This is a genomic window from Acinetobacter sp. ANC 4173 (genome assembly GCF_004331255.1).
Lineage (GTDB): Bacteria > Pseudomonadota > Gammaproteobacteria > Pseudomonadales > Moraxellaceae > Acinetobacter.
Window position 1 is genome coordinate 403700 of the sequence record NZ_SJOF01000002.1, and the last position, 57671, is coordinate 461370.

General features: G+C 40.3%; 63 protein-coding genes and 1 tRNA gene (2 of these 64 running past the window's edge). 36 read left to right on the forward strand and 28 right to left on the reverse strand.

Annotated elements, in window-relative coordinates:
• Positions 1-688, forward strand: partial view of a diguanylate cyclase domain-containing protein gene (locus E0H94_RS04340; RefSeq protein WP_131325289.1) — the final stretch only. It extends 755 nt beyond the left edge of the window; 688 of the gene's 1443 nt are visible here — the last part of the coding sequence; its start codon lies beyond the left edge, outside the window; its stop codon occupies positions 686-688.
• A 39-nt stretch (positions 689-727) separates the two neighbouring features.
• Here E0H94_RS04340 and E0H94_RS04345 read toward each other — a convergent pair whose 3' ends face one another.
• Positions 728-907 (reverse strand): hypothetical protein, encoded by a 180-nt coding sequence (locus E0H94_RS04345; RefSeq protein WP_131325290.1) that lies wholly within the window; start codon positions 905-907, stop codon positions 728-730.
• Positions 908-1126: 219 nt separating this feature from the next.
• Between E0H94_RS04345 and E0H94_RS04350 the strand changes: the two genes are divergently transcribed.
• The gene (locus E0H94_RS04350; RefSeq protein WP_131325291.1) at positions 1127-2362 is read left to right on the forward strand and encodes a pyridoxal phosphate-dependent aminotransferase; all 1236 of its coding nucleotides are present in this window, start codon (positions 1127-1129) and stop codon (positions 2360-2362) included.
• Positions 2363-2448: 86 nt separating this feature from the next.
• Here the strand turns inward: E0H94_RS04350 and E0H94_RS04355 are convergent, their stop codons facing one another.
• A complete protein-coding gene (locus E0H94_RS04355; RefSeq protein WP_131325292.1) occupies positions 2449-2865 on the reverse strand; it encodes a GFA family protein in 417 nt (138 codons plus the stop codon).
• Positions 2866-3071: 206 nt separating this feature from the next.
• Here E0H94_RS04355 and E0H94_RS04360 point away from each other — a divergent pair, with 206 nt between their 5' ends.
• Positions 3072-3317, forward strand: a complete 246-nt coding sequence (locus tag E0H94_RS04360; protein WP_131325293.1) for a hypothetical protein — start codon at positions 3072-3074, stop codon at positions 3315-3317.
• 99 nt (positions 3318-3416) lie between these two features.
• Positions 3417-3851, forward strand: coding sequence for a PaaI family thioesterase (locus E0H94_RS04365; RefSeq protein ID WP_131325294.1), 435 nt, complete (start codon positions 3417-3419; stop codon positions 3849-3851).
• Positions 3852-3894: 43 nt separating this feature from the next.
• Here E0H94_RS04365 and E0H94_RS04370 read toward each other — a convergent pair whose 3' ends face one another.
• Positions 3895-4341: a hypothetical protein gene (locus E0H94_RS04370; RefSeq protein WP_131325295.1), complete on the reverse strand. Its 447-nt coding sequence runs from the start codon at positions 4339-4341 to the stop codon at positions 3895-3897.
• 247 nt (positions 4342-4588) lie between these two features.
• Here E0H94_RS04370 and E0H94_RS04375 point away from each other — a divergent pair.
• A tRNA-Asn gene (locus tag E0H94_RS04375) sits at positions 4589-4664 on the forward strand.
• Positions 4665-5119: 455 nt separating this feature from the next.
• Complete coding sequence (locus E0H94_RS18875) at positions 5120-5245, forward strand: hypothetical protein (RefSeq protein ID WP_264757540.1); 126 nt, start codon at positions 5120-5122, stop codon at positions 5243-5245.
• Positions 5246-5835: 590 nt separating this feature from the next.
• Here the strand turns inward: E0H94_RS18875 and E0H94_RS04380 are convergent.
• The 11 genes from E0H94_RS04380 to E0H94_RS04430 all read right to left on the reverse strand — a co-directional run bounded on the left by E0H94_RS04380 (position 5836) and on the right by E0H94_RS04430 (position 15136).
• Entirely contained in the window at positions 5836-6492 is a 657-nt protein-coding gene (locus E0H94_RS04380) for a tRNA-(ms[2]io[6]A)-hydroxylase (RefSeq protein ID WP_131325296.1), read from the reverse strand.
• 22 nt (positions 6493-6514) lie between these two features.
• Entirely contained in the window at positions 6515-7240 is a 726-nt protein-coding gene (gene pdxJ, locus E0H94_RS04385) for a pyridoxine 5'-phosphate synthase (protein ID WP_131325297.1), read from the reverse strand.
• Positions 7241-7253: 13 nt separating this feature from the next.
• Positions 7254-7964 carry a DNA repair protein RecO gene (recO, locus tag E0H94_RS04390; RefSeq protein ID WP_131325298.1) on the reverse strand — a complete coding sequence of 237 codons (711 nt, stop codon included), beginning with the start codon at positions 7962-7964 and terminating at the stop codon, positions 7254-7256.
• A 10-nt stretch (positions 7965-7974) separates the two neighbouring features.
• Entirely contained in the window at positions 7975-8172 is a 198-nt protein-coding gene (locus tag E0H94_RS04395; protein ID WP_131325299.1) for an NF038104 family lipoprotein, read from the reverse strand.
• A gap of 34 nt (positions 8173-8206) precedes the next feature.
• Complete coding sequence (era, locus tag E0H94_RS04400) at positions 8207-9235, reverse strand: GTPase Era (RefSeq protein WP_131325300.1); 1029 nt, start codon at positions 9233-9235, stop codon at positions 8207-8209.
• Positions 9236-9241: 6 nt separating this feature from the next.
• Positions 9242-9934 (reverse strand): ribonuclease III, encoded by a 693-nt coding sequence (rnc, locus tag E0H94_RS04405; protein ID WP_131325301.1) that lies wholly within the window; start codon positions 9932-9934, stop codon positions 9242-9244.
• Positions 9906-10280, reverse strand: a complete 375-nt coding sequence (locus tag E0H94_RS04410; protein WP_131325302.1) for a DUF4845 domain-containing protein — start codon at positions 10278-10280, stop codon at positions 9906-9908. The genes rnc and E0H94_RS04410 overlap by 29 nt, the downstream gene beginning before the upstream one ends.
• 23 nt (positions 10281-10303) lie before the next feature.
• Complete coding sequence (gene lepB / locus E0H94_RS04415; protein ID WP_131325303.1) at positions 10304-11131, reverse strand: signal peptidase I; 828 nt, start codon at positions 11129-11131, stop codon at positions 10304-10306.
• A gap of 21 nt (positions 11132-11152) precedes the next feature.
• Entirely contained in the window at positions 11153-12970 is a 1818-nt protein-coding gene (gene lepA, locus E0H94_RS04420) for a translation elongation factor 4 (protein ID WP_131263421.1), read from the reverse strand.
• Between the two features lie 172 nt (positions 12971-13142).
• A complete protein-coding gene (locus tag E0H94_RS04425; protein WP_131325304.1) occupies positions 13143-13595 on the reverse strand; it encodes an acyl-CoA thioesterase in 453 nt (150 codons plus the stop codon).
• A gap of 161 nt (positions 13596-13756) precedes the next feature.
• Entirely contained in the window at positions 13757-15136 is a 1380-nt protein-coding gene (locus tag E0H94_RS04430; protein WP_131325364.1) for a Do family serine endopeptidase, read from the reverse strand.
• Between the two features lie 229 nt (positions 15137-15365).
• On the opposite strand from E0H94_RS04430, the gene nadB reads away from it, so the two are divergent.
• Positions 15366-17006: an L-aspartate oxidase gene (gene nadB / locus E0H94_RS04435; protein ID WP_165495581.1), complete on the forward strand. Its 1641-nt coding sequence runs from the start codon at positions 15366-15368 to the stop codon at positions 17004-17006.
• A 77-nt stretch (positions 17007-17083) separates the two neighbouring features.
• Here the strand turns inward: nadB and E0H94_RS04440 are convergent, their stop codons facing one another.
• The 4 genes from E0H94_RS04440 to pabC form a co-directional block, all read right to left on the reverse strand.
• A complete protein-coding gene (locus tag E0H94_RS04440) occupies positions 17084-17518 on the reverse strand; it encodes a PaaI family thioesterase (RefSeq protein WP_131325365.1) in 435 nt (144 codons plus the stop codon).
• Positions 17519-17607: 89 nt separating this feature from the next.
• Positions 17608-18207: a dTMP kinase gene (gene tmk / locus E0H94_RS04445; protein WP_131325306.1), complete on the reverse strand. Its 600-nt coding sequence runs from the start codon at positions 18205-18207 to the stop codon at positions 17608-17610.
• Positions 18208-18210: 3 nt separating this feature from the next.
• Positions 18211-19275 carry an endolytic transglycosylase MltG gene (mltG, locus tag E0H94_RS04450; protein WP_131325307.1) on the reverse strand — a complete coding sequence of 355 codons (1065 nt, stop codon included), beginning with the start codon at positions 19273-19275 and terminating at the stop codon, positions 18211-18213.
• A gap of 7 nt (positions 19276-19282) precedes the next feature.
• On the reverse strand, positions 19283-20095 hold the full coding sequence (gene pabC / locus E0H94_RS04455; RefSeq protein ID WP_131325308.1) for an aminodeoxychorismate lyase: 813 nt from the start codon (positions 20093-20095) through the stop codon (positions 19283-19285).
• 162 nt (positions 20096-20257) lie between these two features.
• On the opposite strand from pabC, the gene E0H94_RS04460 reads away from it, so the two are divergent.
• The 7 genes from E0H94_RS04460 (at position 20258) to E0H94_RS04490 (ending at position 27149) form a co-directional block, all read left to right on the forward strand.
• The gene (locus E0H94_RS04460) at positions 20258-21265 is read left to right on the forward strand and encodes a sulfate ABC transporter substrate-binding protein (RefSeq protein ID WP_131325309.1); all 1008 of its coding nucleotides are present in this window, start codon (positions 20258-20260) and stop codon (positions 21263-21265) included.
• 30 nt (positions 21266-21295) lie between these two features.
• The gene (locus tag E0H94_RS04465) at positions 21296-21901 is read left to right on the forward strand and encodes an alpha/beta hydrolase (RefSeq protein WP_131325310.1); all 606 of its coding nucleotides are present in this window, start codon (positions 21296-21298) and stop codon (positions 21899-21901) included.
• Between the two features lie 75 nt (positions 21902-21976).
• On the forward strand, positions 21977-22810 hold the full coding sequence (gene cysT, locus E0H94_RS04470; RefSeq protein ID WP_131325311.1) for a sulfate ABC transporter permease subunit CysT: 834 nt from the start codon (positions 21977-21979) through the stop codon (positions 22808-22810).
• Entirely contained in the window at positions 22807-23697 is an 891-nt protein-coding gene (gene cysW, locus E0H94_RS04475) for a sulfate ABC transporter permease subunit CysW (protein WP_131325312.1), read from the forward strand. Before cysT ends, cysW begins: the two co-directional genes overlap by 4 nt.
• A gap of 14 nt (positions 23698-23711) precedes the next feature.
• Entirely contained in the window at positions 23712-24773 is a 1062-nt protein-coding gene (locus tag E0H94_RS04480) for a sulfate/molybdate ABC transporter ATP-binding protein (protein ID WP_131325313.1), read from the forward strand.
• Between the two features lie 50 nt (positions 24774-24823).
• Positions 24824-25747, forward strand: coding sequence for a CysB family HTH-type transcriptional regulator (locus E0H94_RS04485; protein WP_131325314.1), 924 nt, complete (start codon positions 24824-24826; stop codon positions 25745-25747).
• 292 nt (positions 25748-26039) lie between these two features.
• Entirely contained in the window at positions 26040-27149 is a 1110-nt protein-coding gene (locus E0H94_RS04490) for an OmpP1/FadL family transporter (protein WP_227548541.1), read from the forward strand.
• A gap of 64 nt (positions 27150-27213) precedes the next feature.
• Here E0H94_RS04490 and carO read toward each other — a convergent pair whose 3' ends face one another.
• The gene (gene carO, locus E0H94_RS04495) at positions 27214-27921 is read right to left on the reverse strand and encodes an ornithine uptake porin CarO (protein WP_131325315.1); all 708 of its coding nucleotides are present in this window, start codon (positions 27919-27921) and stop codon (positions 27214-27216) included.
• A 293-nt stretch (positions 27922-28214) separates the two neighbouring features.
• On the opposite strand from carO, the gene dapD reads away from it, so the two are divergent.
• The 6 genes from dapD to E0H94_RS04525 all read left to right on the forward strand — a co-directional run bounded on the left by dapD (position 28215) and on the right by E0H94_RS04525 (position 32199).
• A complete protein-coding gene (dapD, locus tag E0H94_RS04500; protein ID WP_131325316.1) occupies positions 28215-29036 on the forward strand; it encodes a 2,3,4,5-tetrahydropyridine-2,6-dicarboxylate N-succinyltransferase in 822 nt (273 codons plus the stop codon).
• An 82-nt stretch (positions 29037-29118) separates the two neighbouring features.
• Positions 29119-29829 (forward strand): 7-carboxy-7-deazaguanine synthase QueE, encoded by a 711-nt coding sequence (queE, locus tag E0H94_RS04505; protein ID WP_131325317.1) that lies wholly within the window; start codon positions 29119-29121, stop codon positions 29827-29829.
• A 41-nt stretch (positions 29830-29870) separates the two neighbouring features.
• Entirely contained in the window at positions 29871-30539 is a 669-nt protein-coding gene (gene queC, locus E0H94_RS04510; protein ID WP_131325318.1) for a 7-cyano-7-deazaguanine synthase QueC, read from the forward strand.
• A gap of 16 nt (positions 30540-30555) precedes the next feature.
• Positions 30556-30966 carry a hypothetical protein gene (locus E0H94_RS04515; RefSeq protein WP_131325319.1) on the forward strand — a complete coding sequence of 137 codons (411 nt, stop codon included), beginning with the start codon at positions 30556-30558 and terminating at the stop codon, positions 30964-30966.
• A gap of 72 nt (positions 30967-31038) precedes the next feature.
• Positions 31039-31737: a diphthine--ammonia ligase gene (locus E0H94_RS04520; protein ID WP_131325320.1), complete on the forward strand. Its 699-nt coding sequence runs from the start codon at positions 31039-31041 to the stop codon at positions 31735-31737.
• 3 nt (positions 31738-31740) lie between these two features.
• Positions 31741-32199 carry a peroxiredoxin gene (locus E0H94_RS04525; protein ID WP_131325321.1) on the forward strand — a complete coding sequence of 153 codons (459 nt, stop codon included), beginning with the start codon at positions 31741-31743 and terminating at the stop codon, positions 32197-32199.
• Between the two features lie 56 nt (positions 32200-32255).
• On the opposite strand, the gene E0H94_RS04530 is transcribed toward E0H94_RS04525, so the two are convergent.
• Positions 32256-32861 (reverse strand): LysE/ArgO family amino acid transporter, encoded by a 606-nt coding sequence (locus tag E0H94_RS04530; RefSeq protein ID WP_131325322.1) that lies wholly within the window; start codon positions 32859-32861, stop codon positions 32256-32258.
• Between the two features lie 140 nt (positions 32862-33001).
• Here E0H94_RS04530 and E0H94_RS04535 point away from each other — a divergent pair, with 140 nt between their 5' ends.
• Positions 33002-33913 (forward strand): LysR family transcriptional regulator ArgP, encoded by a 912-nt coding sequence (locus E0H94_RS04535; protein WP_131325323.1) that lies wholly within the window; start codon positions 33002-33004, stop codon positions 33911-33913.
• A 35-nt stretch (positions 33914-33948) separates the two neighbouring features.
• Here E0H94_RS04535 and E0H94_RS04540 read toward each other — a convergent pair whose 3' ends face one another.
• Complete coding sequence (locus tag E0H94_RS04540; protein ID WP_227548542.1) at positions 33949-34467, reverse strand: YceI family protein; 519 nt, start codon at positions 34465-34467, stop codon at positions 33949-33951.
• A 113-nt stretch (positions 34468-34580) separates the two neighbouring features.
• Complete coding sequence (locus E0H94_RS04545; RefSeq protein ID WP_131325325.1) at positions 34581-35150, reverse strand: nicotinate-nicotinamide nucleotide adenylyltransferase; 570 nt, start codon at positions 35148-35150, stop codon at positions 34581-34583.
• 104 nt (positions 35151-35254) lie between these two features.
• Between E0H94_RS04545 and E0H94_RS04550 the strand changes: the two genes are divergently transcribed.
• Together E0H94_RS04550 and E0H94_RS04555 are read left to right on the forward strand one after the other, a co-directional pair.
• On the forward strand, positions 35255-36055 hold the full coding sequence (locus tag E0H94_RS04550) for an enoyl-CoA hydratase-related protein (protein ID WP_131325326.1): 801 nt from the start codon (positions 35255-35257) through the stop codon (positions 36053-36055).
• Positions 36056-36169: 114 nt separating this feature from the next.
• Complete coding sequence (locus tag E0H94_RS04555) at positions 36170-36952, forward strand: nitroreductase family protein (protein ID WP_131325327.1); 783 nt, start codon at positions 36170-36172, stop codon at positions 36950-36952.
• Positions 36953-37240: 288 nt separating this feature from the next.
• Here the strand turns inward: E0H94_RS04555 and E0H94_RS04560 are convergent, their stop codons facing one another.
• Positions 37241-37552: an NGG1p interacting factor NIF3 gene (locus E0H94_RS04560; RefSeq protein WP_131325328.1), complete on the reverse strand. Its 312-nt coding sequence runs from the start codon at positions 37550-37552 to the stop codon at positions 37241-37243.
• A gap of 257 nt (positions 37553-37809) precedes the next feature.
• Between E0H94_RS04560 and E0H94_RS04565 the strand changes: the two genes are divergently transcribed.
• The 4 genes from E0H94_RS04565 to E0H94_RS04580 all read left to right on the forward strand — a co-directional run bounded on the left by E0H94_RS04565 (position 37810) and on the right by E0H94_RS04580 (position 40889).
• Complete coding sequence (locus tag E0H94_RS04565; protein ID WP_131325329.1) at positions 37810-38160, forward strand: hypothetical protein; 351 nt, start codon at positions 37810-37812, stop codon at positions 38158-38160.
• A 1-nt stretch (position 38161) separates the two neighbouring features.
• Entirely contained in the window at positions 38162-39955 is a 1794-nt protein-coding gene (locus E0H94_RS04570; protein ID WP_131325330.1) for a PepSY-associated TM helix domain-containing protein, read from the forward strand.
• Positions 39952-40290, forward strand: a complete 339-nt coding sequence (locus E0H94_RS04575) for a DUF3325 domain-containing protein (protein ID WP_131325331.1) — start codon at positions 39952-39954, stop codon at positions 40288-40290. Before E0H94_RS04570 ends, E0H94_RS04575 begins: the two co-directional genes overlap by 4 nt.
• Before the next feature lie 86 nt (positions 40291-40376).
• On the forward strand, positions 40377-40889 hold the full coding sequence (locus E0H94_RS04580; protein ID WP_131325332.1) for a tetratricopeptide repeat protein: 513 nt from the start codon (positions 40377-40379) through the stop codon (positions 40887-40889).
• A gap of 62 nt (positions 40890-40951) precedes the next feature.
• Here the strand turns inward: E0H94_RS04580 and E0H94_RS04585 are convergent, their stop codons facing one another.
• A complete protein-coding gene (locus E0H94_RS04585) occupies positions 40952-41908 on the reverse strand; it encodes a DUF4424 family protein (protein ID WP_131325333.1) in 957 nt (318 codons plus the stop codon).
• Positions 41909-42075: 167 nt separating this feature from the next.
• Positions 42076-42615 (reverse strand): cysteine peptidase family C39 domain-containing protein, encoded by a 540-nt coding sequence (locus tag E0H94_RS04590; protein ID WP_131325334.1) that lies wholly within the window; start codon positions 42613-42615, stop codon positions 42076-42078.
• A 141-nt stretch (positions 42616-42756) separates the two neighbouring features.
• On the opposite strand from E0H94_RS04590, the gene E0H94_RS04595 reads away from it, so the two are divergent.
• The 7 genes from E0H94_RS04595 to E0H94_RS04625 all read left to right on the forward strand — a co-directional run bounded on the left by E0H94_RS04595 (position 42757) and on the right by E0H94_RS04625 (position 53845).
• Positions 42757-43614, forward strand: coding sequence for a DUF4062 domain-containing protein (locus tag E0H94_RS04595; protein WP_131325335.1), 858 nt, complete (start codon positions 42757-42759; stop codon positions 43612-43614).
• A gap of 209 nt (positions 43615-43823) precedes the next feature.
• Complete coding sequence (gene ahcY, locus E0H94_RS04600; protein WP_131325336.1) at positions 43824-45206, forward strand: adenosylhomocysteinase; 1383 nt, start codon at positions 43824-43826, stop codon at positions 45204-45206.
• 266 nt (positions 45207-45472) lie between these two features.
• Positions 45473-46309, forward strand: coding sequence for a methylenetetrahydrofolate reductase [NAD(P)H] (gene metF / locus E0H94_RS04605; protein ID WP_131325337.1), 837 nt, complete (start codon positions 45473-45475; stop codon positions 46307-46309).
• A gap of 40 nt (positions 46310-46349) precedes the next feature.
• Complete coding sequence (locus E0H94_RS04610; RefSeq protein WP_131325338.1) at positions 46350-47066, forward strand: 16S rRNA (uracil(1498)-N(3))-methyltransferase; 717 nt, start codon at positions 46350-46352, stop codon at positions 47064-47066.
• A 170-nt stretch (positions 47067-47236) separates the two neighbouring features.
• Positions 47237-50098 carry a putative bifunctional diguanylate cyclase/phosphodiesterase gene (locus E0H94_RS04615; protein WP_131325339.1) on the forward strand — a complete coding sequence of 954 codons (2862 nt, stop codon included), beginning with the start codon at positions 47237-47239 and terminating at the stop codon, positions 50096-50098.
• Between the two features lie 144 nt (positions 50099-50242).
• A complete protein-coding gene (locus E0H94_RS04620) occupies positions 50243-52522 on the forward strand; it encodes an NADP-dependent malic enzyme (RefSeq protein ID WP_131325340.1) in 2280 nt (759 codons plus the stop codon).
• Positions 52523-52603: 81 nt separating this feature from the next.
• Entirely contained in the window at positions 52604-53845 is a 1242-nt protein-coding gene (locus E0H94_RS04625) for a multifunctional CCA addition/repair protein (RefSeq protein WP_131325341.1), read from the forward strand.
• 58 nt (positions 53846-53903) lie between these two features.
• Here the strand turns inward: E0H94_RS04625 and epmA are convergent, their stop codons facing one another.
• Both epmA and E0H94_RS04635 read right to left on the reverse strand, forming a co-directional pair.
• Positions 53904-54881, reverse strand: coding sequence for an EF-P lysine aminoacylase EpmA (gene epmA / locus E0H94_RS04630; protein ID WP_131325342.1), 978 nt, complete (start codon positions 54879-54881; stop codon positions 53904-53906).
• On the reverse strand, positions 54878-55945 hold the full coding sequence (locus tag E0H94_RS04635; RefSeq protein ID WP_131325343.1) for a 4-phosphoerythronate dehydrogenase: 1068 nt from the start codon (positions 55943-55945) through the stop codon (positions 54878-54880). The genes epmA and E0H94_RS04635 overlap by 4 nt, the downstream gene beginning before the upstream one ends.
• Before the next feature lie 208 nt (positions 55946-56153).
• Between E0H94_RS04635 and E0H94_RS04640 the strand changes: the two genes are divergently transcribed.
• Positions 56154-56471 carry a hypothetical protein gene (locus tag E0H94_RS04640; protein ID WP_131325344.1) on the forward strand — a complete coding sequence of 106 codons (318 nt, stop codon included), beginning with the start codon at positions 56154-56156 and terminating at the stop codon, positions 56469-56471.
• 76 nt (positions 56472-56547) lie between these two features.
• On the opposite strand, the gene E0H94_RS04645 is transcribed toward E0H94_RS04640, so the two are convergent.
• On the reverse strand, positions 56548-57132 hold the full coding sequence (locus tag E0H94_RS04645) for a 1-acyl-sn-glycerol-3-phosphate acyltransferase (protein WP_131325345.1): 585 nt from the start codon (positions 57130-57132) through the stop codon (positions 56548-56550).
• Positions 57133-57597: 465 nt separating this feature from the next.
• Here E0H94_RS04645 and E0H94_RS04650 point away from each other — a divergent pair, with 465 nt between their 5' ends.
• Positions 57598-57671: the start of a copper resistance protein NlpE gene (locus E0H94_RS04650; RefSeq protein ID WP_131325366.1), read on the forward strand. The gene runs 394 nt beyond the window's last position; the window shows 74 of its 468 coding nt (coding positions 1-74); its start codon is at positions 57598-57600; the stop codon falls past the right edge of the window.

Consider the following 57671-nt stretch of genomic DNA (forward strand, 5'->3'; position numbering starts at 1 on the left):
AACCTTTCGTGAGCAATTAATTGAATTATGGAATGGCAACATTCACCATCAACGTGAAGCTGTAAATTATGCCCTTGATGGCAGTATCCGACATGTGTTATTGCAATTTACCGTTTTTCCAGACTACAAAGATGATTGGAGCATGGTGCAAGTTGCCCTGACCGATATTACAGCACGAAAAAAAGCCGAAAATTATTTGGAATACTTGGGCAAGCATGATGTCTTGACCAAACTTTACAATCGCTCATTTTACACCGAAGAAATGAACCGTTTAGAACGTAGCCCCTTACGCCCCGTCTCCTGTATTTTTCTGGATATGAATGGCTTAAAAGAAGTTAATGACAGCTTAGGACATGATGTTGGTGATGGACTACTTCGGCGCATGGGCGGAATATTAAATCAACTCATTCAAAACACCTTATATTCCGCGTCCCGAATAGGTGGCGATGAATTAGTGGTGCTTTTACCAGGAGCAGATGAAGCAGCATTACAAAACTGCCTGCAGAGTTTGCAAGAGCTGCTGCATGTCGATAATCAATTTTATGCCAGTCAGCCGATTAGCCTCTCAATTGGCTATGCGACGGTCAAACAGCATGAACGTATTGAAGACATGCTGAAACGCGCTGATCAAATGATGTATCTGAATAAAAAACAGCATTATGAGCACAATGAACGCCGCGCACGTTAATTTTCCCCATAAAAAAAGAAGTGCATACGCACTTCTTTTTTAACGCTTACCCATCGAACGTCGTGTACCACGGGGTGGCATCCAAGTTCGATCTGCATATTGCTCAGGTTTTGGGCGCACCTGATTATGAACAGCTTGGTCTGATGATTGCTCATCAGTCGCTGGCATTGGGAATGGGAGTTTCACCAATGGCTTATTCGTAGGCTGTTGCTTACTCATGACCATGACTCAAATAAAATTGAGAGTATTTTAAAGTTTTTTACGCTCAGTTGCGAGTGACTTCCTACTACTTCATTATTTTTGTCTGCTTTAAAAGCAAAAAAGATTTATTTTACGCTTTTTTATGAATTTGAGCTTATTTAAAACGACGAAGTCACTCTTTTTAGGCTAAGATATTATGCTTTTTATTTTTTACCCTCCATAAGAAGGAATAACGCCGTGGACGTACGTCTATCTGATCGTGTAAATGCCATCAAACCGTCCCCTACATTAGCTGTGACCAACAAAGCTGCTGAACTTAAAGCTGCTGGTAAAAATGTCATTGGCTTGGGAGCTGGTGAACCAGATTTTGACACCCCGCAACACATCAAAGATGCTGCTATTACAGCAATTAACAACGGTTTTACTAAATATACCGCTGTCGATGGTACGCCAGGCCTTAAAAAAGCAATTATTGCAAAACTTAAACGCGACAATAACCTTGACTACCAAGCAAACCAAATTTTGGTTTCTTGTGGTGGTAAACAATCTTTCTTTAACTTAGCTTTAGCTTTGTTAAACAAAGGTGATGAAGTGATTATTCCTGCGCCTTTCTGGGTCAGCTATCCAGATATGGTAATCATCGCTGAAGGTACACCTGTCATTGTGAAATGTGGTGAAGAACAGCGTTTCAAAATTACACCAGAACAATTAGAAGCGGCAATCACTGAAAAAACGCGTTTAGTGGTACTGAATAGCCCATCTAACCCAACAGGTATGATTTATACCAAAGCTGAACTTGAAGCTTTAGCTGATGTATTACGCCGTCACCCACAAGTATTTGTTGCATCTGATGACATGTACGAACCAATCCGTTGGGATGATGAGTTCTACAACATCGCTACTGTTGCCCCAGACTTATACGACCGTACAATCGTACTCAATGGCGTGTCTAAAGCTTATGCAATGACTGGCTGGCGTATTGGCTATGCAGCGGGTCCTGCAAAAATCATTGGCGCAATGAAAAAAATCCAATCTCAATCTACTTCTAACCCAACTTCAATTTCGCAAGTTGCGGCTGAAGCTGCATTGAATGGTCCTCAAGACGTACTTGAACCAATGATTGAAGCTTTCAAACGTCGTCATGACTTAGTTGTAAACGGCTTAAATGAAATCAATGGCATTTCATGCTTACCTGCTGATGGCGCATTCTATGCTTATGCCAACATCCGTCCGTTAATTCGTGCAAAAGGTTTAAAATCTTGCACAGAATTCTCTGAATGGTTATTGGAAGAAACTGGCGTAGCCGTAGTTCCTGGCGATGCATTCGGTCTTGGTGGTTTCATGCGTATCTCTTACGCAACTGCTGATGAAGTACTTGTAGATGCGCTTGCACGTATCAAAAAAGCTGCAGATTCAATCGAAGGCGTAGACGCTGCAATTGCATCGATTGAAGCTGAAAAAGCTGCAAAATAATTTAGCTAGTTATTTTTCAAAAAAAGAGCTCAAATCTATTTGAGCTCTTTTTTATTTCTACATCTTGTCACTATCGACCTATCTCTTTAGGGCTTAAACATCGCCACAACCTCTGCTTCTGTCATTTTTTTAGTCGATTGACTGAGTGAATAAAAATCGGGTTTATTATCAATATAAATTTCCCTGTCTAAGCTTAGCTCTTTTGGCAATTCATCCAGTGCAAACACGTTAATATTACAATAACGATGATCGTGCATACGCCAAAATAAAGTGGTCCCACATTGCTTGCAGAAACCACGCTCACCCCATTCCGATGATTTAAAAATTCCCAATTGATCCTGTTTTTGAAAAACCAAACTGCTTGGCTCAACATCAATACTCATGAGCAAACCACTACTTTGTCGACGACAAAGCGAACAATGACACACATGAACTTGATAATTTGCTAAATTTACTTCAAATTGTGTTGTCCCACATAAGCACTGCGCATGCCTTTTTTTCATTTTTAAATCTTCCTTCGTATTGTTTTAATTTTGATCAATTGGTATTAAACAATAACGCTCATCATTTCACTGTTTATATAGTATAAATAAATGTAAACCCTATTTATTTTTATGAATCAAACATTTCGCAACACATTAAGCATAGCAACCTTTAACTCGATCTTCTAAGATACGCTCACACACAGCTAAATGCCTATGAGTTCATCATGCGCTATAAGATTATCGATGTATACCGACAACAGAATGTTAAACGTTACATTGCTAAATGCTTAAAAGCCCGCTCTCCCCAGTTTATCGTTATCGAAAGTGCTTTAACCCTTTGCCGTGATTTAGATATTATTGATGTTGACTTCAACTCTGATCAAGCCACATGGGCAACTGGTGAACGTATTTCTCTGCATATTTTAACCGGTGCAGACAGCCTCGATAAAATTTATGAATTAGACGCTTAAAGAAGTTTTCCAATCTTTTCTTGACTTCATTTTCCTTAAGGGATTATGTTTACTATTAAGTTCCTTTTTAGAACTCAATAGAATAAAGAAGGATTTCAAATGAATATTAAAGAAATGACAGGGTTGCAGTTACTTGAAGCCATGTGTGCAGGGAAAATTCCTGTACCAAGTATAAGTGAAACGATTCCGATGGCACCCTATAAAGTCACGCTAGGCACTATTCACTTTAAAGCCAAAGCTGATCATCGTCATTTAAACCCTTTAGGTGGTGTGCATGGCGGCTTTGCAGCTACTGTACTTGACTCAGTTACAGGCTGTGCTATTCACTCCATGCTAGAAGCGGGTGTTGGCTATGGAACCATTGATTTGAATATTAAAATGTGCCGCCCTATCCCTCAGAATAAAGACCTGATTGCGATTGGCACAGTCATCAATATGAGCAAAAATTTAGGTATGTCTGAAGGAAAAATCATAGATGAAGAAGGAAAACTCTATGCACATGCTACCGCAACTTGCATGATTATTCGTGCGTAAATGCTATTGCACAACACAGGGAGATGTTGTGCAAAACATCCAATTAAGCATGATGATAAGTCTTTTGCACAGGTTTTAATTTGTAGTTTGGTGCAGATAAGGCTTTGTAATAGCAATAATATTTCAGAGCACGTTCTAGCTGAACAGTACAAGAAGCATGCTGCGATTTCGACCAAGCTTGAGCTTGTAATGGCTTAGACCAGAGTTTGCCTTCTAAAGCATAAATATAAACACGTTCTTGCGCTTCGATCTGCTCAGAAAAATATGTTGCAATCCAACTTTCACGTGCAGATTCAACCAGCCATTTTTCTGAAAACCACAGTTGCAATAAATCACCCAAATACAATTGTACTGTAGCAAATGGTCGTACAGATACAAAAGCTCCTTCCACAGCCGTATAATACAATTCTGGCTGCTGAATCAAAGATAGATAATTTTCTTGGTAATATGAGAATTGAGAAAAAAATTCAGGGATGCTGAGCGTATTCATTCGCTTACTCCGATTTAGCCATTTTAGTGCTGGCAAGTTGGTTTAAATCCACACTGTTGAGGTTTTTGCCTCAACAACTTTCTTTAATTAATCTAGCAATGCTTTTTTTAAAGCACAAGCCAAAAGTTAATTTTTTCTTAAAATTCTTTTTGTTTGCTCAAATATAAAACATACAACTATAAAATCCATATTTTTACACCACTAATGCTTGACCTGTTTTAAAATCTGCTTATAATCGCACTCAGATTCTCCAATAGCTCAGTCGGTAGAGCGACGGACTGTTAATCCGCAGGTCCCTGGTTCGAGCCCAGGTTGGAGAGCCAAATACAAAAAAGCCCGCAGCATTAAAGCGGGCTTTTTTATGTCTAAATAATAAAAAACAAAACACCTCATATCTTTATAAAAAAGCACAACACATGAATGCCAAAAATCTGCATACCATACTCAGGTTCAAAATTGTTATTGTTGTATTTATCAGCTTTCTTATTCTATTCAGCCTTGTGTTAATCAGTTGCCATCCACAAGGTAAGGTCGGACAACTGAGTAGCACCCCACCAGTGTTGTATGATGCTGTTAGCAATCAACCTATTCCCGCTACACAATAATGGCTGATCCCTAAATACGATTGAAACCCATTTAAAACTAACTGTATTAAACAAAAGTTTAGGGGACCACGCTTGGCTCAGCCCCGCATCCATATTTAATAAGCAAAGCAGCCAACTACATTTTTATTTAGATTTTGGTGGTCAACAGAGCTCATGAGCAGATGCTGAATTCTATGTCCTACCAATCTGCACCAATGGAGCATAACCCAAGCCTTCAATTCTTATCACCGCCCCCAATTTTCAATATCAACACAGCAAACAACACAGACTATCAAGCCATTCAAACCAATCGAGCCTAGTACTTTTATGGACATAGCAATGCGTATGTACTTCCAATTATGCTTTCGCAAGAATTACAATTTTTAGTCAATGCTCAAATTCCAACTGGTTATCAAAATACTTAGCTCAGATTAAGCATCAATGAAAACCCAATTACCCCCAAACCTTCGAGTTTTTTCTTGGGACGTAACAAGCTAACCTATTTTCCATTTTTATTACTTTTGATTCCCTTACTCGCGACTTACCCCTATCGTATCAACAAAGGATTTCAAAGCTATCGGAATCTTTCGATTAGGTTACTGGTCTGTATTTTGTTTGCCATTCATAGTGTTATTTGGGATCTGCGCTACATGGCTATAGAATGCTTTTTCTTAGTTTATCTGGTGTGCTTTATGCTTTCTCTAGACCTTTATACAGACTTTTTATGGAATTGGAGCCTTGATTATTGCGGGCTATGCACAACAGTTTTATGCCGGATTTAATTCTGCTTTTTTCATGCAAACTGGTCTTATTTTTTTGATTGGTATTGGAGTTTTTTTCTGGACATCAGATTAATTACAATCCAGTAAAATCATGGTGCTTCATATTATTGAAACACCATGACCTAATGTTAGGCTGCAACTATGGCTGGAATACCACTATGGAAACGGAAAGTTTCATCTGGCGATAGAATCAGATTTGCTTCAACTTCACGGATATGTTCGATACGTTGCTGAATATCTTCTTCAGGATTTTTCAATTTCCCTGTTCGCGCCACATCCAAAGCTAAAGCTAAATAATCTTCAAAATGTCGTGATTCTGATTTAAGCAAGTAACGGTAATAACGCCCTAACTCATCATCCACAAGCGGAGCCAGTGCATAGAAACGCTCACATGAACGTGCCTCAACGAAAGCCCCAATAATCAAAATATCAATTAAAGCTTCCGGCTCATAAGTGCGTACTTCCTTACGTAATCCACCTGCATAGCGCCCTGCACTTAAGTTCGACCACGCTTGCCCGCGCTTCTTCATAAACTCAAGCACTTGCTCATAATGCAGCATTTCTTCACGTACCAATTGAGCCAGCTTCACTTGTAGATCCGTAAAGAAGCTGTAACGAAACATCAGGTTCATTGCAGTACCTGCTGCTTTTTTTTCGCAATTGGCGTGATCTTGCATCAGAATTTCAAGATGATCCAATGCTTCATCCAACCAAGCCTGTGGCGTAGTACAACCTAAGAAGCCAATGACTGGCTTCATTAGTTCATCGTAATTTATATTCGACATATTTGAATCTTAAAATAGATAATTAACGTGCAGCTTTAATCACTGCTTTCATTTCTTGAACAGCTTGCGCCAAGCCAACAAATACAGCATCCGCAATTAAAGAATGACCAATATTCAATTCATGAATCTCAGGAATTTGTGCAATCGGGGTAACATTTTCTAGATTTAAGCCATGACCAGCATTCACCACTAAACCCTTTTCAGCGGCATAGCGCGAAGCTTGTACAATACGCTCCAACTCATGTTGTTGTGCTTCAGGCGTTGTAGCATCTGCATAAGCCCCTGTATGAATTTCAATGGTTGGTGCACCACAAGCTACAGCAGCGTCAATTTGAGCAAAATCAGCATCAATAAAAAGCGAAACATCACATCCTATAGCAATAAGTTCCTGTGTCGCCGCTTTTACCTCCTCAAAATGACCAATCACATCCAACCCGCCTTCCGTGGTCACTTCTTGGCGCTTTTCTGGTACAAAACACACATGCTGTGGCTGAATCTCTTTAGCAAAGGCAACCATTTCAGGTGTAACGGCAAGCTCTAGATTCATACGAGTTTTTAATGCTGGACGCATACGACGTACATCATCGTCTTGAATGTGACGACGGTCTTCACGCAAATGTAGTGTAATTCCTTCAGCACCCGCTTGCTCGCAAATTAAAGCAGCATTAACTGGGTCTGGATAGGTTGTTCCACGTGCTTGTCGCAAAGTTGCAACATGGTCAATATTAACACCAAGCAAAGCAGCCATCATTTTTTCCTAATCATGTTTTAGATTGAGTGTTTTGAATCCAGAGCTGGCGACTTTTCAACGGTCGATCCCCCAACAAGGATGTAATCATTTGCCTATATAACTTCGACAACAATTGTAACTGTTCTAGGTTAAATTCCCTACCACTTTCATAATCCTGCATACTCAAAATCTGTTCACCCAATAGCGTAGATGGTGAGGCCCGAGTTGTTGGAATAAAGCCATCATTTAACTGAAAAGCATAATTTTGATGTGCTTGAATCGCATCTTGATTTGCATCAATTGTAAAATCAAGTGGATAACCTAATTCTTCCAACAATGCATGTTCAAATTGGCGTAGGATTTGTCTTAAAAATAGTGCTGGATTAGCGTGTTTACTGAGTGTTTGTAGATGCTGAATGGTTGCGGAATATTGCCGAAAAGTTTCAGGCATTTCCACTTCAAGCGGACATAAGCGCAATAAAATTTCATTTAGATAAAAACCTGAAAAAAAGGCATCGCCAAAAAAGAAAATGGGATGATGCATAATTTCAAGTTTACTGAAATTTTTGAGTTCAGACTTTCCCGATGCTTGTAAACGTAATGGTTGATATTGTGGTGGCGGGGTTTGTCTTAAAATACCATCAACTCGCCCATATTCTTGGGTGAATAAATGTACAATATGACTACGTTCACGGTATTTTCTATGGTGAATTAAATAACCATGCAGTACTTCATTACGCATGAGGAGTTAACTAATCTTTCTTATCTTTATCATTTTGTTCGCTGTCCTCATCATCCCCATCTGGAATAACAGCACCAACCACTGCTGCGGTTCCTTTCACCACACCTTTCGTGGTTTTATAAGCAATCTTTACAGGGACAGTAACGATCTTGTAGATACAACCTTGCAAAAAAAACACGCAAGCCATAACTGCAAATACTTTGACCATAACACCATCCCTATAAGATTTGTTTTATGCAGACTTAGATATCACTATAACCCAAGCTTTTCAGTGCTCGCTCATCGTCTGACCAACCACCTTTCACTTTCACCCAAAGCGTTAACATAATTTTTTGTTCAAACATTTTTTCCATATCAATACGGGCATCCATACCGATTTTCTTAAGCTTAGCGCCTTTTTCACCAATCACAATGGCTTTTTGACCTGGTCGGTCTACAAAAATCGTTGCGTCAATATAGGTACATGCTGGTTTTGGACGACCAGTTTTTTCATTCACTGTTGCTTCTTCAGTCTTAAATGACTCAATTTGCACAGTTAAATCGTACGGAAGCTCTTCACCAAGCTGACGCATAATCTTTTCACGGATAATTTCTGATGCTAAGAAACGCTCAGAACGATCAGTCAATTGATCCAATGAATACATTGGTGGTTGGAAAGGTAAATACTTTTCAATGGTGTCACGTAGATGTTCCAAGTTCGCACCGCGAAGTGCAGAAACAGGAACAATTTCCGCAAAATTCATCAATTTTGCGCGTTCTTGAATCAATGGTAAGGCATGGTTTTTATTTTCAAGTGTATCAATTTTATTGATCACCAAAATCACAGGCATCTCTGCATTTTTAAGCTTTTCCAAAACGAGCTCATCGTTTTGCGTCCACTTGTCTGCATCCAGAACAAACATGACCAAATTTACATCACGCAATGCAGAAGACGCAGCGCGGTTCATCATTTTATTGATGGCACGCACTTCTTTTTTATGCATCCCTGGCGTATCGACAAACACCGCCTGAGATTTGTCACGCGAATCAATACCCACAATTTTATGACGCGTGGTTTGCGGCTTGCGTGAAGTAATCGAAAGTTTTTGTCCCAGCAAGTGATTCATCAATGTCGATTTACCCACATTTGGGCGACCAACAATTGCAACAAAGCCACTTCTGAAATCAGAAGGAATCGTGGTGCCTTGTTCGCTAAAAAACTGGCTAATTAAGTCATTAGTGTCGCTTGGCGACTCGTGATCAGCATCGTTGTGATCGGAAGAATTTGACATGGCAGATTACTGCTCCAAAAGTTTTAAAATATCCGCCGCTGCAGCTTGCTCTGCAAAACGACGACTTGAACCTTCACCCTTAAATAGAGGCAAACCCTCAACCGTACAATTCACCTTGAAATGTTGGTTAGGCGCATCCCCTTGTATATCGACCACTTCATAAATAGGAAGCGGCTTCTTACGCGCTTGCAAATACTCTTGCAATCTTGATTTAGGATCTTTTAGTTGATCTGTCGGTTCGATATAGTCTAAGTAAGGTTCGTACCATTTTAGCACGATACGCTCTAACACTGTTAAGTCAGTACAATCCACATAAATTGCCCCAATAATAGCTTCAACGGTATCTGCCAAAATCGATTCACGATGATGCCCGCCTGACTTCAACTCACCTGTACTTAAAATTAAGTTGGTACTTAGTTTTAAGTCGTTTGCGATTTTGCCTAACGCCTCCTGTCGAACTAAGGTCGCTCGCATACGCGTCAAACGACCTTCATTTTCATGTGGATAGGCATGGTACAAATAATTGGCGATGATCATTCCTAACAACGCATCACCTAGAAACTCTAAGCGTTCGTAATTATATTTATGGCTTACCGAACGGTGCGTCAAAGCAAGCTGAAGTAGCTCCGCTTGCTTAAACTGATAACCTATACGACTGACCAAGCGAATATCACTTAGTTTGGGCTGACCTTTGATCAAAACTTTTCTCAAACTTTAACACTAAATCAATATTCAGTAAGAAATGCTTTCTTACCTCATAACTCTTTTTCACTTGCAAACCATCAACATTTGTCACTTGAGCAATGTCTTCGAATTTAATATCGCGAACATTATTCATATCTAAACGCTGCCCCATTTGACCTGAGAATTTCGATGGACTGATATCGGCAGGACTACTTTGCAGTAACTCTGTAATCTGGCTATCAATCACACGATCATCCCAATAGGGTCCCCAAACTGCAATTGCAACTTTTGCCAAAAAAGCAAAGCCAATAACTGCAATTAAAATACCAATATATGATGCACCCTTTTGATTTCGACGCATTTTTTATTTTCCATCTTGGTCAATTAATCAATTTTACCGTTACGACTGAATGACGGCAGTTTAAAACCAGGCTCTTTATGCATCCAAACATAAAATGCGCGCCCAGTTAAGTTCTCTTCAGGCACAAATCCCCAGAAACGACTGTCAGCACTTTGATCACGATTATCCCCCATCGCAAAGTAGTGCCCTTTAGGAACTTTGACTTCCCAATATAAACCATTTTCAGTTGAGTATTTACCATTTTCAATATAATTAATAAATGGCGCTTGACGAGCAACATTCACACCTTCCAACTCACGCATAGTAAAGGTGTGTTCCCCCAAAGTTTCCTTATGATAAATTGAGGTCGGTGTATCCAAGGCATCTTTCTCACGACTGAACTCAACTGGAACTTTCGCAACTTTTTTCCCATTAATCGTGAGTTGACCATGATCATAAATAATATGGTCACCTGGTAAACCTACAACACGCTTGATATAGCTAATAGTCGGTTGTGGTGGATAACGGAAAACAATAACATCGCCACGTTCTGGCTCACCCACATCGAGAATTTTCTTATTCACAATTGGCAAGCGTACACCGTAGTCAAACTTATTCACCAGAATAAAGTCACCAGTTTCTAAAGTCGGCACCATAGAATCTGACGGAATATTAAATGGTTCATATAAGAATGAGCGTAAAACCAAAACCACTGCCAGTACAGGCCAGAAATCGTAAGCCCATGTAATAATGAAGTTTTCATTACCCCTACCCTTAGTTTGTCTTTGCTTAAATACAAACTTGTCCAGCAACCACACCAAGAAAAAAATCAGTGTGGCAGGCACGAGTATTAAATTAAAATCAAAATCCATGAGCTAAACGACCTCTAATTCTTATCTTTCTACTTTCAACACAGCCAAGAACGCTTCTTGCGGGATTTCTACACTACCCACTTGTTTCATACGTTTCTTACCTTCCTTCTGTTTAGAAAGAAGTTTTTTCTTACGTGAAACATCACCACCATAACATTTCGCCAATACGTTTTTACGCATCGCTTTTACAGTAGAACGAGCAATAATTTGTGCACCGATAGCCGCTTGAATTGCTACATCGTACATTTGGCGAGGAATCAAATCTTTCATTTTCTCAACCAATGCAATACCACGATGACGTGCGTCATTACGGTGACAAATCATAGCTAAGGCATCAACCTTGTCACTATTAATTAATACATCCACCTTAACTAAAGCTGAACTTTCGAAACGCACAAAGTTATAGTCTAACGATGCAAAACCACGAGAGCATGATTTTAATTTATCAAAGAAATCCATAACGACTTCAGCCATCGGGATTTCAAAGGTAATAGAAACTTGATTACCTAAGAATTTCATATCTTTTTGAACACCACGGCGTTCAATACATAGGGTCATGACATTCCCTAAGTACTCTTGCGGAACAAGAATATGACATTCTGCAATCGGTTCACGCAAATCTTCTACAGTAGATCCATCTGGCATTTTTGATGGACTATCGATATAAATCGTTTCGCCCTTCTTGGTTAATGCTTCATAAATTACAGTAGGCGCAGAACTGATGAGATCAAGGTCATACTCACGCTCTAAACGCTCTTGTACGATCTCCATGTGTAGCATTCCTAAGAAGCCACAACGGAAACCAAAACCTAATGCATCTGAGCTTTCTGGTTCAAAGAATAAAGCCGAGTCGTTGATCTGCAATTTTTGTAGCGCTTCACGAAATGGTTCAAAATCACTCGCATCAATCGGGAAAAGACCCGCATAAACCTGCGGTTTAACCTTTTTAAAACCCGGTAAAATAGCAACATCAGGTGTAGCAGCAAGGGTAATAGTGTCACCCACTGGTGCACCAAAAATATCTTTAATCCCTGCAATCACAAAACCTACTTCACCTGCCTCAAGCATGTCGGTATCGGTATGTTTAGGATTAAACACACCCACCGAAGTGACTGGATGCGTTTGTCCTGTCGATTTAACCAACATTTTGTCGCCCTTACGGATACGACCTTGTTTAATACGAACTAAGGATACAACACCTAAATAGTTATCGAACCAAGAGTCAATAATTAAGGCTTGTAAAGGCGCTTCACGATCACCCACGGGTGCTGGAATGACATCGACTAATCGCTCAAGTACACCCTCGACACCCAAACCAGTTTTTGCAGAACAGGTTGGAGCATCTGTCGCTTCAATGCCGATAATTTCTTCAATTTCGTGAATAACGCGCTCAGGTTCTGCTTGCGGTAAATCAATTTTGTTCAAAATTGGCAAAACTTCTAGGCCTTGCTCAATTGCGGTATAACAGTTTGCAACCGATTGTGCTTCAACACCTTGTGCAGCATCTACAACCAATAACGCGCCTTCACAAGCTGCTAATGAACGAGAAACTTCATAAGAAAAGTCTACGTGTCCAGGCGTATCAATGAAGTTCAATTGATATTCTTGCCCATTTGGATGGGTGTAATACAAGGTTACAGACGCTGCTTTAATGGTAATCCCACGTTCGCGTTCTAACTCCATTGAGTCCAAAACTTGGGCTTGCATTTCACGATCTTGTAAACCACCACACATTTGAATAAAACGGTCAGCCAAAGTCGACTTACCATGGTCAATGTGAGCAATAATCGAAAAATTTCGGATATTATTGATATCAACGGATTTTTTAGCTTGCGCCATGAGTTACCTTAAGAAAAAAATAGTGCCAAGTACAAAGCTGAGATACTAAGCGTAAGCGGTTAGACAAATTGCTGCCGATTATAGCAGATTGCAAAAATGAAAAAGTGATAAATTCGTTTAAACGTTTAGGTTTTTAAGACTGTACATTTTTCAAACGCGTGCCAGTAGAATTTCAAACTGTATAGCTATGCGTAAAATCTAATGGATTAATCTGATCATTTAAGGGTTGATAAGCTTGCGAAAATGTCGGTGAAATACGTTTAGGTCGACCTGATGCAATTTCCACACATGCCCATTTAGTCTGCCCCATGAATAGTACAGCTTGATCCGCAGGTCGGTAAAAAACATACTGACGAAATAAATACATACTATTGATGTCACTTAGCCATGTACGCAACACAATTTCGTCATTCAATAAAGCTGCTTTGCGGTATTGCACATGATGCTCCACTGCAACCATGGCATGTTTTAATTCTAAATACTGTTGAATACCTAGACCTAACTGGTCAATATGTGTCGTTGCGACATCCTGCATCCACTGCACATAAACCACATTATTGACATGTCCCAACGCATCAATATGTTCTGGCTTTACCGTCAAATTTAAATCAAAAATCGCGCTCATTAATTTGTTTGTCCTGTCCATGGTTACGTTAAAATTTAAAAACCATGTATATTTTCTTTACACTTAAGCTGATTTGACTGTCCGAACATCAGTCAAAAAAGCCAGTCTAAACTGAATAGACTGGCTTTTACTAGTTCATGTCATGATTTCACATGAAACTGTTAAATACGCATCCCTAAAATAGCACGCTGTCCTTCACGAATCAGTGAAACACGCACAATGCTCTCTTTCTTTAAACCTGAAACTGTTTTGATGAACTCTTTCGAATTATTGATGGTCGTATTATTCAATTGGGTAATCACATCACCAGGCAGAATTCTTGCTTGAGACGCCACCCCACCACGCATGACATCCTGAATCAGTACGCCACCTTTAATGTTCAGTTGTGCTAACTCAGAAGGTGATAAATCACGAATTGCTACCCCAATTTTTGGCCCAGCACTTTCTGCGCCCTGATCCACTTTAGCAGGCGTATCATCTGGGGCTGTGGTTAAGGTTGCAGAAATATTACGGGTTTTATCATCACGCAATATTTCAAGTTGAATAGTTTGATTTGGTACAGAACGGTTTAAATAATTGAGGAGTTCTGAGGTCCGTGAAATCGCTGCACCATTGTATTTCAAAACAATATCACCTGTTTTTAGACCAGCTTTTGCTGCAGGTGAATTTGGTGTTATGTCGGTAATTAAAGTACCTTCTGGTTTCGGTAAATTGTAAGATTCTGCCAAGTTACGATCGATATCCTGCATCATAACGCCCAGATAAGAACGCGTTACTTTACCATTCTTCTTCAACTGGTCTGCAATATCCATAGCAACATCAATTGGGATAGAGAAAGACAAGCCCATATAGCCACCTGTTCCACTAAAAATACGCGAGTTGACCCCAACCACTTCACCACGCTGATTAAATAATGGCCCTCCTGAGTTACCAGGGTTTAAGGCAACATCCGTTTGAATAAATGGAACCGATGTCTCACCCATCATATTTCGCATTTTGGCACTCACAATCCCTGCCGAAGCTGAATAATCAAAACCAAACGGCGAACCGATGGCCAATACAGGTTCACCTACTTTCAGTTGATCTACATTCCCTGTTGTTAATGCAGGAAATTGATTACCTTTTACTTTGAGCAATGCCACATCGGTACGTTCATCACTACCAATGACCGTTGCATCTAGTTCACGACGATCGTTCATCATAATCGTGACTTTTGAAGCATTTTCGACTACATGATGATTCGTCAACAAATAACCATCTTTACTGATAAAAAATGCACTGCCATAAGCCGTTTTTTCTTGTGGAACTTGCTGCTGCGGAATAATGACTTGATTACCAAAGAAACGACGTAAGATCTCTGGTACTTGTTGCTGCATAATTTCTTCTTGGGTCATTTTTTTGACCACATTCACGCTCACAACCGCAGGACTAACTTGCTCAACTAAATTTGAAAAATCCACTGCTGGTGCGGCTTGAGTTTGTACTGCCACCATTGTAAAAACCGCAGCATACATTCCTTTTTGTAAATAGCCACTTTTCATAAAACTCATTCACTCAATTATTGTTACGTATTAGACAAAAAATTTTTATCATAAAACTCGTTATTCTTGCGTAATAATATGTTCAATTATGTTTTAGCAAAACAAGTACTTATTTTTAGATTAAGTTATAGGAAGTTAATTGCTTTTTCTGATGAGCACTCGACTATTTTACACTTGCCTTTTATCGCAAAAAGCGTTGTCATTACCAAACTTTTTTTAAAATTAGCTGATGGAAATGTCTAATTTAAGCTCAACACATCAATTTGATGTGATTATTGTGGGCAGTGGTGGCGCAGGTTTAAGTTTAGCACTGTCATTACCTCATCATTTCAATATTGCAGTTTTAGCAAAATCAACCCTAACCGATGCCAGCACTTATTATGCACAAGGCGGGGTTGCCGCTGTTCTGGATGAAACGGATTCCATTCAACAGCATATTGATGACACCATGATTGCAGGCGCACATTTATGTGAACTCGACGCAGTCAAACAAACCGTTGAAGGCGGTAAACCTTCTGTTGATTTCCTGCTTAATAATGGTGTGCAGTTCACTTTAGATGAGCAATCGCAGTTACATTTAACCCGTGAAGGTGGTCACTCACAGCGTCGTATTATTCACGCCGCCGATGCAACAGGGCGTGCAATTTCGACCACGTTGGTACAACGTGCGCAAGAAAAAGACAATATTACGATTTTTGAAAATTTTATTGCGATTGATTTAATTACCTCGCAAAAACTCGGCCTAGACGAATCGCATAATCGTGCTCTGGGCCTATATGCTCTCGATGAAAAAACTGAACAAGTCCACACATTCTTAGCCCCATTTACCGCTTTGGCATGTGGCGGTGCAATGAAAGCCTATCTGTATACCTCAAACCCTGACATCGCGACAGGTGATGGGATTGCTATGGCGTATCGAGCAGGTTGCCGCGTGGCAAACATGGAGTTTAACCAATTCCATCCTACTTGTTTATACCATCCGCAAGCTCGTTCTTTCTTAATTACTGAAGCCATGCGCGGTGAAGGTGCTTATTTAAGATTGCCTGATGGTGAACGCTTCATGTTGCGTTTTGATGAACGTGCTGAACTGGCACCACGCGATATTGTTGCGCGTGCTATTGACTATGAAATCAAGCGTTTGGGGATTCGTCACGTCTGGTTAGACATTACGCATAAGCCTGAAGCATTTGTAAAAGAGCATTTCCCGACGTTGTATGCTCGATTACTTGAATTAGGTATCGATATTACCAAAGAAATGATTCCTGTAGTCCCTGCTGCACACTACACCTGTGGTGGCGTGGTGGTCGACGAACATAGCCAAACCGATATACACGGTTTATACGCGATTGGTGAGACTTCCTATACAGGCCTACATGGCGCTAACCGTATGGCAAGCAATTCCCTACTTGAATGTTTCGTCTATGGCATGAGTGCCGCTGAACATATTGAATCACATTATGTTGAAAATTATAGCTCGCCTCAAGTGCCAGAATGGGATGATTCGCAGGTCATGAATCCCGATGAAGATGTCGTCATTTTGCAGAACTGGGACGAATTGCGTCAAACCATGTGGAACTATGTGGGGATTGTCCGTACCACCAAACGCTTACAACGCGCCTTACACCGTATTGAAATGCTCAAGAGTGAAATCACAGAATATTATGAAGACTATCAGGTCAGTAAAAATCTGATTGAACTGCGTAACTTGGTGTTGGTTTCAGAAATGATTGTACGTTGTGCAATGGAACGTAAAGAATCTCGTGGGTTACATTTCACCTTAGACTATCCTGAGTTGGCGCCTGAGTTACGCAAAACTGTACTCACGCCTCCAAACTTTCAAGTTGAAACACCTTTGGTGAATGCTGAATAAAATACGGCAGGTACAGTTATTTTGAACTGTACCTGCCCATGAAGATACTCAAGCTATCACTCAATTTTAAAAAACAATTACGCAATATTTGATGGCATTCGCTGTGGTGGTACTGAATATGTTCCTGTCACATGTGCCACAGGTTCATCTTGATCGACTGAATAAATCCAGACTTCTCCCACAATAAGGGCCTTGCCTACTTTCATCAATTTACAGATACCACGGAGATCTTGCGAAGCCGTAGGTTTACGCAAAAAGTTAATATTCAAATTGGTGGTGACGGCTAAGCCAACCAGTCCGATTTCCCCAAGGATGGCAATATACAAGGCATAATCTGCAACCGTCATCATGGTGGGTCCTGAAACCGTACCACCGGGGCGCAAATCCCGATCATCAATATGATAAATGACCGTCGCACCCCGATCAGTAACAGATTCAATCTCACATTTTTCTAAACTTTGCGGAAAATGTTGCATCAAAAACTGAATAATTTCAGCTTGTTTACTTTGCATATTCATTGCGTATTATTGTCCTACTTCCCTATTTGATCATCACTATAAAAGATTATTCAGTGATCGACACTAGGAAAATCGATCAACAATTACACTAAATAAGACAATGCTTGGGCAAAAACTTGTTCTGGTGTCTGCGTGGCATCTAAACGCTTCATTCGTTCTGGATTTTGCTCCCAAAGCGTTTGATAACCTGCACGTACTTTATCAAAAAAGCTGACTTTTTCTTGCTCAAAACGATCTAAAGCACCACGCTCCCGTGCACGCGCCATGCCTGTTTCAATTGGAGCATCAAGCCAGAAGGTAATATTCGGCATATGTGAAACAAAATGATCGTTTAATAAATTTAATTTGGTTTGATCCAAGCCACGTCCTGAACATTGATAAGCAAAACTTGCATCGGTAAAACGGTCACATAAAACAGTTTTACCTGCTTGCAAGGCTGGGACAATGACCTGTTGTAAATGCTGCGCACGTGCAGCATAAATCAACAATAACTCAGTATCATTTGACATCGATTCATCATGATTCACGGCAAGAAGTAGACTACGAATTTGCTCTGCCATTGGCGTTCCGCCTGGCTCACGCGTCAGCACGACTTCTGTACCTTGCTGTTGAAAATACTCATGAATTTTACGAATGAGAGTGGTTTTCCCGACACCTTCTGTGCCTTCAAAACTAATAAACATACCTCACTCCTGTTTCGATTTTAATACGGATAAATATTCTTTGACGGCACGATTATGCTCTTCCAAAGTTGCACTAAATTTATGTCCGCCATTCCCCGTGGCAACAAAATAAATCGTGTTGGAGTCATCTGGATGCATTGCTGCCTCAATCGCCTTTTTACTTGGTAAAGCAATTGGTGTTGGAGGCAAGCCACTCATGGTGTAGGTGTTATACGCAGTCGGTGTTCTTAAATCTTGGCGGGTAATATTACCGTTATAACTATCTCCCATCCCGTAAATGACGGTTGGATCGGTTTGTAAACGCATACCTTTTTGTAAACGGCGTACAAATACCCCTGAAACTTGCTGTAATTCACTGTCCAAACTGGTCTCTTTTTCAATAATCGACGCCATAATCAGCGCTTCATATTTATCTTTATAGGGTAGATTCTGAGCACGATTTTCCCAAGCCTGATCCAAATTCTTCATTTGACGGCGATACAAATCTGTCAAAATTTTCTTGTCCGATTCACCTTTATTAAAGAAATAAGTATCTGGTGCAAATAAACCTTCAGGGTGTGAAAAAGGAATATTTAAGGATTGTAACATCTCCGCTTGCGGTAGATTTGAAACCTCTTTTTTTACTAGTGGATTCTGTTGTAATTGATCAATCAATTGTTTAAAAGTGGTGCCTTCAATCACTAAAACACGATTCATCTGCGCATTTTCAGCATTGGAAATAAACTCCAAGACCTGACGTACACTCATGCCCTGATCAATTTCATAGACGCCCGCTTTTAAGCTCTCGTGAATCATGATTTTTTGATAAAGCTTTAAAATGATAGGAAAATGTATTTTATTTTCTTTCGATAGTCGATCAATCAAACCCGAATAGCTATCGCCCTGACCAATCGCTAAAAGCTGTTTTTTCCCTTCGACGGGATAAGCTTTAAATAAGCTCGACCAAAGAATCCCCAAGACAACAACAAGAAATAGCCCAATAAAAATCCCCCATTTTTTTGCGGAGAATGTTGCTGTTGGCGTGCTTTTTTTAGCAGGCTTTTTTTTCGGTTTTGGTTTACTGCTCATAATAAGATTAGGCTATCTGATTCAATTCTAAAGTGTTAAAAAGTTCAATACAGGGTTCAACCATTAATACTTGCTGATCTAACCCTGTGGCAATTTTCATGGGCTGCAAAGCATTACAGAAAAATAGGCTTTGTATATTCAAAGTTTCTTCCGATTTGACTAAACGCTGTTCGCATTGAATCCCTTGCTGCTGCATACGACGTAAAATTTCCGCACGCATGACGCCATGCACGCCATTATAACGAAGTTCAGGCGTAATCCATGTGTCATTTATGCGAAAGAAACAATTACTGCTTATCCCTTCAACAACTGAGCCGTGTACATCCAATACCAAAGCCTCTAGCCAACCCTGTTGATCGGCTTCTTGTTTGAGCATCACTTGTTCCAAGCGATTTAAACTTTTAATGCCAACCAAGTTCGGCATACTCAATCCCATGACATGCTGCAAGATACCCGACTGAATTTTCTGGTAATGAAATGTGTCGACAGCTTGCGGATAAAAGAACACCCAAACATCTGCAGGATGATCAGGCAAACTATAGCCGCGTTGCCCTTCTCCACGACTAATCACAACTTTTAAGGTCCCATTTAGGTGTCCAAAATCTTGCTGCATTTTCACTAAAGTTTCAGCAATCAAAGCTAAGTTTGCATTAAGCAATAAACGCTCACATGCCAACTGTAAACGCGCGTAATGTAAGCGTTCCAGCTCAATTTTATTCTTCACAATTCGTGCAGTCGTAAAGCAGCCATCGCCATAATGAAAAGCACGATCCAGCAAAGCAATATTCGTAACTTCCTGTGCATTCTTAAAACAAAGCATAACCTACTCCCCAAAAGACCCTGCTGTAGTTTAGGGACTACATTATGTAACTTATTTCTTTTTTATTCATATCAAATTCGTTTTTTATTATTTTTTTTGCAAAAAACACGGCGCTATTCTTTGCTCATGTTATCGAACATTTAGAATTATTGAGGTCTGCAAATGCGTTTTACTACACTTAAACTCGGAGTCGTTGCTGCACTAATTTCCATTACAGCTGTGCATGCTTCTGCCAAAGATTTCTTAAATGTGTCTTATGATCCGACACGTGAACTCTATGAAGATTTTAACAAACAGTTTGGACAATATTGGAAAAGCCGTACAGGTCAGGACGTAAATTTCAAACAATCCCATGGTGGTTCTGGAAAACAGGCACGTGCCGTAATTGATGGTTTAGATGCTGACGTTGTTACTTTGGCTTTGGCAGCCGATATTGATGCAATTGCGGATAAAACCAACCTACTTCCAAAAGACTGGCAAAAGAAATTCCCACAAAACTCGACACCGTATACTTCAACCATCGTCTTTTTAGTTCGTAAGGGCAATCCAAAAGGGATTAAAGATTGGGGTGATTTAGTCAAACCGGGTGTAGACATTATTACGCCAAATCCAAAAACTTCAGGTGGCGCACGTTGGAACTATTTGGGTGCATGGGCATGGGCGAAACATAAATATGGTTCTGATGCCAAAGCACAAGATTTTGTGCGTCAAATTTATAAACAAACCAAAGTGCTCGACTCTGGTGCCCGTGGTGCAACCACAACTTTTGCTGAACGTGGTATCGGGGATGTATTACTGGCTTGGGAAAATGAAGCATACCTCGCTGTTCGTGAACAACCTGGTAAGTTCGACATTATCACACCATCTTTATCTATTTTAGCGGAACCTCCAGTTGCAATTGTTGAAAAGAATGCACAAAAAGATGGCAATTTAAATCTTGCGAAAGGTTATCTGAACTTCCTGTATTCACCTCAGGGACAAGAGATTGCGGCGAAAAACTATTACCGCCCACGTAATGCAAATGTACTGAAAAAATATTCAACAACCTTTAAGCCATTAAAACTGGTCACAATTGATAAAGAGTTTGGTGGTTGGACCAAAGTGCAGAAACAGCATTTTGACAACGGTGGTGTTTTCGATCAAATCGTGAAAGCCAATAGCGCGAAATAAGCGGTTATTCAATTACACAGGAGCAACGTCATGATTCATACCTTAATCGTACCTGGTGTAGGTGGTAGTGAAGCACAACACTGGCAATCTTGGTTGCAACGTAACCTCATGTCTAGCTCCCGTGTACATCAGACCAATTGGAACCAACCTGTCCTTAATCACTGGGTAGACCAATTTACGAAAACTCTACGTCCACTTCAAGGTGATGTACAAATTGTCGCACATAGCTTTGGCTGTTTAACCGCAGTGGCTGCATTAGCATTGCACCCCGAGCTAAACAAACATGTGAAAAAGTTGATTCTGGTTGCACCTGCCAATCCTGCCCGATTTGGTGAAGCAGGTTTCGCACGTGACAGTAAAACTGATTATCAAGCTTTCTTTCACCAATTGAAGATTCAGGTGCCAACCACCCTGCTGATTAGTGAAAATGATCCATGGTTAAACTTTGAAGATGCGCAGCAGTTGGCTCGTAACTGGAAACTGCAACCCGTTAATTTAGGTCAAGTGGGACATATTAATGTTGCATCAGGTTTTGGTCCATTTCCTGAAATCTATGACTATATGATTCCTGAACGCTCACTGTCTCGAATGTGTCTGTCTGATGATTATCCGAATTTTCTAAACTATGCACACTAGGGTCTGCATAATTTAATTTACTGATTATTTTACTGATTTTATTTGATCAGTATTCTCACATTTTGAGGAATTGTCATGTCGCAGCGATCCCGAGTGCTGCCAGGGTTTGGACTTTCGCTAGGTTTTACCCTCGCCTATTTATCTTTAATTGTACTTATTCCACTTTCAGCAGTTTTTATTCGATCTCTAGATATTGGCTGGGCCGGTTTATGGGAAATTTTAAGTTCTGAACGTATCTTAAAAGCACTCCAACTCAGCTTTAGTACTGCCTTATTAGCAGCCATCATTAATGTCATTTTTGGTTTATTACTGGCGTGGTGCTTGGTTCGTTATCGTTTTCCAGGTAAACGCATTGTAGATGCCTTAGTCGACTTACCTTTTGCTTTACCCACTGCGGTGGCAGGTATTGCCCTAACCTCACTTTATGCACCGACGGGTTGGGTTGGACAATATCTTGATCCTTTAGGCATTCAAGTGGCATACACCCCGATCGGGATCACGCTTGCGCTTATTTTTATTGGCATCCCTTTTGTGGTGCGTACTGTTCAACCTGTATTAAGTGATTTAGAAACCGAACTCGAAGAAGCAGCATCTGCCTTAGGTGCGAACCGTCTGCAAATTGTGACTAAAATTATTTTACCCATTTTATTTCCTGCACTTCTGACAGGTTTTGCTTTGGCATTTGCACGTGGTGTCGGTGAATATGGTTCTGTCATTTTCATTGCAGGCAATCAACCATTCAAAACTGAAATTGCGCCACTCATGATTATCTCTCGTTTAGAAGAATATGATTATGCCGGTGCAACCACCATTGCTGTGGTCATGCTGTTAATTTCATTTGCACTGCTCTTTTTAATTAACTTATTACAAGCATGGGCAAGTCGTCGCACAGGGAGAACTGCAATATGAGCTTAGTTACCAACAGCAATGCCTTTGCTGAACGTCTACAGTCCCGTGATGCCACCCGTGAACCCGTTTGGGTCCGTTACACTTTACTGAGCATTGCCTTAATTTTTTTCTTAAGTTGCTTAATTCTTCCGCTCATTTTGGTTTTTGTAGAAGCCTTTAAACAAGGAGTTGGGGTTTACTTTCAGGCACTGGTCGATCCAGACACATTGTCTGCGGTAAAACTCACTTTACTCACAGCAGTAATCGCAGTTCCATTAAATGTGGTGTTTGGTGTAGCTGCAGCATGGTCGGTGGCCAAGTTTAATTTCCGTGGTAAATCCATTTTGACCACCCTAATTGATCTGCCATTTTCTGTTTCACCTGTCATTGCAGGTTTAATGTTGGTACTGATTTTTGGTACCCAAGGCTGGATGGGGAATTGGTTACTCGACCATGACATCAAAATTCTATATGCCGTTCCTGCCATTGTACTTGCCACTATATTTATTACGGTTCCTTTTGTGGCTCGTGAACTGATCCCGCTTATGGAAGCGCAAGGCACGGAAGAAGAAGAAGCGGCGATGGTTCTTGGTGCTTCAGGTTGGCAAACCTTCTGGAAAGTCACCCTACCAAATATTAAATGGGGCCTGATTTATGGTGTGATTCTGTGTAATGCACGTGCTATGGGTGAATTCGGTGCAGTATCCGTAGTTTCAGGACACATTCGCGGAGAAACCAACACCTTACCCTTACATGTCGAAATTCTTTATAACGAGTACACCTTTAGTGCGGCTTTTGCAGTGTCCTCCTTATTGGCTTTACTGGCGATTGTTACCTTGATTTTGAAAACTTGGGTTGAATATCGTCAGGAAAAGCAAAACAAAAGTAACAGCAGTTCAAGTCTTTAAATAGGAATGTCCCCATGAGTATTCAAGTCAAAAACATTGAAAAAAACTTTGGTGCATTCCATGCACTTAAAAATATATCTTTAGATTTCCCTGAAGGTCAATTGGTGGCTTTACTTGGTCCTTCAGGTTGCGGTAAAACCACCCTACTCCGTATTATTGCGGGTTTAGAATCAGCAGATGGTGGACAGGTGATTTTAGAAGGCCAAGATGCCACCGATGTACATGTGCGCGAACGTCAAGTTGGCTTTGTATTCCAACACTATGCTCTATTCCGTCACATGACTGTCTTTGACAATATTGCCTTTGGTTTACGTGTTCGTCCGCGTGCAACACGCCCTTCGGAAGCAGAAATTAAAAAACGTGTTACCCGTTTACTGGATTTGGTTCAGCTTGGTTTCTTATCAGACCGTTATCCTGCACAACTTTCAGGTGGACAGCGTCAACGTATTGCCTTGGCACGTGCCTTAGCAGTTGAACCACGCGTATTGCTGCTGGATGAACCTTTTGGTGCACTCGATGCCAAAGTACGTAAAGAACTACGTCGTTGGTTACGTACCTTACATGACGAATTGCACATTACTTCAATTTTTGTGACGCACGATCAGGAAGAAGCGTTAGAAGTTGCCGATCAAATTGTGGTGATGAACAAAGGCAATGTCGAACAGATTGGTTCGCCTCGCGAAGTCTATGAAAAACCTGCCACACCGTTTGTCTTTGACTTTTTAGGACAGGCGAACCGCTTTGAAGGTCACAATCATCAAGGCATTATTCAACTGGGTGAAGACCGTATTCAATTAGATGCTGCTCAACATGTGCCACATGGCAATGTAGTTGCCTTTGCACGTCCCAATGAATTACGCATTCATACCCACCCCCAAGACAATGCGATTCAAGCCACATTCTTACGTGAAATTTGGATTGCAGGCAAAGTCTTGGCTGAATTACAAGACCGTCAGGGCAACCTGATTGAAATCACACTCAGCCCAGAAGAGTCAAAATTACATCAATTTAGACCAAATCAAACTGTTTGGTTGAGTGCAACTGCATTACACTTATTCGAAAATCAAGTCGCATAGAGACATAGAGGTGAGGCATGACCGCCTCACCCGCTTTAAGGTATAGAGAAATGAATTTCCAACAACTCAGAATTATTCGAGAAACAGTGCGACAGAACTTCAACTTGACCGAAGCATCTGCTGCCTTATATACCTCTCAATCTGGGGTAAGTAAGCATATTAAAGATTTAGAAGATGAATTAGGGGTTCAACTATTTATTCGCAAGGGTAAACGTCTATTGGGCTTAACTGAGCCGGGACAAGCCCTACTCGGCATTGTGGAACGTATGTTGGTTGATGCCGACAATATTAAACGTTTAGCCGACGATTTTAATAAAGTAGATGAAGGGACTTTGACCATTGCAACCACGCACACCCAAGCGCGTTATGTCCTGCCGCCAATTGTGAACTTATTTAAAAAAGAATTTCCTAAAGTTCATTTAATCCTGCAGCAAGCCAGCCCTGTTGAAATTACGGAAATGTTGTTACAAGGTGAAGCGGATATCGGCATAGCCACTGAATCTTTAACTACTGAAGATAATTTAGCCAGTGTGCCATTTTATAACTGGCAGCACTGTATTATTACCCCTCAACAACATGCATTAGCGCAAAAAGAAACTATTGAATTGACAGATTTAGCACATTACCCATTAATCACTTACCACGGTGGTTTCACAGGTCGTTCTAAAATTGATAAAGCGTTTGAAGAAGCGCATATCGATGTTGATATCGTCATGTCTGCACTGGATGCCGATGTCATTAAAACCTATGTTGAACTCGGTATGGGCGTTGGGATTGTCAATAATGTGGCTTATGATGCTGAACGTGACTATCGCTTAAAGCAAATTCAAACTGATATTTTCGGCGTCAACACCACTTGGCTTGCAGTACGCAAAGGTCATTTACTGCGTGGTTATGGCTATGAGTTTATTTCACTTTGCTCACCCGAAACGGATATCAAAGCTTTGAAAAAAGTTGCCTATCCTGAAGAATAAGTATTGATATTGGAGGCAATTTTATGAATTGCCTCCTTGTCTTTCATAGGACGCTGCAACACTCAAACTTACTATTCAATGAAAATCTGAATCACATAAATCGCTTGCTTCACTCTGTAGAATTCCACACAATAACAATCGCTCATACACCAAAACAAAACCTATTTTTATAATAATTCAGAGTATTTCAATATGTGGGTGATCCGAACATTAACGTCTATAGTTATTTTTATTCCCCCCACATTGCAAGCGGGTGGAATGGAGCTGTCTGGTCAATCCATTTGGCCATTTTTTGAAAAATGGCAATTATGCCGAATTAACCTTCGCTCGCTTAAATGCAGATATTTCGGGGCAAGTCCAAAATCAAGCCGAATTGGCTGAGATCGGTGTCACCAATTTTTCTACAGGAAACTTTGTAGAAGATCGTCATTTTGTTCAGGCTGCTTTAAAATTTCAGCCTCACCCTAAAATTTCCACTGCACTTATTTTTGACCAGCCTTTTGGCGTCGATATTCAATACCACTACCGCCCAAATACCGTTATTGGCCCCATTGAAATAGAATCTACAGAAATTCATTTTGACAGTCAGAACGTCACCAGCTTATTCGGTTATCAACTCAACCCTACTTGGCAAATTTATGCAGGTTTAGGCGTACAAAGCTTTGAAGGTGACTTACAAGTCTTTGGTCAAAGTTTCTACTTTTTAAATGGCTATCGTGCCGAATTCAAAAAAGATCATGCGCTAGGTTGGCTTGCAGGGCTAAGCTATCAAATTCCTGAATACGCATTACGCAGTAGCCTGACCTATCGCTCGGCAATTAAACATCAAGTACAAGTTGGTGAATACATTCTTGACCAACCCATTCACTTGACGAGCGAAAATAAAACCAAAATAAAAACACCAGCTGCAGTCAATCTGGATTTCCAAACAGGACTTTCACCAAAAAATCTGCTGTACGCTTCACTGCGCTGGGTCAATTGGAATGACTACGTCATTCAACCGACTCAGTTTGCCGCCATTATTGACAGTGCTGCGCAATATATCCCTGAAATTACCTCATTCAAAATGATTCAATATCAAGATGATCAATGGTCTGGGAAAGTTGGCATTGCGCATCAATTGAATCCACGTTGGGTCTCTACCCTTGATGTGAGCTGGGACTCAGGAAGCGGTAATATAGCTTCGACCTTAAGCCCTGTCGACGGTTACTATGGACTTGGTCTGGGCGCATTCTATTACTGGCAACCTCAGTCCTTCTTTGCCTTAGGAACACAGTATTTACGCTTTAACAAAGCCAAAACTGTAGCGCATGCTGGAGAAAGCACCAAACTTGCTACTTTATATTCAGTGAATCAAAATGATGCATGGGTGTTTGGTGGAAGAATCGGACATCACTTTTAATGCGTACAGTCTTTTAGCATAAAAAAACGGGCTTAACGCCCGTTTTTTATAAGTAAGATGTCACTTAGAAGTGATAGCTTACACCAAGTTTCGCCACTGGCATCCACTCATATTTGTCGTCATTCGCAACATTACGTTCGTGCTCAGCCAGTAACTCTTGGTCTGCTGCTGTACCACCGACACCTGTCAGTTTAGCTTGTGGATTACCTGTGTAGTAAGCACCTACCTCACCAAACACACCAACCTTATCATTGATTTTAGGTGCAAAACCAAGACCTAAGTAAGGTGCAATGTCATTGTTATAGCTGACTTTACCTGTCACAGACTCAAAACTGGTTGGAGTCCCATCAATCTCAATATTACCGCTACCTGCTTTAGATTTGAGCGTATATTCACTATCGACATAACCGACACCCGCTGCCATATAGAGTGAATTTGCCCACATGTTCGAGCTTGTACCCCAAGGTCGCACCTCAGCATTTAAATATGTAAGGTTATTCTTCATGTCCATGTCGTATTTTACGCCATCTACAGACAAGTCATCAGACCAAGACACATCACCACCATTGTAACCCAAGGTCACGCCGACATAAGGGTTGGCTGTCCAAGTGACTGCGCCACCATAACCAGTAGTTCCTGCTTCGGCACGTACAGAAGTAGGAATAAGCTGATTAGAAACACGACCATCATTAATTACAGGTTCTTCTGCCATTGCAGTCCCTGCAAAAGCGGTCATTGTTGTTGCAATCGCAATTAAACTTAATTTTTTCATTGCTGGTCTCCTCAGAAGATTAAACTTTTAATCGTGAAGTTGTTTTGATGAGCTCATCCTAGACCAGAACATCCGTGTTTTTTATGAATGATTTGCTTGGTTTTTGTTAACTTTTGATACACATTTTATAAAATATAGTTTGCAAACACTTATTGGTTTAAAAACTTATACAATTTAACATAAGTTTTTACTGAACTACCTTAATTATAAATTCCGATGCTAAGACGATTTTTCATCTATTTTGGGGCAAATATAGTGTAAAATCTTCAAAATTTTTTTTTGGATGGAAGATCATGTCTCAGCTTTCGACAATTATCGAACAAGCCTTTGAAGACCGTGCCAATTTCACAGCAGCAGACTGTTCTGCTGAAATCCGTGAGGCTGTAGAACAAGCTATTGCTGGTTTAGATAATGGCTCATTACGCGTTGCAGAAAAAATCGATGGTGAGTGGGTTGTTCACCAATGGCTTAAGAAAGCGGTATTGTTATCGTTCAAATTAAACGACAATAAACCAATCGAGTCATGTGATCTTCGTTTTTACGACAAAGTTGACACTAAATTCTCTGGTTGGACTGAAGAACAGTTCAAAGCTGCGGGCGTACGTGTAGTACCTCCAGCAGTTGCACGTAAAGGCAGCTTCCAAGCCAAAAATGTAGTATTGATGCCATCATACGTAAACATTGGTGCTTATGTAGATGAAGGCACAATGGTTGATACATGGGCAACTGTAGGTTCATGCGCACAAATCGGTAAAAACGTACACTTGTCTGGTGGCGTAGGTATCGGTGGCGTACTCGAACCATTGCAAGCAAACCCAACCATTATTGAAGACAACTGCTTCATCGGTGCACGTTCTGAAATCGTGGAAGGCGTGATTGTTGAAGAAGGCTCTGTAATTTCAATGGGTGTATTCATTGGTCAATCAACTAAGATTTATGACCGTGCAACTGGTGAAGTCCACTATGGTCGCGTACCTGCGGGTTCTGTAGTTGTTGCGGGTAGCCTTCCTTCTAAATGCGGTACTTACAGCTTATATGCTGCAATTATCGTGAAAAAAGTTGATGCGCAAACACGTTCTAAAACGAGCTTGAACGATTTATTGCGCGAAGACTAATTTTTCAAAATGCTTTTCGGTCTCTACGGTCAGACATGATCGTAGAGATTTTTATTTTTCTATCTTGTGGTTATTTTGTACTATGAATACTCTCAGATCTTCGGCTATTCCTGTTTCTGATCCGGCTGCGGGCTTACGCATCACGGAGATTTTCTATTCATTACAAGGTGAAGCAAATGCAGCAGGACTCCCTACGGTATTTATTCGCCTAACAGGTTGCCCACTACGCTGTACCTATTGTGATACCACCTACTCTTTTGAAGGTGGAGAGCGCCTATCGCTCGAACACATTATTCAAACCACGCTCGATTTTAAAACCCCCTATGTCTGCGTGACAGGTGGTGAACCGCTTGCACAGCCCAATGCTCTTCCTTTAATGACACGCCTTGCCGATTTAGGCTGCGAAGTGTCTCTTGAAACCAGTGGTGCCTTAGACGTTTCTAAAGTTGACACGCGTGTTTCTAAAGTTTTAGACCTTAAAACCCCAACTTCCGGTGAAGAACAGCGTAATTTAATCAGCAATCTTGATTATTTGACGCCACACGACCAAATTAAATTCGTGATTTGCAACCGTGAAGACTATGAATGGTCAAAACAACAGCTCGTACAGTATCAACTACAGGATAAAGTCAGTACCGTTTGGTTCTCCCCTGCTTTTGCTGTAGAAAAAGGCGCTGTACGCTTACCACAACTTGCGCGAGACTTAGCGCAATGGATTTTAGAAGACCATCTCCCTGTTCGCTTCCAATTGCAATTACACAAATTGCTTTGGAATGATGAAACTGGTCGTTAATTTAGTTCTGTTCTTAAATACATCTATTTGGAGATTTTAATATGCGCCCTCGTGCCATAGTTTTGTTATCTGGCGGCTTAGACTCAACAACTTGTTTGGCTTGGGCGCAAGCACGTTATGAATGTATTGCAATCAGCTTTATGTATGGTCAACGTTCGACCACTGAACTTGATGCTGCTCGTGCATTAACTCAACGTGCTGGTGTAGAACATCGTGTCATTAATATTGATTTAGGTAACTTAGGCGGCTCTGCTTTAACAGATCACAGCATTGATGTACCTGAACAGTTGCAAGAAGGTATTCCTGTAACTTATGTTCCAGCACGTAACACAATTTTCTTGTCTTATGCTTTAGCGGCAGCGGAAGTTTTTGGTGCAGAAGCCATTGTGATTGGCATCAATGCCGTTGATTATTCAGGTTATCCAGACTGTCGTCCTGAATTTATTGATGCTTTTGCAACCATGGCACGCTTGGCAACCAAAGTCGGTGTTGAAGGAAAACCTCTTAAATTTGAAACACCTCTGTTACATTTATCCAAAGCAAATATCATTCGCTTAGGTATAGAACATGGCGTAGACTATAGTCAAACGGTGTCTTGCTACCAAGCAGATGACCAAGGACGTGCTTGTGGTAAATGCGACAGCTGCCGCTTACGCAAACAAGGCTTTGAAGATGCAGGCGTAGCAGACCCAACACGTTACATACCGTAATTACAGGGTACAGTTTATGAAAAATTTAAAATCAAACATTATTCTTTCTACATTGATGTCTGCTGCAGCATTGTTCGCAACAACTTCACATGCTGCTGAATCAAACAAACTACAAGAAGCGTATAAAAGCACCAATGTAAAAGCTGCGTTAATTAATGTTTGTAAAGAAGAAACAGCCAAAGGTAATAAATTATCGAGTGCTGAAGTAAGCAAATACTGTACTTGTGCAGTTGAAGCAGATGGTAAATTAACCAATGCTCAAAAATGGGAAATTCAAAGCGCCATTAACCAAAAGAAAAGCCCAAGCACAATCGCTTTTGTTCAAAAGCAGAATAAAGACTTACAAGCCTGTTTTGGTCCTCAGTTAACGACAAAATTAAAGTCATTAACTGAAGCAGCGATGAAAAACGCGCAAGCGAAAAAATAATTCGCTCATTATGAATGAAGCCTGCTTTATGCAGGCTTTTTCTATGTCACAAAATTGATAGAACTTGAAACTATGTGCATTGAATGGAATACAAACGCTCAAGCTCAAAAATTTGTCGCGTCTTATAGTGGTGGTAAAGATAGCACTCTTGCCCTTTACCAAGCCATGCAAATGGGTCAACCTGTTGCACTAATTGTGATGCTTGAAGAACAAGGCTTAAAGTCACGTTCACATGGTATGTCGCTCGACATTATTCATGCTCAAGCCAATGCCATTGGATTACCAATCTTTACCGCTTCTGCAACTTGGCAAGATTACGAAAGTCATTTCATCCAACTGCTGCAAAAAGCCCAAGCCCTCGGTGCGGAAACCTTGGTCACAGGTGATATTGATTTAATGGCACACGCTGAATGGAATCAATCGGTTTGTGATAAAAGCCAACTCAGTTTATGTATGCCGCTTTGGCAACGTCCCCGTTTAGACATTGTGTGTGAGTTTATTGCACTGGGATTTCAAAGCATTATTGTGACGATCAATCTGAACCTAGGCATGAAAGTTGAAGATTTAGGACAAATCCTCACTCTTGAATATATTCAGCAGCTTGTGGAAAGAGGGATTGACCCTTGTGGTGAAGCCGGTGAATTCCATACCACAGTGATTGCTGGACCCATTTTTAAAGATGCACTTAGCATTGTGAAAGGTGATATTCTCTATCAAGAAAATTACGCCTTTTTACCCCTTGAACTAGAACAACACCAGATTGAAGGATAAACCATGACGGATACAATTCAACTTCCAAATCAGGCTTTCCCCACCACGACGGGCGAAATCAACTTAACTGAAGTACCTACTGAATGGTTAATTGTTTATTTCTACCCAAAAGATTCAACGCCAGGCTGTACCACACAAGCCGTTGGTTTTTCATGTTTAAAAGATCAGTTTGATGCAATTAATACCAGTATTTTTGGGGTTTCGCGTGATTCAGTTAAAGCCCATCAAAACTTTACTGAAAAACAGGCTTTAACGATTAATTTAATCAGTGATAAAGAAGAAGTCCTGTGCAAGCACTTCGATGTGATTAAAGAAAAAAATATGTATGGTAAACAAGTGATGGGCATTGAACGTTCTACTTTCATTTTCCATCAAGGCAAACTCGTTAAAGAATATCGTAAAGTCAAAGCCGCAGGACATGCAGAACAAGTTCTTGCAGATCTAAAAGCATTACAAGCCTAAGACTTAAACTAAAGCCGCTGTCACTCTGAACATTTCAAGGTCAGCGGCTTTGATCCTTAAACACCTACAATTAAAGACAGTGCGATACCCCACATAATCAAGGCAATTAGACCATCCAAGACTTTCCATGCTTTAGGGTTTTCAAAAATTGGGGTTAATAATCGTGCCCCATAACCTAAACTGAAAAAGAATAACCATGATGCGGTCATAGTACCCAGCGCAAAATAGAGTTTGCTCTGCTCAAATTGGGTTGAGATGGAGCCAATCAGTACCACAGTGTCCAAATAGACGTGTGGATTGAGCCAAGTTAATGCTAAACATATCAACAAGATTTGACCTAAATTGGTTTCATTTTGTTGTGCTGCATGCAACCCCTGATTGGATTTGAAAGCTGCTAACAAATGTTGCAAGCCATACCAAAATAAAAATAACGCCCCTGCCCATTTCGCCATGCCCAGAACTTCAGGGTAATGCTGAAGTACCACAGAAAAACCTGTGATTCCCAATAGAATTAAAATTGAATCGGACAGCGCACAAACAAAGCAGACCCAAAATACCGACTGCTGTTTTAAACCCTGCTTTAAAACAAAAGCATTCTGTGCCCCAATCGCCACGATCAGACTAAAACCAATCGCGATGCCCTGTAAATACGTTTGCAACATGACTTTTTCAACTCTATTTTTGCTCCATCGCATTATCAATCATTTTTTATTTAACTAAATAAAACTAAAAAAATATCAATTTAACTCAATTTATTTTAGATTACAGGCATAGCTTATCCATGATTAAACCGAGCTTCTCTATGCTGAATAGTAAACAATGTGATGCATTTTTAGCTGTTGCAGAAACAGGTAGTTTTGATTTGGCGGCCGAACGTTTATGTATTACGGCATCTGCCGTCACCATGCGCGTGCAAAGTTTGGAAAAATTCTTAGGTCATTTGTTGATTGTACGTGAGCGCCCTTGCCGCGCCACTCAGGCAGGCCTATCTTTATTGCACTATTTGCAGCACACTCGACGATTAGAACAGAACCTGTTACAGGACTTAACGGGACAAACACCTGAATCACCATTCTATCAACTCAATATTGCCACCAATGATGATTCCCTTGCGACATGGTTACTGCGAGCAATACGCGAAACCTTGTTACGTGAAAAAATTGTGGTGCATTTAAAAGTAGATGATCAAACTCACACTCACCATTTACTTGAGGCAGGATTAGTCAGTGCCTGTATTACAACGGAACAGCAACCAATGAAAGGCTGTGTTGCAAAGCGCTTAGGCTGTATGAATTATCGAATGGTGGCAACCCCAGAATTCACCCGACGCTGGTTTGCACAAGGTTTAAACCGTCAGAGCTTAAGAATGGCGCCAGCGGTGATTTATAATGATAAAGACCATCTGCATACCGATATTATTCTGGAAAAATTTGGCTTAACTATTGAGAGCTATCCACACCACTTTATTCCTTCTTCGACGGCTTTTGTAGAAGCGATAGAATTTGGTTTAGGATTTGGCATGGTACCAGATTATCAAATTGGACAGCGCTTACATACGGGAGAGTGGCTTGAACTATTACCCGATTCACCTATCAATATTGAATTATATTGGCACCACTGGAAGCAACAATCATCGCCATTGGCACAACTCACACGAGATATGATCGACAAAGCACCAAGCTATATGAATCAGCAAATGAATACTTCTTTTTAATCAGTCACGCTGCTCATGAACCGAACACATCGAGTTTAATCACCCTTTTTCCATTGCCCAATGACTTGAATATTTACTTTTTCACCAATTCCACCGAGGGCTTTTTTCATACCAAAATCGCTACGGTGAATTATGGTATACGCCTCGACATCTAACACATCAGGATTATTCAAATTCGGAACCAATCGGGCATTAAACAAAATTGGACGGGTCACCCCCCTTAAAGTCAAATTTCCCAGAATCTGATAACGATGATCTCCAAGCGCCTTAAATTGCGTGCTGGTAAATGTCGCTGTTTTATATTTTTCTACATAAAATAGGTCTGGACCCAAAACCATTTGTTTGAAGGATGGTTTATTTAAGTCGATACTGGTGATATCAAGTATCACCTCAGCAGTGGCTTGTTCAGGTTGTTGCAGGTCAAACTGTAGGGTGGATTGGACTTTTTCAAACTGACCTTTCACAAAAGTCATGCCAAATGTATCTATATGAAAACCAACTTCAGAATGGGGGGTTAAATGCCATGGACTTGCCCGAACAGATTGCATAGACATGAGTATGGCAAGTACATAACCGCACCTAGAAAACCATAATAGAAATGAAGTTCCATAAGGTTCAACATGATGTAGCATATCCATTCCCTCATACGAGGTGATGAATCAATAGTTTACTCAAGATTGGTTTTATCTTGAGTCTGGTATTTGTGTTGTAATTGTTGATAAAGCACGCTTTGCTTGAAGTTTTGTAAAAAGGCAATCGTGCCTTGTGGAAAAGTATCTTCCCAAATCTCCCCACGATAATAAGCTTCGCGCATCGGTGTTGCAGACATCGCACCTTCTAAACTATCAATTTCAACCATTTCCCATTCTGGAAAAAGTTCTAAATAATAAGAAGATTCATCTTTAAAATGCCCAATCAACCCCACTTTATGTTCAGGCTGTACTACATCTGCAACTAAAGTTTTGACCAAATTGACCCATTTTTTATCATTATAAACATCGACAACATGTACAAAATGAATACGTGCAGCATCTTCCACAGAGAAATTCGACAAAATCATCTGTTCGCGTTCTTGAGCGGTAAATGGGTTTTTAATATTCCGTTCCATCTGTGCCGAACCCAATGCCAAAATAACATGGTCGCTGAGTTCCAACGCAATTTGAATGGTTCGCATATGTGCCAAATGAAAGGGCTGAAAACGACCAATAAATACCAGATAATCAAATGTATGTTTCATAGAGAATGAACTTTTTTATGAACTCATCAGTAGCAGCGTTATTGTTTAAGATACGACATAATGGCTCATAAAATTTAACTAAATTTTAAAGCAAGGATAGTACGATGACGCTCAGTTGTATTCAACAACCACATGAACATTTAAATGCAAATTTAGACAACGGTATTTTGACGTTAGCCATTAACCGACCAAAAGCAAAAAATGCCTTGTACGGTGAATTGTATTTATGGATTGCTCAAGCCCTAGATGAAGCGGATCAATCTAAAGATGTACGCGTAGTGATTTTACGGGGTGAAGATGCCGATTTCACTGCGGGAAATGATATGCAAGACTTTATGCAATTCATTCAATCCCCACTACAAGGCAAATCTGGCGATGCACCTCCTTTTGTCGTGTTAAAAGCGGCGGCACGTTTTTCTAAACCTTTAATTGCTGCGGTTCGCGGCGTGGCCATTGGCATTGGGGTTACTATTTTGCTGCATGCTGACCTTGTGTATAGCGACCAAACGGCCTTGTTCCAAATTCCGTTTGTGAGCCTTGGACTTTCACCAGAAGGTGCAGCCAGCCAATTACTGATTCAACAAGCGGGTTACCACAAAGCGGCTGAATTGTTGTTTACTGCCCAGAAATTTAACAGTGAAAAAGCTGTTGCTGCGGGTCTAGTCAACAGCATTGAAGAAAATGTCTACGCAGCCGCACTCAAACAAGCGCAAATTTTAGCGGCATTGCCATTGGCATCTTTACGTCAAACCAAAGCACTCATGAAACATAACCTCGATAGCATCGTGGACTGTATTGACCATGAGGCTGAGATTTTCATGAAACGGGTATCTTCACCAGAAATGGCTGAAGCGGTTGCTGCATTTATGCAAAAACGTAAACCTGATTTTGCTCAATTTAACTAATTGAGCCTCAAAAGGGGCATTATGCCCCTTTTGTTTTAGCTCACCCAAATACAACACCTGCTAGACAGCACCCGATATATTCTAAAACAACAACTTTCAAAATTTATAAATCCCATGACAGATACCAATCAACCAAACTTCATCACAGATGACTCAGGCAAATCTCGTTACTACGAGCCTGCCCCGCAAGATATTGATGTTGCTAATTTCCGTAAAGTGATTGAAAGCCGTCGTTCAGTACGTAAATTTACTGATCGTACAATTCCTAGCGACGTTTTGGATGCCTGTTTAGATTTAGCGCTGCTCGCACCCAACTCATCCAATTTACAACCGTGGACTTTTTATGTCGTACAAAGCCCGAGCAAGAAAAAGCAATTGGTAAAAGCCTGCCTAAACCAATTGGCAGCAAAAACCGCGGCTGAACTGATTGTATGTATTGCACGTACGGACCGTTTGGATGATATGGCAAAACGCAACATCAGTGAATTTCCGTTCCCCGAAACGCCACCCGCGGTACAAAAATATTATCGAGTCATTCCCTACAACTACAAAACAGGCTATTTCAACGCTTTAGGCAATGTTAAAAAAGTCGCTTTTAAGTTGGTACGAACCTTTGATAAGCAACTGCCCGTCACGGCTTTTAATGCGGCCGATGCCAAATTATGGGCAAGCAAAACCACTGCGCTGGCGTGTGAAAATCTAGTTTTGGCTTTGCGTGCCTATGGTTTTGATAGCTGCATGATGGAAGGTTTTGATGAGCCAATGGTTCGAAAAATCTTAAAACTGAATGACCAGCAATATCCTGTCATGGTCATTGCAGCAGGCGAACGTGCGAAAGACGGCGTGTTTTTCCCACAATATCGTTTTGATCGTGAGTTATTTATTCAGAAGGTTTAATTTTAAACTCAATTTAATTGATCACAAAAGTTGGATACACGTTCACGTCATCAGCAACTGTTCGAGGCAAGATCAATATGTTTCGTATAGTTTCTGCGATCGACGACATCAAATCATCATTTTTGCCGAGTTTTGCTGATGACAATGGTTTTGCCTACTTTTCCCGAAAGAAAAGTAGGTCGAACCAGAACAAGATTGAAATATATTTCAATTGCAGTGCAAGATGAAATAGGTCGAACCCGAAATTACAACATCAACATTAAAGATACTACTAAGCTTTCTTTCATATTAAATATCTAGTATTTGAATAAACTCAAAAGCTGGTTCTTCATAAGGATGACTGGTTTTAAGCGCGCGAGCCACTGCTTTGGCATGGGTTTCTGGCACAATCGTTTCTACTCGCCATTCAGGCACTTGTTCTAAACGATTCAACTCACCAATGAATGGATTTGCTCCCTGTACAGGCTTAAACTGTCCCATACCCAGAACTTGCCATGCACAGTGTTCATAATGACCAATTCCCCCAGCCCCTGCTGAAAAAATGGCTTGTTTAGTCGACTCTAGGTGACTCTCTGGAACGTAGTAAATTAATTTCAGCATGAGTTCCCTTTTTTCAAATTTATGAATGTGCATATTGTTGAATGATTACTTCTTAAAACACAAGTGACCACTCTTACTTCGCAAACCATACGGTTTTCTAACATCAAATTAAAAATAACATTGCATACCTTAGAATCAAACTTCAGTAAAAATAAGTATTTTGATGTTTAATCCACATTTTCAATAAAGTATATTTATTTATTAAATAATAATTGTTATCATTTGCATTAATATTTAATAAACTTATTCCTGCTCTCATGAATAATTCAAGTGCGCCAGACCAGCTGATAGCAACCCCCTCACTTAAAATCAAATCCAAAGTACCGACTGATTCGACGCTGTTCAAATATCGTTGTGTGGTGTTTTATCGCTTTATTTTAGCCATTTTCGGTGGCTATCTACTTTCAGCCCTGACCGCAATTGTTATTGCGAAAGCATTTATTGACTATCGAGCTAGTGCTGCAATCGCAGCAACGCTATTGGCTTTTAGCATTCATTGCGCAGCTTTTATTTGGGTATTTATGGTGCATAAAACGTTCAAAGCCAGCCTTGGCATTTTTATTCCATGCCTCGTTCTTTCGCTAACTTCGCAATTTTTAGGGACTTGATATGCGTCCAGATGACAAAGTTGAAGGCCCTCGTCAGTCCATGTCGTGGTTACACACATGGGCAAGTCTGATTTTAGGCTGGCTGCTATATGCAATTTTTGTAACAGGCACGCTCAGTTTTTTCCAGAACGAAATTACCGTGTGGATGAAGCCAGAACTACACCAATCTGTCGCCAATAATACCCAAATCCAACAAACTCAAATTGCGTTAAATTATCTGCAAAAGAACCATCCTCATGCAGGCAGTTGGATGATTACTCTGCCAAATTCTCGTCAAACCACCACTGAAATTATGGTTCGTAAACAAGGCGAAGATCCGCGTGCTCGACGTGGTGGTGAACGTATCAGTTTAGACAGCCAAACTGGAGAAGTTTTACAGGCACGTGATACGCGTGGTGGCAGTTTTCTCTATCGTTTCCATTTTGAACTGTACGGATTACCACGACTTTGGACTCGTTGGTTAGTAGGATTAGCCACCATGCTCATGCTGGTTGCAATTGTGAGTGGCATTATTACTCACAAAAAAATCTTCAAAGACTTTTTTACTTTCCGTTCGGGCAAGGGTCAACGTTCTTGGTTAGATGCGCATAATGCGACCGCAGTCTTCGCACTTCCCTTTCATATTATGATTAGCTTGAGTGGTTTATTACTGCTCATGTTCATGTTTATGCCTTGGGGAATTAATCAAGTTTATGCAGATCGTCAAGAATTTCTCAAAGATTTACGTCCACAGACCAATACTCAACCATCTAAGCCTCCATCAGAATTACGTGGCTCAGAGCATTCCACAGCAAATACTGAAATGCAACAACATGCTCGGACGTCCTCAAGTACGACTGAAAATCTAGAGAAAACTCAACTACGTTCGCGTGAACATGCTTCTGGACAGACTGGACGACAAGGACGTGACGAGCATGGACGTCATAAAAGAGAGGTAAAACCTCAAGCGGCACCTCTGGCTGATCTCACTCCAATGCTGAACTATGCAACATCGCAGTGGCAAAACAATCCCATTGGTTCAATTCAAATTATTGCCCCAAATACCACGGCGGCGAATGTCGAAATTAAAGCACTGTATGCAGAAAGTGTCATTGCACGAAATATCATGCCCACGTTTACCTTTAATGGAATGACTGGTATCAACACGACAGAGCAGAATTCACCTTATCGGACTTCAGTTCCAATGGGCATTTATAATGTCGTGACTGTGTTACATGAAGCACGTGGCCTAGATTTAACACTACGTTGGTTATTATTCAGTTCGGGAATTCTGGGCACTTTAATGGTCGCAACAGGGCTTATTTTATGGTGTGTCAAACGTGCTCCACAACAACAAAAACAAGGTTATAAATCTTTTGGTTATCGCTTAGTTGAAGTCACCAATATTACGGCGATTATTGGTTTACCTTTGGCTTGTGCAGGTTATTTTTATGCAAACCGATTATTACCAGTGCAACTCGAAACACGTTTAGATTGGGAAATTAATATTTTCTTGATTACATGGTTATGTTGCCTCATTTATGTCATTTTCCGCACGCATCGTCAGGCTTGGTTGGAATTACTCGGGTTCGCGACCATCATGTTTGCTTTGCTGCCTGTTTTGAATGCACTGACAGGTGGTCACCCATTATGGCTCAGTATTGCAGAAGGACAATGGATGATTGCCAGCTTCGACCTCATGGCATGGGCTTTGGCATTCCTCTTTGGTATGGCTTATCTTAAAGTCAAAAATCATAAAGGTTTAACTGCCAAAAAAACCAAAGCAACTCCTCGACCACAGGAGCTAACACCATGATGTTCTTTTTATTGATTTGCTCATTATGTAGTTTAGCCTTTATTGCCTTCGCCAGCTCGATGTCGAAACATCAAAAACAGATTTTTGGCAATGAACTCAACGCCAAACAAACCCGCTACGCCACAATCATAGGATGGCTACTATTCGCCCTCAGTCTAGTGATATGTATCCTGTCAGGAAAACTCAGCAATATGCTCAGTTTCTGGGTGGGTGTCCTCAGTTTTGCGGCTTTATTTGTTGGTGTATCTTTGAGTTATTTTGAGCAGAAAATCAAAGCCTTTACACTTGCTCTTTGTATTCTCAGTTTCATGAGTGCAACGATGCTGTGGTTTTAATGCTGCACTTCGCCAAGGCTTTTAGGCTATAATCACTGAGCCAATCTTCGGATTGGCTTTTTTAATTGACTGCCTTTGGAATTTCTATGTCTCAACTTCCTTCTATTTCAGCAGAACTGATTAATCGTGCAATTGCTGGTAATGCAGCAGCACAGTTCGAGGTTGCCACTTTATACATGGAAAGTGAAGATGAACAGCACATTGAACTTGCCGAAGAATGGGCGCTGAAAGCGGCTGCAAATGGTAATGTCGAAGCCATGTACTGGCTGGGTGAAGGCTATACCGTTTATGCAAAAGAACTGCTAGAAGAAGATCCAGAAGAAGCAAAATATTATTTTGAACAAGCCTACCATTGGCTCAAGCAAGCCAGTAGCGTCAAACATGCGGCTTCTATTTTAGAACTGGCAGGTTTCTACCGTCGTGGCGATGTGGTCGAAAAAGATGTTGCCAAATCTGTAGCCTTAGTACAACAAGCCGCAGAGCTGGGTGAAGTACAAGCCATGCGCGACTTGGCTTGTATTTATGCACATGGTTTAGGCATTGAAATTGATGAAGCCAAAGCAGATGAATGGAACGACAAAGCGCAACAATCTAGTTAAGCTCAAGTAATAAAAAAACAGAAACTCTTTTTGAAACGGGTTTCTGTTTTAATACCCTCTATTTACGAGTGGACATGAACAAAAATAAGGTCTAAATCGCGTTTTGGTAGAAAATTCTTTTTCCTCATTTCAAAACGTGTTGAGCTAATTTTTTTGACTTCTCCGTCCCAACAAAATGACACCAACTCCCCTGCATCTCGCTCTACAGTCAGTTTAAAATCGGCTATCGGTTTTGCCCAGTTTGCCCCTGTTGTTAAAATATAACTTAATGCTTGATAGGGCGCGTGCTGTGCCTTGGCTTTGGCGAGTCCCGCTTTAAAGTGCTGATCCATACAGTAGGTTTTTTCATCTTCTTCTGGATAAAGTGACACTGAACCACCTACCAATGGTGCATATTGATGCTGAATACGCGTAGTACTGTTGGCTTTAAAATTTTGCTGCCAACTATAAATAACCTGCGCTTCCCAATAGATTTCATCACCAGCTTGATAAGGTTTTAACAATTGCTGCACTTGAGGTTCTTTACAGGCAAGCATCCGACCACTGTAATCAACGTCTTGCTGCATACTCCACGGATACAGCAAATCATGTTCAGTAAATCCACATTTCTTTAAAGCACTGGTCACATCAATAGGGTCAGTTTCCCAATTCACTTCACCTTGCTTGGTCAGCGTTGGTAAAAAAGCCCGTACATGCTGCTGTGGTTGAATGCTCTTGTCATTCGCTTGTATTTTAAAACTTTGCAGCAAATGTTCAGTATTCGCAAAATCGCTTTCACGTGAACTTCCGACACGAGGTAAAGGAAATAAGACTGTTTCTTGAATATCTTGATCTGTCAGATTCTTAAATTGATAATCCACGCGAATCTGCTTTTTACTCACAAATAAATCTTCACTTTGCATGGAGATTTTAGGATTTTTCAGATATTGCACACCGCCTGTCGCCACAAAGCCTGTACTGTCATTGGCATTGACCCAACTGCACAGACACAAGAGTCCTAAACCATAACCCCATTTCATCTTATTCATCCTTCTTCTGTTTTAGTTCTTTAATACTTTATTAGTAAGCCAATAATTGATCATCAGATCAATCTTACGCTTCACCCTTGATATTCAACTCTACTCAACAGCATGACTTTATCCATTCTAGATCTTAACAAAATAGATAAAGTCAAAGTTCGAATCATTTAGTTCAGCGTAGTCGATTGAAGTTTCACCTCATGATCATCAATCACCATCGCTTGTCGGCAAATACCTTCTGCTTGACGTTGCTGTTCAAACACTAAGGCTGGCATGGGTTCAAAATTATCAAAGAAGCAAATTTCCTGATCATCGATTGAATATACCAAGGACTGGTTGCCCACTTCATCTAATGTGTCATAGTAGACAATCACCATTTTACCCTGCTCAATCTGGGACTGGATCTGGGTATAGCTTAGCGCAGGCTCAATCGGGATACGTAAAGCTTTCGCTTCGGCATAACTTTGTCGTTCGGTTCGGTCAATATTCGGATCGGGGTCTGTATGAAAAGAGACCTTAAATCCAATCTTCTTTAAAGCAACCGCTAGTGCAATGGTAAACGTGCCATCTTGACGATCATGTCGGCATAACTTGATCAATTCATTCATATCGACATGTGTACCATGATGCTGTAACAACATCCAAACGGCAAATACGCCACAATTCGCTTCTAGATTCAGCAAAGAATCTGGAATATTTAAGGCCATTGGCTTACTTCCAAGAATTAATTAAGCGGATAATAAACAAAATGAAATTGATACGACATAGGATTATTATTTTGATTTTTTAATAATGACCATATTTTCAGATATATTAAAGATAGATAATCAAATTTCAGTAAATTAGATATGGCATATCAAGCAACAATTTTAAATGTAATGATCGCATCACCAAGTGATGTTGCAGAAGAAAGACAACTTGTACGTGATGCAATCTATGAATGGAATGCCATTCACTCAAAACAATTTGGTGTAATGCTGAATCCTATTGGTTGGGAAACTCATGTTGCACCTGAAATGGGTAGTCGCCCACAAGAGATTATAAATAAAAGCATTCTTAATGATTCGGATATTTTAATTGGTCTTTTCTGGACTCGCTTAGGTTCACCAACTGGTGAGTATGTTAGCGGGACAGTAGAGGAAATCTCAAAACACTGTGAAAACAACAAATTAGCTTCGTTATATATTTCAAGAAAGCCTTACCCCGATAATATAGATTTACAACAATTACAACTTTTAAGAGATCAAACCCAAATATGGCTTAAAGATGGATTATTAGAATTCTATGATGATCAATCTATCTTTAAACAAAAGATTAAAGATCATTTATCACTTCAAATTCAAAATAATAAATATTTAAAAGATGTAATCAAACTAAATGAAATAAAAGTTACCAATAACCATTTATTTTCTGAGGAAGCTAAAACTTTACTTTTGAATGCAATTCAAGGTAATGGAATTATTAGTTACTCTAGATATATTGACGGAACAGCGGACTTTGACGCGAATAATTTCAATTATAGAACAAACAATACTAGAGCTATAGCTAAGTGGAAAGCCGCTATTAAGTATCTGCTAGAAGAAAATATTATTATTGAATTGAGTAATGATAAAGGCATACACCAGATATGTGAGGTAACTAATTTTGGCTGGAATTTATCCGAATCATTATTCACTAGCAAATTAAACTCGATCGATAATCTTTAAATTTTAGCTTTTTCCAAGTACAATAGCCGGCTAGTCGAGGGGTGCTGCGACTTTTTCACAGGCTGATTTTCAAAAACAGTAATGTGAAATCGCTAGGCTCGACAATTCGGTCAAAATTTCTGTGAAATACTGGTTTTGATTAACAACGGCATCCGCGAACATAACGATCCAATCTATTTTTATTGTTATTTAATAACTAGGAGATCCAGATGAACGCGGTTACTGCTTCATTTACAGATTACAAAGTTGCTGATATTTCACTTGCTGATTACGGCCGTAAAGAAATTAAACTTGCTGAAGCAGAAATGCCAGCACTTATGGGTCTACGTAAGCGTTATGCAGCTGCAAAACCACTTGCGGGCGCAAAAATCCTCGGTTGTATCCATATGACCATTCAAACTGCTGTTCTCATTGAAACATTGGTTGAATTGGGCGCAGAAGTTCGTTGGACTTCTTGTAACATCTTCTCTACTCAAGACCATGCTGCTGCTGCAATTGCTGCTTCTGGCGTACCTGTATTTGCTTGGAAAGGTGAAACAGAAGAAGAATATGTATGGTGCTTAGAGCAACAAATCAATGTAAATGGCACACCTTGGGATGCCAACATGATTTTGGATGATGGCGGTGACTTAACTGCTCTTGTTCATGAAAAATATCCAACTGTTTTAGCAAAAATTCACGGTATTACTGAAGAAACCACCACAGGTGTTCAACGTCTACTTGAAATGTGGAAAGACGGTTCTCTTAAAGTTCCTGCAATCAACGTCAACGACTCTGTCACCAAATCTAAAAACGACAACAAATACGGTTGCCGCCACTCACTAAACGATGCGATTAAACGTGGTACAGATATGCTTTTATCTGGCCGTCGTGCACTTGTAATCGGTTACGGTGACGTAGGTAAAGGTTCTGCTCAATCTCTTCGTCAAGAAGGCATGATTGTACGTGTAACTGAAGTTGATCCAATCTGTGCAATGCAAGCATGTATGGACGGTTACGAAGTTGTTGCTCCGTACAAAAACGGCGTTCAAACAGGTAAAAAAGAAGACATCAACCTTGACCTTCTTCAAAACACTGACTTGATCGTAACGACAACGGGTAACTACCACGTATGTGACGCTGCAATGTTAGATACATTAAAAGCAGGCGCTGTTGTATGTAATATCGGTCACTTTGACACTGAAATCGACACCAACTACTTACGTGGTTACAAGTGGGTTGAAGTGAAGCCACAAGTACACCAAGTGTATCGTTCTGAAAATGACAGCGATTACTTAATCCTGCTTTCTGAAGGTCGTTTAGTAAACCTTGGTAACGCAACTGGTCACCCATCACGTGTTATGGATGGTTCTTTTGCTAACCAAGTTTTAGGTCAAATGCACTTATTCGCTGAAAAATTTGCAGATCTTCCTGAAGACAAAAAACAAGCGGCGATTCGTGTAGAACTACTTCCTAAGAAATTAGATGAAGAAGTTGCTGCGGCAATGGTTGCAGGCTTTGGCGGTGTGTTAACAACTTTGACTCAAGTACAAGCAGATTACTTAGGTGTAGCGGTTGAAGGCCCATTCAAGTCGGATACTTATAAATACTAAGTTTTTAATTCACTCATACTGAATTGAAATGATGAATGATTACACATTTGAATGCATTGCTTTTAAATAATAATCCCTCCCAACCTCCCTTTTAAAAAGGGAGGTGTCGTGAATTTAGTGCAGATTAAATCTGCGACCATCCCTTCTTTTCAAAGAGGGGTTAGGGGAGATTTTTTGAATAAAACATTTAACACTTCAATTGATATACACATTCTTAATTTTTCAAAATGGGTGAATTATTTAAATGTTTATAACAAGGATTCGAAATGAGCAAAAATATTCCCATTTCTTTTGAGTTTTTTCCGACCAAAACGGATGCGGGCGCAGAAAAACTAAAAGTCGTACACCAAGAATTACAGCTACTAAACCCTGAGTTCTTCTCAATTACTTATGGTGCAGGCGGTTCAACCCGTGAACGCACCTTAGCAGCGATTGCTGAATTTAATGGTAAAGGTACACCTGTTGCCCCTCACCTATCTTGTATTGGTGATGACAAAGCCCGTATCGCTGAATTACTCGATATTTATAAAGCACAAGGCATTGACCGTATTGTGGCGCTGCGTGGTGACCTACCTTCAGGTCAGGTTGGTCTAGGCGAATTACCTTATGCAACGGATTTGGTTCGCTTTATTCGTGAACATTCTGGTGACCATTTCCATATTGAAGTTGCTGCGTACCCTGAAATGCATCCACAAGCAGAAAGCTTTGACTTAGACATTCAACGTTTTTGCGACAAAGCCAATGCAGGTGCTAACGCTGGTTTAACCCAATTCTTCTTTAATCCAGATGCCTACTTCTACTTTGTCGATCGCATTCAAAAACAAGGCGTGAACATTCCTGTAGCCCCAGGCATTATGCCAATTACCAATGCCAGCAACTTGATTCGCTTTGCAGATGGTACAGGTGCTGAGATTCCACGTTGGATTCGCAAGCAACTGGCTACCTATGGTGATGATAGTGCCAGCATTAAAGCTTTCGGCCATGAAGTTGTAGTCAAACTTTGTGAACGCCTGATTGCAGGTGGTGCACCAAGTTTGCACTTCTACACCATGAACACGACTGATCCTACCCGTCAGCTTGTACTAGACCTCGGTTTAGCATAAGTATTTAAACTAGATTCACCCTATTTGAGAGTAAAACCGAATGCCTCGTTTTTTTATGGAAGCAGAACTCAATGTTGATCACACTGTCGAACTGACTGAAACTGTGTTTCACCACTGGGTAAAAGTTTTACGCGCTCAAATCGGTGAAACAGCGACTTTGTTTAATGGACAAGGCGGCGAATACGAAGTGACCTTGAGTGACGTTGCCAAAAAGTCAGCATCGGTTCAGGTCACTGCTTTTAACCCAACCAATCGCACTCCAGCTATTCGTACTTTACTTGGTCAAGTCATGAGTAAAGGTGACCGTATGGATTATGCGATTCAAAAAGCGGTTGAACTGGGTGTATCCGAAATTCAATTGTTGACCTCTGAACGTTGTGAAATGCGTTTAAAATACGACCGTGACCAAAAAAAGTTAGACCATTGGCAAGGTATTGCGATTGCCGCTTGCGAACAATGTGGCATGAACCTTGTGCCAAAAATCCTTGCACCCCTCAGTTTAGAGAAATGGCTTGAATCTGAACGAGCAGAGACTAAACTTGTGCTCGCACCCAATAAGGATGAGACAAATCCTTTGAACAATGCCAAATCAAATATTGCACTGCTGATCGGGCCTGAAGGCGGTTTAAGTGAAGCAGAAATTCAAGCTGCGAATAACGCAGGTTTTGTCAACTGGTGTATCGGCGAGCGAGTATTACGTACCGAAACGGCCCCTGTGGTTGCATTATCCATCTTAAATTACAATGTTAGACCATAGTTTTTCCAAAAAGATGAAAATACGGATGGATAAGATTGATATTTATGAATAACCTGATTAATCTAAAAGTGATGCAATATTTTGTGATTTTATTAAACGACTAAGCAGATGAATGGAACGTATAACCTCTACAGTATCTAGAACAAAACAAAAATAAGGTTATGAATATTATGCCCGATTTTTTAGATGCGAATCTTAAACCGCAGTTACGCGCTGCGCAAATTCATAACTCCATAAGGCATATCCAATTATTTTTGGCCAGTATTCTCATTATTTTTTTATATGTTTATTGCGTTTATCAGTTTAATTTTTCACACTTTTCCATCTATTTCAATGCTTGGTTCTTGGTCACAGAGTTCATCGTTGGCAGTTTTTGGTTACTGACCGCAACTCGATTCAAATTTGAACAATACTCTATTTCCCAAGCGCATCACTGGGTGCAGTTTCTCTGCATAGGTATCGGTATACTCATTGCAACTGGGATTAGTCTTATTTATTACCATTTACCTCTGGTCAATCCAAGTTTTGAACCTGTTCACGCTTTAACATTATCTGCCTTACTGTTAATCGTGACTCAAACATTAGCGCTGACCTTCCTAACCCAACGCCTTGATTATTTTTGTCTAATTTTCATTCCGTCTATTATTCCTTACTTTATATCTCAATTTATTCTTACTGACCAAATTAACCAATTATTTCATCTAACCGTGAACTTTGTTCTCATCGTCATTTTATTGTGTGCTAACTCGACTGTACGAATCCATAAACGCTTATCTGCTTTATATTTGCGCAATGGTCAACTCATTAAAAATGCTGAGCAACAAGTGACTCGGACTGAAGAATTATGTGAACAACTGCAAAATGAAATGAACAAATCCAAAGAAATTGAATTACAACTACAGCAAAATAACCAGCAATTAGAGCAAAAAATTAAAGAACGTACTTTTGATATTGAGCAAATGAATCGTGATCTAGAAAACCAGCAACAAAACTTTGATCTTGCACATGAAATTGCAGGTTTAAAACCTTGGGACTGGAATATTAAAGAACGTCATATATCAGTCAGTAACTATCAACAACAGAAAAAACGTAAACATTCAAAAGAACACAGTATTCAGCTACAAAACATCATTCATCCAGATGATTTATCCTGCTTCAAAGCAGCGTTAAAACAGCATCTCCGTGCCGAGACTGATCGCTATGAAGCCACCTATCGTGTACAGCAATCCAATGGTGAATGGACTTGGGTGCACGATATTGGACGTGTAATTGAACGAGATCCAAGCAATAAAAAGCCTTTGCGCATGGTGGGCATACAACGCGACATTCATCAGGAACGCACCGATCAAGAGCGTCTAAAACTGGCTGCAAGCGTCTTAGAACAAGCGGCTGAAGGTATTTTTATCCTCGATAAACATTTGCATTATGTCAATGTAAATCCTTTTTATGAAAAGATCACAGGCTTTAATAAAGACCTCTGCTTAGGACAGCATCTTTTCGCAATCACCTCAAACCTTAAATCCGTACAGCAACAAAACCATCAGGCTATTTTGGAGCAATTAGCACGTACAGGTGAATATGATGGTGAACTCACTGAAAAATTCAGCACGGGCAAAGAGCTGACCTTTTGGCTACATATTAATGCGATACACGACGAACATAATCGTGTCATCAACTATATTGGCATTGTGTCCGATCTGACAGAACGTAAACTTCAAGAACAACGTTTATCCTATCTTGAAAATTATGACACTTTAACGGACTTGCCAAACCGTTTTTATTATAATTATCAACTACATCAATATTTAGTATCGCATCAAGACTCAATTCAACAGCTCGCTGTGATTCGACTCAATATTGACCGATTCCGCCCCCTCAATGAATATTTAAGCAATAATGGTGGTGATGAACTATTAAGGCAAGTCGCTCAACGTTTACGCTTAACCAATACAGATGCATTGTTCTTGGCACATTTAAATGGCGATGACTTTGCAATTGTGTATGAGATTTCTCATATCCGCCCATCAATTCAACAGCATTGTGAGCGTATTCAAGACGCTTTTGCTGAACCATTTGATATTTTTGGACAGGACCATATTATTACAGTTTCCATGGGGATTTCATTCTACCCTGAACATGGTCGACAACTCGATTATTTAAATAGTTGTGCCGAGCAAGCCTTAACTGAGGCCAAACGTTTGGGTGGTCATACCATGAAATATTACTCGAGTGATAACACAGCATTGCTTGAACAAGGTATTTATTTAGAGCGTGACTTACGCCAAGCTATTCGCAATGATGAGCTGGTGGTTTACTATCAACCCAAAATCGACTTTAAAGATCAACATGTTTATGGTTTTGAGGCCCTTATACGCTGGAATCATCCAACAAAAGGCATTATTCCTCCTGCACTGTTCATTCCAATGGCAGAAAAAACCAGTTTAATTTCAGATATTGGCAGAATCGTCATTTGTAAGACGGCTAAACAAATTAGCCATTGGAATTCGATTGGTTTTACAAATATTTGTGTATCCGTCAATGTTGTTGCACAACAGTTACAACGTGGACAACTGCTTTCTGATTTAGACGAAGCGATTGCAACCTATCAAATTTCAGGTGAAAGTTTAGAACTTGAAATTACTGAATCTTCGCTAATTGAAAACTCAAAAACTGTCAAAATATTATTGGATCAAATTAAACAACGTCATATTAATATTGCCCTAGACGATTTTGGTACAGGTTATTCCTCTCTTGCCTATCTGGCAGACTTCCCAATCGATATTCTAAAAATAGATCGCGCCTTCATTGCCAACATTGGAGATGGTAAACAAGATGCCATTATTAGTGCCATGGTTGCCATGGGTAAAGCAATGGGATTGATTGTCGTCGCAGAAGGGATTGAAACTGAACAGCAGCTCTGTTATCTCGAAAAACTACAATGCGACATTGCTCAAGGTTATCTTTTTTCAAAACCGCTCTCTGAAAAAAATGCGACTGAATACTTACAATTACACAAACTTATCCCTTCTTAGTCTAAGTCAATAGGCTTGAGGTCTAAGTTTGTGTAAAAAAGAAGCGTGTTCGACTGTGCTTAAAAGACAAGTAATGGTATATTCGAGCAAATTCAGCAAAACCACCAGCATAAGCTGGACCACTCAGTAACAAACGAGATTCAGATGGACGATCAATCATTAAAACAGCAAGCTTTGTATTATCACGAGTTTCCAACCCCAGGTAAAATCAGTGTTACACCTAGCAAGCAGCTGGTCAACCAACACGACTTAGCACTTGCTTACTCCCCAGGTGTGGCTGCGCCTTGTTTAGAGATTGAACGCGACCCTTCAACTGCCGCCCTATATACTGCACGTGGTAACCTTGTTGCCGTTGTCAGTAATGGTACCGCAGTACTTGGACTAGGTAACATCGGTCCATTAGCGTCAAAACCAGTAATGGAAGGTAAAGGCGTCCTGTTCAAAAAATTTGCTGGTGTTGATGTCTTCGACATCGAAATCGCTGAAAATGATCCAGACAAAATCGTTGATATTGTTGCAGCGTTAGAACCAACTTTTGGCGGGATTAACCTCGAAGACATTAAAGCGCCTGAATGTTTCTACATTGAGCGTAAACTTCGCGAACGCATGAATATTCCTGTGTTCCATGATGACCAACACGGTACTTCAATCATTGTAGGTTCTGCTTTACTGAATGCACTTCAGTTAAATGGCAAGAAAATTGAAGAAATCAAAATTGTCGCTTCTGGTGCAGGTGCAGCTGCTCTTTCATGTTTAGACTTACTTTGCGCAATTGGTGCAAAGAAAGAAAACATTATCGTTGCTGACTCACGTGGTCTACTCACAACTAAGCGCGAAGGTCTAGATGACTCGAAAAAACGCTATGTACAAGACATTGACGGTACACAGCTGGCTGACGTGATTGCAAATGCAGATATGTTCCTTGGTCTTTCAGCGGCCGGTATCTTAACCAAAGAAATGGTTAAGGTTATGGCAAAAGATCCTATTATTTTTGCCCTTGCTAACCCAGATCCAGAAATTTTACCTGAACATGCACATGAAGTTCGTAATGATGTAATCATGGCAACAGGTCGTTCAGACTATCCGAACCAAGTGAACAACGCGCTTTGCTTCCCATATATCTTCCGTGGTGCACTCGATGTAGGTGCAACAACCATTAATGAAGAAATGAAAATTGCTTGTGTATATGCAATTGCGCGTATGGCACACATTGAAGCAGATGCTGCAACCTATGGTGAAAAATCTGCATCTTTTGGTCGTGACTATTTAATTCCACGCCCTCTTGATCAACGTCTGATTCTTGAAATTGCACCAGCAGTTGCACAAGCAGCAATGGATTCTGGTGTTGCAACACGCCCAATCGAAGATTTCTCTGCGTATCGTCAACGTTTGTCTGAGTTTGTTTATAACTCTGCATTCATTATGAAACCAATCTTCGCTCAGGCAAAAACTGATCCTAAACGTATTGCTTATGCAGAAGGTGAAGACCTCCGCGTATTACGTGCTGTACAAATTGCAGTAGATGAAGGTATGGCGAAACCAATTTTGGTGGGTCGTACTGCGGTGATCGAAGCCAACATTAAGAAATTAGGTTTACGCTTAGAACATGGCGTAAACATTGAAATTGTTGACCAAGAGCAAAACCCGAACTACGAAAAATTTGCTGAAGACTATTACGACATCATGCAACGTAAAGGGGTAACACCTGAATACGCACATCGTGAAGCACGTCGTCGTTCTACCTTAATCGCGGGTATGTTGGTTAAACATGGTCTGGCGGATGGTATGCTGTGTGGTACATATTCAAGCTATGACATTCATTTAGATTTCGTAAAAAATGTGATTGGCTTGAAAGAAGGTCGTACCAACTTCTTTACCCTAAATGCATTAATGCTTGAAGATCGCAACTTGTTCATTGCGGACACTTATGTAAATACCAATCCAACAGCTGAACAGTTGGCTGAAATGACCATTTTAGCGGCTGAAGAAGTGCGTCGTTTTGGTATTACTCCACGCGTTGCTCTACTTTCGCACTCTAGTTTCGGTTCAGACCAAAATGACCCAAGCGCACAAAAAATGCGTAAAGTATTTGAAATCTTGAGCGAAATTGCACCTGAACTTGAAGTTGAAGGTGAAATGCACGGTGATGCAGCAATGGACGAAACCATTCGTCACTTTGCCTTCCCGAACTCACGTTTCAAAGGTTCTGCTAACTTGTTAATTATGCCGAACTTAGATGCTGCCAACATTTCATTCAACCTATTGAAATCAACTTCTGGTAACAATGTGACTATTGGTCCTATTTTATTAGGTGCAGCGAAACCTGTTCATATTCTTACTCCAACGACTACAACACGTCGTTTAGTCAATATGACAGCATTAACTGTGGCTGAAATTCAGCAAGCTGAAACTGAAGCGCTTTAATCTTTAGTAAAAAGCTCAAGTTATTGACTTGAGAAAACCTCTATTCTGTAGCATGATTGCTTGAAGAATAGAGGTTTTTTCATGCAAGTTTATTTAGTAGGCGGTGCAGTACGAGATCACTTACTCGGACACCCCTATCACGAAAAAGATTATGTTGTTGTTGGCGCTACTCCAGAGCAATTACTGGCACTTGGCTATCAGCCTGTAGGCAAAGATTTTCCCGTTTTTCTACACCCAGAATCAAAAGAAGAATATGCTTTAGCCCGTACTGAGCGTAAGTCAGGACAGGGTTATCATGGTTTTGAGTTCTTTACCGATGTTAGTGTGACCCTTGAAGATGATTTAATTCGCCGCGACTTAACCATTAATGCGATAGCGATGGATGAAGCTGGGAAAATCTACGATCCCTATCAAGGTCAACAAGATTTAGCCCACAAAATACTCCGCCATGTTTCCGATGCATTTGTGGAAGATCCACTTCGGGTATTGCGTGTAGCCCGCTTTGCTGCACGTTATAAACCTTTAGGGTTTAGTATTGCCACAGAAACGCTTGATTTAATGCGTCAACTCGCTGAATCAGGTGAATTAAATGCACTTACGCCTGAACGCGTCTGGAAAGAAACTTCACGTGCGCTAATGGAACCTCATGCAGATGTCTATTTTGAGGTTTTAGAAGCTTGTGGGGCTTTAAAAGTTTTATTTCCTGAAATTGATGCACTCTTCGGCATTCCTCAACGTCCTGAATATCATCCCGAAATTGACTGCGGTGTTCATACACTCATGTCTCTCCATCAAGCCTGTAAAGCCAATTATTCACTGGATGTACGCTTTGCCGTTTTGGTGCATGATTTGGGTAAAGCCCTCACCCCTGAGCATGAATTACCTCGGCATATCATGCATGAAGAGCGTGGGATTCAACCCGTGACTCAAGTCTGTGATCGATTAAAAGTACCGACTCAAACCAAACAATTGGCCTTAGCCGTCTGTAAAGAGCACTTAAAGTGTCATCAAGCGTTTGCTTTAAAGCCTGGAACACTCTGGCGTCTTCTCCAACGTCTTGATGTACTACGCCGCCCAGAACGAGTTGAAGCCTTCATACAGGCTTGCGAGTGTGATGCGCGCGGACGTCTTGGACTAGAAGATCGTGACTATCCACAAGCCATCTATATCCGTGATGCGATGGAAATTGTGCGCACAATTAAAGCACAAGATTTACCTGAGAATGTTCAAGGCTCTGAAATTGGTGAAATGTTGATTCAACGTCGTATTCAGGCTTTGGAAGCTTATAAATCACAGCATGCAGTGACAAATAAGCCCGAATAATCAAAAAGCCCTTGATCGTAATAAATCAAGGGCTTTGAATTTTCAAAGTAATTTATGATTATGAAATCTGCGCTGGGAAAGTAATCACCTGTTCCAAACGCATTTTTTCAGTCGCCACCATCAACAAACGATCTAAGCCTAAAGCAATCCCTGCACATTCTGACATATTTGGCAAAGCAGCTAATAGATATTCATCAATAGGCATCACATGTAAGCCCAACTGCTCACGCTCTTGATTGTCAGCCTCAAAACGTTGACGAAGCACCTCAGCATCAATCAATTCATCATAAGCATTGGCCAATTCCAAACCTTCGATATACAGTTCAAAACGCGCTGCAACAAGCTCGCCATCGTCATCTTGCTTGGTTTTTGCCAAAGATGCCAATTCAGGTGGGAAGTCTGTCAAAAATACAGCCGTGTCAAAACCTAAACTAGGCTCTACAAAATGTGAAAACAGTAAATCAATATATCCAAGTCGATCATCGCCTAAATCCAGATTTAAACCGACGCGTTGACAACAATCTTTCAGTTCTTTCAAGCTAGCCTGTAAAGGATTCAACTCCAAACGGTCCATAAACGCATGTTTATAACTTAAAATGGTCGGACGGATTTCGCCAAAACGCTGCGCCAAAGTCACATTTAATAAATCGGTAACTTCAAACATTAAATCTTTCAAACTAAAATGCGGACGATACCACTCCAACATACTAAATTCGCTGTTGTGCTTACGCCCATGCTCATCGTCACGGAAAACCTTACAAATTTGATAAATTGGCCCACTGCCCGTTGCCAATAAACGTTTCATAGCAAATTCTGGCGAAGTCTGCAAATAATGTGTTGCAAGTTTACCTTGTACATGGCGCTGTGCCTGCACCGAAGCCAAATGCACATCGGTTACCCCAGCTTGCGATAAAATTGGGGTTTCAACTTCTAAAACTTGACGCTCAGCAAAAAACTGTCGAATTTGTGCATACATTTTGGCGCGTGCTTGCATTGCCGCTAAATCACAGGTGGGCTGATAATGAACTTGACTCACGCCTGTGGTCCTCCATGTGCTGCCCACTCACGTCGAAGCGGATAGTTTTTTCTTAAAGTATCAAATGCTTGCTGTTCGACTTTACCTTGCTTTACACACGCTCTTAAATTGGCATCATCTTGAGGAATGTCATAAATCTGGTTTAAATATTGAGTTAATACGGTTTTAAAATCGTTTTGAGCAAAATATTGTTCACAATTCGGAAGTTGTGTTTCAAAACGTTTTGTAGCAGCTTGAGCAAAGACCTGACAAAACGCCTCATAAATCATCTGTGTACCACGTGCCTTGCCTTCTAAGCTATAACCTGCAATATGTGGTGTCGCCAACGCCAAAAGCTGTAATAGTTCAGATGAAATTTCTGGTTCATGCTCAAAGACATCTAATACCACTGTACGATTGGTTTTTCGAATATCTTGCATTAAATCAGCTTCGGCTATCACAGGTCCACGTGCCGAATTAATCAATAGGGCATTCGGCTTCATTTGAGCCAAAGTTGTCGCATTAAATAAATGATAGGTTGGATGTTGACCTGATTTGGTCAAAGGTACGTGAATAGAAATTGCATCGGCTTGTTGTAATAACTGTGTAAAATCCACTTGCGTGACATGATCTCTTTGCACAAAAGGATCATAGGCAATCACCTGCCAACCCAATAGCTGAGCCATAGTTGCTAAGCGAGAACCGACATTGCCTAATCCAACTATCCCCAAGCAAAAGTTCTGCTCGGCAGAAATTAGCTCAGGTTTTAAATGTAAAAGTGCAGTAATCACATATTCTGCGACCGCTTGAGCATTACAGCCCGCAGCATTCGACCAAGCAATGCCCGCAGCATTTAAGGCTTGAATATCCAGATGATCGGTACCAATTGTAGCGCTACCCACATAACGAAGTGCTGTATTTTGTAGTAATGTTGAATTAACCTTAGTTACAGAACGAACCAAGAGTGCATCAGCATCTACAACATCAGAATGACTTAAATTCCGACCTGGGACATGTTGGATTGCACCAAATTCTGCAAAAAAATAGTCGGTAAAAGCAAGATTTTCATCAGCCACAATTTTCATGATTTGGACCAGCAATTGATTCTGCACTATCTTACTGCTTTAGAATTCTACTGACCATTCAAATACGATAATTTGAATTTTTCTTTTTTGGTTTTACTGCACCACTGTTTACTTTACGGGCAAAGAATCAAATCTATACATTAAAAAGATTTTATATCATTTAATTGGCACGTAGAATGCTGAGCACTTTTATAACACACCATTCCTCATGTTACGCCTTTCCTTCATTACTTGTGCTCTGCTGTTCACAGGTTGCGCTTTCGGCACCAGCAAAGAAATAAAACAAGCTGAAAAATTACTCGAACATTTTCAATGCCACAATATTGAATCTAGCCAAATGATGCACAGTCCCATCATTAATTATTATGAACACGCATTAGGAAACTCCAGACAAAAAGTTGAAGCGTATGTTCAAAGCTATAAAGATGGCGACATTCTGTTTCATGAACCACTACCCGATGTCATCTCAGTAGAATATGAACATTATAAAGAAGCTTGTCAGTCACTTGGGGGATTAAGCCAATAAGATTTTCAGGCATAAAAAAGCGAGGACAGTGTCTAACTGCCTCGCTTGAAAGCTAAATTGACATTAATTATGCATCTTATTGATTCAAATAACGGGTATCAATACTGAATTTTTCTGGAAACTTAGGCTGAATACTGGCATAGAATTGCATAATTTCTTGCATGTCCTGCTCATAATTACCTGTTGGGTAAACAATCTTACCGACACCCGCTTCTTTTTTTTCATAATCCATATAGGCCAACGCAATCGGTACACCCGCATTGACCGCTACATGATAAAAGCCCGTTTTCCATTGTTCCTGTTTTGAACGCGTGCCTTCTGGTGTAACCAGCATCACTAATTTAGGATGCGTTTTAAATAAATCAGTCATTAACTCCACCATACTTGGTCGAGCCTCACCTTCATTTTTAGGATGACGATTAATTCCAATTCCACCCATTGCTCGTACAAAAGGACCAAAAGGTAATTTCATATAACTGTCTTTGATCGTCAGACGCACATTAACACCAAGGGCTTTCAAAGCCAAACGTGCGTAAAGTGCATCCCAATTACTGGTGTGCGGTGCAGCAATCATGACACATTGATCTAAATGCTCAGGCCATTGATTATCTGTCTTCCACCCCATCAATGCCAAAGATTGTTCAGCCAACTTTTCAAACACAGCAACACCAAAATCAACAAAAAAAGACAGCGAATTCTACCAGTCTATTTGAATAAAAAAAGTACCGTGCGCTTAAAAAACACCCTATCAATATATAGATGTATAAATTGTTTATTACAAAGCATTTACTGCAATTTTGCGATTAATTTGATGATTTTCATCATGCAATTTTTTAAACATCAAACTATAAAAAATACAGATAAATATGTCATTAATTCTTATCTATGGCGCAATGCTCGCTAGGTAACACCTTACATTTGATTTGTAAGACAATATCTTTTAACCAAAACTGGATAGCGCTTATAACGAATGAGTGAAATGAATAAAACTTAAATTCATTAGATTACACAACACTACGCTGTTTTACATTTTCGATATTTTACTGATTTATAAAATAATTTATTTTACCTTTTGGTCATAAAATCAATTAAATATTTAATTCATGATAATTCAAGGAAGAGAATGATGAATAAAACCCTGATTGTTACACTGCTATGTTGTTGTGCTTTAGCCGCCTGCTCCAAACCCACTCAAAACGT

Bases quoted from the DNA above. Each gene is read 5' to 3' on its own strand.
- E0H94_RS04550 (WP_131325326.1), top strand. From the start codon at position 35,255: ATGACGCTCAGTTGTATTCAACAACCACATGAACATTTAAATGCAAAT.
- E0H94_RS04485 (WP_131325314.1), top strand. From the start codon at position 24,824: ATGAATTTCCAACAACTCAGAATTATTCGAGAAACAGTGCGACAGAAC.
- E0H94_RS04355 (WP_131325292.1), bottom strand. From the start codon at position 2,865: ATGAAAAAAAGGCATGCGCAGTGCTTATGTGGGACAACACAATTTGAA.
- queC (WP_131325318.1), top strand. From the start codon at position 29,871: ATGCGCCCTCGTGCCATAGTTTTGTTATCTGGCGGCTTAGACTCAACA.
- lepB (WP_131325303.1), bottom strand. From the start codon at position 11,131: ATGGATTTTGATTTTAATTTAATACTCGTGCCTGCCACACTGATTTTT.
- E0H94_RS04595 (WP_131325335.1), top strand. From the start codon at position 42,757: ATGGCATATCAAGCAACAATTTTAAATGTAATGATCGCATCACCAAGT.
- E0H94_RS04525 (WP_131325321.1), top strand. From the start codon at position 31,741: ATGACGGATACAATTCAACTTCCAAATCAGGCTTTCCCCACCACGACG.
- E0H94_RS04615 (WP_131325339.1), top strand. From the start codon at position 47,237: ATGCCCGATTTTTTAGATGCGAATCTTAAACCGCAGTTACGCGCTGCG.
- E0H94_RS04565 (WP_131325329.1), top strand. From the start codon at position 37,810: ATGAATAATTCAAGTGCGCCAGACCAGCTGATAGCAACCCCCTCACTT.
- nadB (WP_165495581.1), top strand. From the start codon at position 15,366: ATGGAAATGTCTAATTTAAGCTCAACACATCAATTTGATGTGATTATT.
- E0H94_RS04585 (WP_131325333.1), bottom strand. From the start codon at position 41,908: ATGAAATGGGGTTATGGTTTAGGACTCTTGTGTCTGTGCAGTTGGGTC.
- E0H94_RS04345 (WP_131325290.1), bottom strand. From the start codon at position 907: ATGAGTAAGCAACAGCCTACGAATAAGCCATTGGTGAAACTCCCATTC.
- E0H94_RS04540 (WP_227548542.1), bottom strand. From the start codon at position 34,467: ATGTCTATGCAATCTGTTCGGGCAAGTCCATGGCATTTAACCCCCCAT.
- E0H94_RS18875 (WP_264757540.1), top strand. From the start codon at position 5,120: ATGTCCTACCAATCTGCACCAATGGAGCATAACCCAAGCCTTCAATTC.
- tmk (WP_131325306.1), bottom strand. From the start codon at position 18,207: ATGTTTATTAGTTTTGAAGGCACAGAAGGTGTCGGGAAAACCACTCTC.
- E0H94_RS04560 (WP_131325328.1), bottom strand. From the start codon at position 37,552: ATGCTGAAATTAATTTACTACGTTCCAGAGAGTCACCTAGAGTCGACT.
- metF (WP_131325337.1), top strand. From the start codon at position 45,473: ATGAGCAAAAATATTCCCATTTCTTTTGAGTTTTTTCCGACCAAAACG.
- mltG (WP_131325307.1), bottom strand. From the start codon at position 19,275: ATGAGCAGTAAACCAAAACCGAAAAAAAAGCCTGCTAAAAAAAGCACG.
- E0H94_RS04640 (WP_131325344.1), top strand. From the start codon at position 56,154: ATGTTACGCCTTTCCTTCATTACTTGTGCTCTGCTGTTCACAGGTTGC.
- E0H94_RS04575 (WP_131325331.1), top strand. From the start codon at position 39,952: ATGATGTTCTTTTTATTGATTTGCTCATTATGTAGTTTAGCCTTTATT.
- cysT (WP_131325311.1), top strand. From the start codon at position 21,977: ATGTCGCAGCGATCCCGAGTGCTGCCAGGGTTTGGACTTTCGCTAGGT.
- E0H94_RS04460 (WP_131325309.1), top strand. From the start codon at position 20,258: ATGCGTTTTACTACACTTAAACTCGGAGTCGTTGCTGCACTAATTTCC.
- E0H94_RS04570 (WP_131325330.1), top strand. From the start codon at position 38,162: ATGCGTCCAGATGACAAAGTTGAAGGCCCTCGTCAGTCCATGTCGTGG.
- E0H94_RS04380 (WP_131325296.1), bottom strand. From the start codon at position 6,492: ATGTCGAATATAAATTACGATGAACTAATGAAGCCAGTCATTGGCTTC.
- E0H94_RS04430 (WP_131325364.1), bottom strand. From the start codon at position 15,136: ATGAAAAGTGGCTATTTACAAAAAGGAATGTATGCTGCGGTTTTTACA.
- E0H94_RS04465 (WP_131325310.1), top strand. From the start codon at position 21,296: ATGATTCATACCTTAATCGTACCTGGTGTAGGTGGTAGTGAAGCACAA.
- recO (WP_131325298.1), bottom strand. From the start codon at position 7,964: ATGCGTAATGAAGTACTGCATGGTTATTTAATTCACCATAGAAAATAC.
- E0H94_RS04520 (WP_131325320.1), top strand. From the start codon at position 31,039: ATGTGCATTGAATGGAATACAAACGCTCAAGCTCAAAAATTTGTCGCG.
- E0H94_RS04555 (WP_131325327.1), top strand. From the start codon at position 36,170: ATGACAGATACCAATCAACCAAACTTCATCACAGATGACTCAGGCAAA.
- pabC (WP_131325308.1), bottom strand. From the start codon at position 20,095: ATGCTTTGTTTTAAGAATGCACAGGAAGTTACGAATATTGCTTTGCTG.
- lepA (WP_131263421.1), bottom strand. From the start codon at position 12,970: ATGGCGCAAGCTAAAAAATCCGTTGATATCAATAATATCCGAAATTTT.
- E0H94_RS04395 (WP_131325299.1), bottom strand. From the start codon at position 8,172: ATGGTCAAAGTATTTGCAGTTATGGCTTGCGTGTTTTTTTTGCAAGGT.
- dapD (WP_131325316.1), top strand. From the start codon at position 28,215: ATGTCTCAGCTTTCGACAATTATCGAACAAGCCTTTGAAGACCGTGCC.
- carO (WP_131325315.1), bottom strand. From the start codon at position 27,921: ATGAAAAAATTAAGTTTAATTGCGATTGCAACAACAATGACCGCTTTT.
- pdxJ (WP_131325297.1), bottom strand. From the start codon at position 7,240: ATGGCTGCTTTGCTTGGTGTTAATATTGACCATGTTGCAACTTTGCGA.
- E0H94_RS04530 (WP_131325322.1), bottom strand. From the start codon at position 32,861: ATGTTGCAAACGTATTTACAGGGCATCGCGATTGGTTTTAGTCTGATC.
- E0H94_RS04360 (WP_131325293.1), top strand. From the start codon at position 3,072: ATGCGCTATAAGATTATCGATGTATACCGACAACAGAATGTTAAACGT.
- E0H94_RS04580 (WP_131325332.1), top strand. From the start codon at position 40,377: ATGTCTCAACTTCCTTCTATTTCAGCAGAACTGATTAATCGTGCAATT.
- ahcY (WP_131325336.1), top strand. From the start codon at position 43,824: ATGAACGCGGTTACTGCTTCATTTACAGATTACAAAGTTGCTGATATT.
- era (WP_131325300.1), bottom strand. From the start codon at position 9,235: ATGTCAAATTCTTCCGATCACAACGATGCTGATCACGAGTCGCCAAGC.
- E0H94_RS04480 (WP_131325313.1), top strand. From the start codon at position 23,712: ATGAGTATTCAAGTCAAAAACATTGAAAAAAACTTTGGTGCATTCCAT.
- E0H94_RS04425 (WP_131325304.1), bottom strand. From the start codon at position 13,595: ATGAGCGCGATTTTTGATTTAAATTTGACGGTAAAGCCAGAACATATT.
- queE (WP_131325317.1), top strand. From the start codon at position 29,119: ATGAATACTCTCAGATCTTCGGCTATTCCTGTTTCTGATCCGGCTGCG.
- E0H94_RS04410 (WP_131325302.1), bottom strand. From the start codon at position 10,280: ATGCGTCGAAATCAAAAGGGTGCATCATATATTGGTATTTTAATTGCA.
- E0H94_RS04625 (WP_131325341.1), top strand. From the start codon at position 52,604: ATGCAAGTTTATTTAGTAGGCGGTGCAGTACGAGATCACTTACTCGGA.
- E0H94_RS04620 (WP_131325340.1), top strand. From the start codon at position 50,243: ATGGACGATCAATCATTAAAACAGCAAGCTTTGTATTATCACGAGTTT.
- E0H94_RS04535 (WP_131325323.1), top strand. From the start codon at position 33,002: ATGCTGAATAGTAAACAATGTGATGCATTTTTAGCTGTTGCAGAAACA.
- E0H94_RS04365 (WP_131325294.1), top strand. From the start codon at position 3,417: ATGAATATTAAAGAAATGACAGGGTTGCAGTTACTTGAAGCCATGTGT.
- E0H94_RS04545 (WP_131325325.1), bottom strand. From the start codon at position 35,150: ATGAAACATACATTTGATTATCTGGTATTTATTGGTCGTTTTCAGCCC.
- E0H94_RS04635 (WP_131325343.1), bottom strand. From the start codon at position 55,945: ATGAAAATTGTGGCTGATGAAAATCTTGCTTTTACCGACTATTTTTTT.
- E0H94_RS04370 (WP_131325295.1), bottom strand. From the start codon at position 4,341: ATGAATACGCTCAGCATCCCTGAATTTTTTTCTCAATTCTCATATTAC.
- E0H94_RS04610 (WP_131325338.1), top strand. From the start codon at position 46,350: ATGCCTCGTTTTTTTATGGAAGCAGAACTCAATGTTGATCACACTGTC.
- E0H94_RS04440 (WP_131325365.1), bottom strand. From the start codon at position 17,518: ATGCAAAGTAAACAAGCTGAAATTATTCAGTTTTTGATGCAACATTTT.
- E0H94_RS04590 (WP_131325334.1), bottom strand. From the start codon at position 42,615: ATGGCCTTAAATATTCCAGATTCTTTGCTGAATCTAGAAGCGAATTGT.
- cysW (WP_131325312.1), top strand. From the start codon at position 22,807: ATGAGCTTAGTTACCAACAGCAATGCCTTTGCTGAACGTCTACAGTCC.
- E0H94_RS04515 (WP_131325319.1), top strand. From the start codon at position 30,556: ATGAAAAATTTAAAATCAAACATTATTCTTTCTACATTGATGTCTGCT.